General features: G+C 71.3%; 48 protein-coding genes and 1 pseudogene (1 of these 49 running past the window's edge). 26 read left to right on the top strand and 23 right to left on the bottom strand.

Annotated features, from left to right (window positions below; genetic code table 11):
• On the top strand, positions 1 to 1,406 hold the 3' portion of the coding sequence (locus ABZ793_RS26160) for a sialate O-acetylesterase (protein WP_357461862.1). 646 nt of this gene lie to the left of the window's left edge; 1,406 of the gene's 2,052 nt are visible here — the last part of the coding sequence; its start codon lies beyond the left edge, outside the window; the stop codon is at positions 1,404 to 1,406.
• Between the two features lie 59 nt (positions 1,407 to 1,465).
• On the opposite strand, the gene ABZ793_RS26155 is transcribed toward ABZ793_RS26160, so the two are convergent.
• Positions 1,466 to 3,898: a M14 family metallopeptidase gene (locus ABZ793_RS26155; RefSeq protein WP_357461861.1), complete on the bottom strand. Its 2,433-nt coding sequence runs from the start codon at positions 3,896 to 3,898 to the stop codon at positions 1,466 to 1,468.
• Positions 3,899 to 4,432: 534 nt separating this feature from the next.
• Here ABZ793_RS26155 and ABZ793_RS26150 point away from each other — a divergent pair.
• The gene (locus ABZ793_RS26150) at positions 4,433 to 4,975 is read left to right on the top strand and encodes a DUF5565 family protein (RefSeq protein ID WP_357461860.1); all 543 of its coding nucleotides are present in this window, start codon (positions 4,433 to 4,435) and stop codon (positions 4,973 to 4,975) included.
• A 93-nt stretch (positions 4,976 to 5,068) separates the two neighbouring features.
• Here the strand turns inward: ABZ793_RS26150 and ABZ793_RS26145 are convergent, their stop codons facing one another.
• On the bottom strand, positions 5,069 to 5,623 hold the full coding sequence (locus ABZ793_RS26145) for a hypothetical protein (RefSeq protein ID WP_357461859.1): 555 nt from the start codon (positions 5,621 to 5,623) through the stop codon (positions 5,069 to 5,071).
• Between the two features lie 270 nt (positions 5,624 to 5,893).
• Here ABZ793_RS26145 and ABZ793_RS26140 point away from each other — a divergent pair, with 270 nt between their 5' ends.
• The 3 genes from ABZ793_RS26140 (at position 5,894) to ABZ793_RS26130 (ending at position 7,782) form a co-directional block, all read left to right on the top strand.
• Positions 5,894 to 6,541: a helix-turn-helix domain-containing protein gene (locus tag ABZ793_RS26140; RefSeq protein ID WP_357461858.1), complete on the top strand. Its 648-nt coding sequence runs from the start codon at positions 5,894 to 5,896 to the stop codon at positions 6,539 to 6,541.
• Positions 6,542 to 6,551: 10 nt separating this feature from the next.
• Entirely contained in the window at positions 6,552 to 7,271 is a 720-nt protein-coding gene (locus ABZ793_RS26135) for an SDR family oxidoreductase (RefSeq protein WP_357461857.1), read from the top strand.
• Between the two features lie 94 nt (positions 7,272 to 7,365).
• Complete coding sequence (locus ABZ793_RS26130; RefSeq protein ID WP_357461856.1) at positions 7,366 to 7,782, top strand: ASCH domain-containing protein; 417 nt, start codon at positions 7,366 to 7,368, stop codon at positions 7,780 to 7,782.
• A 73-nt stretch (positions 7,783 to 7,855) separates the two neighbouring features.
• Here the strand turns inward: ABZ793_RS26130 and ABZ793_RS26125 are convergent, their stop codons facing one another.
• Positions 7,856 to 8,395, bottom strand: coding sequence for a hypothetical protein (locus ABZ793_RS26125; protein ID WP_357461855.1), 540 nt, complete (start codon positions 8,393 to 8,395; stop codon positions 7,856 to 7,858).
• Positions 8,396 to 8,929: 534 nt separating this feature from the next.
• On the opposite strand from ABZ793_RS26125, the gene ABZ793_RS26120 reads away from it, so the two are divergent.
• The 8 genes from ABZ793_RS26120 (at position 8,930) to ABZ793_RS26085 (ending at position 17,729) form a co-directional block, all read left to right on the top strand.
• The gene (locus ABZ793_RS26120; protein WP_357461854.1) at positions 8,930 to 10,102 is read left to right on the top strand and encodes a sensor histidine kinase; all 1,173 of its coding nucleotides are present in this window, start codon (positions 8,930 to 8,932) and stop codon (positions 10,100 to 10,102) included.
• Positions 10,099 to 10,761, top strand: coding sequence for a response regulator transcription factor (locus ABZ793_RS26115; RefSeq protein WP_357461853.1), 663 nt, complete (start codon positions 10,099 to 10,101; stop codon positions 10,759 to 10,761). The genes ABZ793_RS26120 and ABZ793_RS26115 overlap by 4 nt, the downstream gene beginning before the upstream one ends.
• Before the next feature lie 227 nt (positions 10,762 to 10,988).
• Positions 10,989 to 11,411, top strand: a complete 423-nt coding sequence (locus ABZ793_RS26110; protein WP_357461852.1) for a DUF6223 family protein — start codon at positions 10,989 to 10,991, stop codon at positions 11,409 to 11,411.
• Between the two features lie 220 nt (positions 11,412 to 11,631).
• Entirely contained in the window at positions 11,632 to 12,819 is a 1,188-nt protein-coding gene (locus ABZ793_RS26105; protein ID WP_357461851.1) for a D-alanyl-D-alanine carboxypeptidase, read from the top strand.
• Between the two features lie 127 nt (positions 12,820 to 12,946).
• Positions 12,947 to 13,459: a membrane protein insertion efficiency factor YidD gene (gene yidD / locus ABZ793_RS26100; protein WP_357461850.1), complete on the top strand. Its 513-nt coding sequence runs from the start codon at positions 12,947 to 12,949 to the stop codon at positions 13,457 to 13,459.
• A 459-nt stretch (positions 13,460 to 13,918) separates the two neighbouring features.
• A complete protein-coding gene (locus tag ABZ793_RS26095) occupies positions 13,919 to 14,881 on the top strand; it encodes a zinc metalloprotease (RefSeq protein ID WP_357461849.1) in 963 nt (320 codons plus the stop codon).
• Positions 14,882 to 15,006: 125 nt separating this feature from the next.
• Positions 15,007 to 16,359 (top strand): serine hydrolase domain-containing protein, encoded by a 1,353-nt coding sequence (locus tag ABZ793_RS26090; protein WP_357461848.1) that lies wholly within the window; start codon positions 15,007 to 15,009, stop codon positions 16,357 to 16,359.
• A gap of 155 nt (positions 16,360 to 16,514) precedes the next feature.
• Positions 16,515 to 17,729 (top strand): cyanophycinase, encoded by a 1,215-nt coding sequence (locus tag ABZ793_RS26085; protein ID WP_357461847.1) that lies wholly within the window; start codon positions 16,515 to 16,517, stop codon positions 17,727 to 17,729.
• A gap of 110 nt (positions 17,730 to 17,839) precedes the next feature.
• Here ABZ793_RS26085 and ABZ793_RS26080 read toward each other — a convergent pair whose 3' ends face one another.
• Positions 17,840 to 18,232, bottom strand: coding sequence for a hypothetical protein (locus ABZ793_RS26080; RefSeq protein WP_357461846.1), 393 nt, complete (start codon positions 18,230 to 18,232; stop codon positions 17,840 to 17,842).
• A gap of 126 nt (positions 18,233 to 18,358) precedes the next feature.
• Between ABZ793_RS26080 and ABZ793_RS26075 the strand changes: the two genes are divergently transcribed.
• Positions 18,359 to 19,612: a serine/threonine-protein kinase gene (locus ABZ793_RS26075; protein ID WP_357461845.1), complete on the top strand. Its 1,254-nt coding sequence runs from the start codon at positions 18,359 to 18,361 to the stop codon at positions 19,610 to 19,612.
• 82 nt (positions 19,613 to 19,694) lie between these two features.
• Positions 19,695 to 21,485 (top strand): extracellular solute-binding protein, encoded by a 1,791-nt coding sequence (locus ABZ793_RS26070; RefSeq protein WP_357461844.1) that lies wholly within the window; start codon positions 19,695 to 19,697, stop codon positions 21,483 to 21,485.
• A gap of 72 nt (positions 21,486 to 21,557) precedes the next feature.
• Here ABZ793_RS26070 and ABZ793_RS26065 read toward each other — a convergent pair whose 3' ends face one another.
• The 6 genes from ABZ793_RS26065 to ABZ793_RS26040 are packed head-to-tail and all read right to left on the bottom strand — an operon-like array spanning position 21,558 to position 29,827.
• Positions 21,558 to 23,039 carry an ABC transporter substrate-binding protein gene (locus ABZ793_RS26065; protein WP_357461843.1) on the bottom strand — a complete coding sequence of 494 codons (1,482 nt, stop codon included), beginning with the start codon at positions 23,037 to 23,039 and terminating at the stop codon, positions 21,558 to 21,560.
• 56 nt (positions 23,040 to 23,095) lie between these two features.
• Complete coding sequence (locus ABZ793_RS26060) at positions 23,096 to 23,995, bottom strand: ATP-binding cassette domain-containing protein (protein ID WP_357461842.1); 900 nt, start codon at positions 23,993 to 23,995, stop codon at positions 23,096 to 23,098.
• Positions 23,992 to 25,773 carry a dipeptide/oligopeptide/nickel ABC transporter permease/ATP-binding protein gene (locus ABZ793_RS26055; protein WP_357461841.1) on the bottom strand — a complete coding sequence of 594 codons (1,782 nt, stop codon included), beginning with the start codon at positions 25,771 to 25,773 and terminating at the stop codon, positions 23,992 to 23,994. The genes ABZ793_RS26060 and ABZ793_RS26055 overlap by 4 nt, the downstream gene beginning before the upstream one ends.
• A complete protein-coding gene (locus ABZ793_RS26050) occupies positions 25,760 to 26,746 on the bottom strand; it encodes an ABC transporter permease (protein WP_357461840.1) in 987 nt (328 codons plus the stop codon). The genes ABZ793_RS26055 and ABZ793_RS26050 overlap by 14 nt, the downstream gene beginning before the upstream one ends.
• 50 nt (positions 26,747 to 26,796) lie before the next feature.
• Positions 26,797 to 28,281: an ABC transporter substrate-binding protein gene (locus ABZ793_RS26045; protein ID WP_357461839.1), complete on the bottom strand. Its 1,485-nt coding sequence runs from the start codon at positions 28,279 to 28,281 to the stop codon at positions 26,797 to 26,799.
• A 28-nt stretch (positions 28,282 to 28,309) separates the two neighbouring features.
• Positions 28,310 to 29,827, bottom strand: coding sequence for an ABC transporter family substrate-binding protein (locus tag ABZ793_RS26040; RefSeq protein ID WP_357461838.1), 1,518 nt, complete (start codon positions 29,825 to 29,827; stop codon positions 28,310 to 28,312).
• Positions 29,828 to 30,156: 329 nt separating this feature from the next.
• Between ABZ793_RS26040 and ABZ793_RS26035 the strand changes: the two genes are divergently transcribed.
• Positions 30,157 to 31,800 carry a PLP-dependent aminotransferase family protein gene (locus ABZ793_RS26035; RefSeq protein ID WP_357461837.1) on the top strand — a complete coding sequence of 548 codons (1,644 nt, stop codon included), beginning with the start codon at positions 30,157 to 30,159 and terminating at the stop codon, positions 31,798 to 31,800.
• A 90-nt stretch (positions 31,801 to 31,890) separates the two neighbouring features.
• Here the strand turns inward: ABZ793_RS26035 and ABZ793_RS26030 are convergent, their stop codons facing one another.
• Positions 31,891 to 32,877, bottom strand: a complete 987-nt coding sequence (locus ABZ793_RS26030; RefSeq protein WP_357461836.1) for an alpha/beta hydrolase — start codon at positions 32,875 to 32,877, stop codon at positions 31,891 to 31,893.
• A gap of 85 nt (positions 32,878 to 32,962) precedes the next feature.
• On the opposite strand from ABZ793_RS26030, the gene ABZ793_RS26025 reads away from it, so the two are divergent.
• The 3 genes from ABZ793_RS26025 (at position 32,963) to ABZ793_RS26015 (ending at position 34,443) form a co-directional block, all read left to right on the top strand.
• Positions 32,963 to 33,655: a TetR/AcrR family transcriptional regulator gene (locus ABZ793_RS26025; protein WP_357461835.1), complete on the top strand. Its 693-nt coding sequence runs from the start codon at positions 32,963 to 32,965 to the stop codon at positions 33,653 to 33,655.
• A gap of 124 nt (positions 33,656 to 33,779) precedes the next feature.
• Positions 33,780 to 33,998 carry a hypothetical protein gene (locus ABZ793_RS26020; RefSeq protein WP_357461834.1) on the top strand — a complete coding sequence of 73 codons (219 nt, stop codon included), beginning with the start codon at positions 33,780 to 33,782 and terminating at the stop codon, positions 33,996 to 33,998.
• A gap of 121 nt (positions 33,999 to 34,119) precedes the next feature.
• A complete protein-coding gene (locus ABZ793_RS26015) occupies positions 34,120 to 34,443 on the top strand; it encodes a hypothetical protein (protein WP_357461833.1) in 324 nt (107 codons plus the stop codon).
• Between the two features lie 112 nt (positions 34,444 to 34,555).
• Here the strand turns inward: ABZ793_RS26015 and ABZ793_RS26010 are convergent, their stop codons facing one another.
• Positions 34,556 to 34,975: an MmcQ/YjbR family DNA-binding protein gene (locus ABZ793_RS26010; RefSeq protein ID WP_357461832.1), complete on the bottom strand. Its 420-nt coding sequence runs from the start codon at positions 34,973 to 34,975 to the stop codon at positions 34,556 to 34,558.
• A gap of 110 nt (positions 34,976 to 35,085) precedes the next feature.
• Here ABZ793_RS26010 and ABZ793_RS26005 point away from each other — a divergent pair, with 110 nt between their 5' ends.
• Positions 35,086 to 36,186: an RNA-guided endonuclease TnpB family protein gene (locus tag ABZ793_RS26005; RefSeq protein WP_357461878.1), complete on the top strand. Its 1,101-nt coding sequence runs from the start codon at positions 35,086 to 35,088 to the stop codon at positions 36,184 to 36,186.
• A 221-nt stretch (positions 36,187 to 36,407) separates the two neighbouring features.
• Here the strand turns inward: ABZ793_RS26005 and ABZ793_RS26000 are convergent, their stop codons facing one another.
• From ABZ793_RS26000 to ABZ793_RS25960, 9 genes are all read right to left on the bottom strand, one after another.
• Positions 36,408 to 37,085, bottom strand: coding sequence for an SMI1/KNR4 family protein (locus tag ABZ793_RS26000; RefSeq protein ID WP_357461831.1), 678 nt, complete (start codon positions 37,083 to 37,085; stop codon positions 36,408 to 36,410).
• Between the two features lie 84 nt (positions 37,086 to 37,169).
• A complete protein-coding gene (locus tag ABZ793_RS25995; protein WP_357461830.1) occupies positions 37,170 to 38,099 on the bottom strand; it encodes an ROK family protein in 930 nt (309 codons plus the stop codon).
• Positions 38,100 to 38,136: 37 nt separating this feature from the next.
• On the bottom strand, positions 38,137 to 39,594 hold the full coding sequence (locus ABZ793_RS25990) for a lyase family protein (protein ID WP_357461829.1): 1,458 nt from the start codon (positions 39,592 to 39,594) through the stop codon (positions 38,137 to 38,139).
• Between the two features lie 64 nt (positions 39,595 to 39,658).
• Entirely contained in the window at positions 39,659 to 40,612 is a 954-nt protein-coding gene (locus ABZ793_RS25985) for an amidohydrolase family protein (RefSeq protein WP_357461828.1), read from the bottom strand.
• Positions 40,609 to 41,565, bottom strand: coding sequence for a creatininase family protein (locus tag ABZ793_RS25980; RefSeq protein WP_357461827.1), 957 nt, complete (start codon positions 41,563 to 41,565; stop codon positions 40,609 to 40,611). Before ABZ793_RS25980 ends, ABZ793_RS25985 begins: the two co-directional genes overlap by 4 nt.
• The gene (locus ABZ793_RS25975) at positions 41,562 to 43,355 is read right to left on the bottom strand and encodes an iron ABC transporter permease (protein ID WP_357461826.1); all 1,794 of its coding nucleotides are present in this window, start codon (positions 43,353 to 43,355) and stop codon (positions 41,562 to 41,564) included. The genes ABZ793_RS25980 and ABZ793_RS25975 overlap by 4 nt, the downstream gene beginning before the upstream one ends.
• Complete coding sequence (locus ABZ793_RS25970) at positions 43,352 to 44,425, bottom strand: ABC transporter ATP-binding protein (protein ID WP_357461825.1); 1,074 nt, start codon at positions 44,423 to 44,425, stop codon at positions 43,352 to 43,354. Before ABZ793_RS25970 ends, ABZ793_RS25975 begins: the two co-directional genes overlap by 4 nt.
• 183 nt (positions 44,426 to 44,608) lie before the next feature.
• Positions 44,609 to 45,655, bottom strand: a complete 1,047-nt coding sequence (locus tag ABZ793_RS25965) for an extracellular solute-binding protein (protein WP_357461824.1) — start codon at positions 45,653 to 45,655, stop codon at positions 44,609 to 44,611.
• Between the two features lie 48 nt (positions 45,656 to 45,703).
• The gene (locus ABZ793_RS25960; RefSeq protein ID WP_357461823.1) at positions 45,704 to 46,867 is read right to left on the bottom strand and encodes an ROK family protein; all 1,164 of its coding nucleotides are present in this window, start codon (positions 46,865 to 46,867) and stop codon (positions 45,704 to 45,706) included.
• A 415-nt stretch (positions 46,868 to 47,282) separates the two neighbouring features.
• On the opposite strand from ABZ793_RS25960, the gene ABZ793_RS25955 reads away from it, so the two are divergent.
• A complete protein-coding gene (locus ABZ793_RS25955) occupies positions 47,283 to 49,979 on the top strand; it encodes a sugar-binding protein (protein ID WP_357461822.1) in 2,697 nt (898 codons plus the stop codon).
• Between the two features lie 281 nt (positions 49,980 to 50,260).
• Here ABZ793_RS25955 and ABZ793_RS25950 read toward each other — a convergent pair whose 3' ends face one another.
• Positions 50,261 to 51,022 carry a sulfite exporter TauE/SafE family protein gene (locus ABZ793_RS25950; protein ID WP_357461821.1) on the bottom strand — a complete coding sequence of 254 codons (762 nt, stop codon included), beginning with the start codon at positions 51,020 to 51,022 and terminating at the stop codon, positions 50,261 to 50,263.
• 223 nt (positions 51,023 to 51,245) lie between these two features.
• Here ABZ793_RS25950 and ABZ793_RS25945 point away from each other — a divergent pair, with 223 nt between their 5' ends.
• From ABZ793_RS25945 to ABZ793_RS25925, 5 genes are all read left to right on the top strand, one after another.
• Positions 51,246 to 51,617 (top strand): SCP2 sterol-binding domain-containing protein, encoded by a 372-nt coding sequence (locus ABZ793_RS25945; RefSeq protein WP_357461820.1) that lies wholly within the window; start codon positions 51,246 to 51,248, stop codon positions 51,615 to 51,617.
• On the top strand, positions 51,610 to 53,697 hold the full coding sequence (locus ABZ793_RS25940) for a glycogen debranching N-terminal domain-containing protein (RefSeq protein ID WP_357461819.1): 2,088 nt from the start codon (positions 51,610 to 51,612) through the stop codon (positions 53,695 to 53,697). Before ABZ793_RS25945 ends, ABZ793_RS25940 begins: the two co-directional genes overlap by 8 nt.
• 11 nt (positions 53,698 to 53,708) lie before the next feature.
• On the top strand, positions 53,709 to 54,311 hold the full coding sequence (locus tag ABZ793_RS25935) for a cysteine hydrolase (protein ID WP_357461818.1): 603 nt from the start codon (positions 53,709 to 53,711) through the stop codon (positions 54,309 to 54,311).
• 70 nt (positions 54,312 to 54,381) lie between these two features.
• Complete coding sequence (locus tag ABZ793_RS25930) at positions 54,382 to 54,879, top strand: DUF523 domain-containing protein (protein WP_357461817.1); 498 nt, start codon at positions 54,382 to 54,384, stop codon at positions 54,877 to 54,879.
• 1,116 nt (positions 54,880 to 55,995) lie between these two features.
• Positions 55,996 to 57,546, top strand: a complete 1,551-nt coding sequence (locus tag ABZ793_RS25925) for a TROVE domain-containing protein (RefSeq protein WP_357461816.1) — start codon at positions 55,996 to 55,998, stop codon at positions 57,544 to 57,546.
• Positions 57,547 to 57,577: 31 nt separating this feature from the next.
• Here the strand turns inward: ABZ793_RS25925 and ABZ793_RS25920 are convergent.
• Positions 57,578 to 57,671 (bottom strand): annotated as a pseudogene (locus ABZ793_RS25920) (haloacid dehalogenase); the annotation flags it as partial.

The raw sequence follows: 57,671 nt of genomic DNA, 5'->3' as shown, positions 1-57,671 counted from the left end.
ACCCGGACTGGACCTTCGCGGGGAACGCGGGCACCTTCACGCAGCGCCGGCTCACCGTGTACGCCCGGCCTTCCGTGCTCGCCCTCGACCAGCACCCGCAGGACCGCCAGTTGTACCCACGGGACGCCTCGAACGCGGCAACGGTGCCCGTGTCCGGGACGGTCACCGATCCGCGGGTCAAGGCGGTACAGCTGAGGGTGACGAGCGGCGAGGACGAGTGGACCTACCTCACGGCGGTCACCGACCGGCGCGACTTCTCCTTCAGCCCCCGCATCGACGCCGCGCTACGCGAGTACCGGTTCGAGCTACGCGCGCTCGGCGCCGGCGTCACCCGCCGGGCCGGCCTGTGGGAGGGCGTCCTGGCCGGGGACGTCTACGTCATCCAGGGCCAGTCCAACGCCGTCGCCGCCGTGTACCGGGGATCGTCCGCCGGCGAGGAGTCGCCGTTCATCCGCAGCTACGGCTCGCCCACCGCGGACCCGGTGCTGTCCGCGGCGGAACGCAGCTGGAACTACGCCGCCAGCGAGGTCACCAACCAGCCCGGTTCCGTCGGCCAGTGGGGCATCCGCATGGCCCGCCGGATCGTCGACACCTACGGCGTCCCGGTCGCCCTCGTCAACGGCGGCCACGGCGGCCGACCCATCTCGTTCTTCCAGCGCGACGACGCCGACCCCGACGCCATCGGCACCAACTACGGACGGCTGCGGCAACGACTCGTCGCCGCCGGAGTCCAGGCCGACGTGCGCGGTCTCCTCTGGTATCAGGGCGAATCCGACAACGACAACGCCGCCGTCCACGTCTCCGGGTTCACCGCGCTGCTCACCGACTGGCGCAGCGAGATCGGCACCCGCGCCGGCGACGGCGCCCGGTACTTCGTCTACCAGGTCCGCACCTCCCCCTGCGGCAACAGCACCACCGGAGCGCTGCGGGAGGCGCAGCGGCAGATGGGTGACACCCTCGGCGTCACCCTGCTGTCCACGAACGGCCTGTCCGGCCACGACGGATGCCACTACGCCTGGGAACAGGGCTACCGGGAGATGGGCGATCACACGTTCGCCGTGGTGGCCCGCGACCTGTATCACGGGCCGAGTGCCGGTGTGGCACCACCCAACCCGCGCAGCGCGACGTTCTCCAACGCCGAGCGCACCGAGGTGACGGTGCAGCTGCGCAGCGACGACCCGCTGGTTGTCGATCCTGGTGCCGCGGCCGACTTCCGGGTCAACGGCAGCACGGCGACGGTCACCGGCGTCGAATACCGGGCGGGCGGTCGGCTGGTGCTGACGCTCTCCGCGCCGGCCGACGGGGCGACCGGGGTGAGTTACCTGAGCCACCTGCGCGCCGGGCCGTGGATCGTCAACGCGACGGGCAGTGGGCTGCTCACCTTCCACAACCTGCCGATCGCCTGACCGGCGGCCGGCAGGGCCGGAACGGGCCCGTCGGGCCGTCGGTACCGGTCGGAGGGCCGTCAGCCGGCCGGCAGCACGGCGGTGCCCTGGCGGTAGTTCCTGCCGTTGCCGTCGGGGCGGTAGTTGTTCTCGACGTTGCCCGCCGAGTCCACCGAGAACCAGTGGACCGTGGTGCCCGCCGGGACGGTCAACGTCTCCCCGCCCTCGCGGACGCCGGCGGAGCCGTAGAGGGTCGACGCGTACGTCGGGGCGGCCCGGTCGAGGGTGTAGAAGACGGCCGCCGGCTCGCTCGTGGAGAACGTCACGGTCACCATGCCCGGCGTCGAACTCGGCGCGACCGCCAGCGTGCTGCGCGGCCGGCTGTTGTCCTTGGCGAAGTCACGGGCCACCCGCATCAGTTCGACGAGGCCGTTGGCGAACTCCATGGTCTCGTCGTGCGCCTCGTCCCACGCCGGCTGGAACGAGGTGCCGACCTCGAAGTTCCAGGCGTAGATGCCGTACTTGTACCAGAGCATGTCCCCGGAGTTGCCGGCCGCCGAGTAGAGCACGTCGGAGATCGGGCCGGTGCGCGCCGGGGTGACCGCCATGTTGCGGTGCCGCTTGATGGCGGCCAGGATCCGCGACGACGCGCCCCAGAACGCCGACTCCTCGGCCAGGGTCGGCCGCGGCGCGGAGACCCGGTCGGGCAGCGCGTACGCCCCCGGCGACCACATGAAGTAGTTGCCCGACGAGTGCAGGTTCATCGAGAACCTGATGTTCGGGCGGGCGGCCAGCCAGTCGACGTTGCGGTTCTCCGGCTCGGACAGCTCGCTCGGGCCGGCGTAGGTGCCGCTGGTACAGCTCGACGACGCGCCGGAGTAGCCGTCGAAGAGGCTGTACTCGGTGTAGTTGCGGTTGTTGTCCACGCCCCACGAGTTGCGGGCCAGGAAGTCGGCGGCCCCGGTCGACGGGCAGTGGTTGGTCATGTTCTTGCGCTGGGAGTTGAAGTCGTAGAACGAGTAGTGCCCGCCGTCGGGGTTGACCGACGGGGCGATCCAGATGTCGAGGTTGTCCAGCAGCTGCTTGGTCTGGCCGTCGTGGGCGTAGTTGCGCAGCAGCCGTTCCGCGGTCTCGACGGTGACCAGCGGCGGCACCCACTCGCGGGCGTGCTCCTGGGCGTAGGCGAGCACGCCGAGCTTCGAGCCGTCGCGGTGCTTGCCGATCCGGATGGCGTACACGGGGTGCGGGTCGCGGGAGACGCTGCCGGGCGCGCTGAGGCCGTCGCTGAGCGGGGTCCGCGGCGCCGGCGCGACCACGCCGGTGCCCGGGCTGCCCCGATAGGTGTACGCCCGCAGCAGCGCCCCGGCGCCGGCGTTGAGCGCCGCGACGACCTGGGCGGCGGTGCTGGTCACCGCGCCCGCGCCGTCGGTGCCCAGGGTGACCCGTACCGCGGAGCCGGTGACGGTCACCGACAGCGGCGTGTTCGCCGCGCCCGGGTCGGCGAGCTCCACGGAGATGGCGTTGCCGCCCTCGTGGCCCCACGCGAGGGAGTCCACCGCGACGCGGCTGGCGGTGGCGGTGCCGAGCACCGCCTGCGCGTGCCGCCGGTAGCCGTTGGTCTTGTAGGGCAGCTCCACGACCTCGGCGAGCCGTGGGAACTCGGCGGCCAGCTGGTGGATCCGCGCGTACAGCTCGGTGGGCGTCAGATAGCTGGTGACGAAGTCCTTCTGGTAGCCCGGGCCCTCGGGGCCGGTGCCCGGGGTGGGCAGCCACTCCCGCACCTGCGCGACGGCCACGTCACCGGTCGGGCTGGTGATCCGGATGCGGTCGGGGCGGCTGGTCACCGTGGCGGCGCCCCGGTGGTACAGGTAGACGCCGGCGTCGACGAACCGGGAGATGGTCTGCGTCCCGCCGGAGCCGAACTCGGTGCCGGGGCCGCTGTCCCGCTCGACGGTGAGGGGGGTCGCGGCCGTCTGGCCCTGCGCCCATTTCGCCTCGACGGAGAGGATCTGGCTGGTCCCGGAGGTGTACCAGTCCGCCCGGATGATCTTGACGTCGGAGGCGTCCGGGGCGGTCGGGTCGGCCGCGGCGGCGGCGAACTGCCGGTTCTCGGCCACGTGGCCGGCGATGGTCGCCTCGCGTTCCGCCACCCGCTCCCGGGCGTCGGCGGGCCGGTGCAGCACCCTGCCGAGCGTGAAGCCGGCCCCGGTCAGCGCCGCCGCCTCGCCGGCCGTGACGACCGCGTGCGCGACGACGCCGTTCTCGGTGTGGGCGACGTGGTGGTCGAGGTCGACGCCGGTGGCGACGAGGGCGTCCAGCTGTGCGGTGCCGGCGAGCAGCACCTCGACGACGTTCGCCTCCTCGTCGCCGACCCGGACCAGGTCGACGGCGGGGGCGGCGGACGGCGCGGTGGCCGAGGCCGGGCTGACCAGCAGCACCACGGCCACGGCCCCGGCCAACACGGCGGGAAGGGGAAGGCGGCGTCGCCACCGGGGACCTAGGGGATCACGCATCTGTCGACCCTTCTGTTCGTCGGCACGGGTGACCGAACGAGATGGCCGAGGGGCCCGCCCGGGGTACGCGGCTCCGCCCCGTCGGTCGCGCGCCACGCCTGCGGCGCCACGACACGGTGGAAGGAAGGTGGTGGTGCTGTCCGGTTGCGGCGGACCGACGCTGGCCGCATCGCCGAGCTGCGGAAACGTCGTCGGGCTGATAGACGGGAGGCTGCTCCGGTGACGGTCGGTGGACTGCGCCAATCCTCAGTGCGCCCAAAGTGATCTGTCAATACTCCGGAAAGCCCCCGGGGGCTCGCCCCGGCGGTCCGGGGCACCACTGATCCCCGGGCACCTCCCCGCGCGCCCCGGCCCAGAACGGGCCGGGGCATCACGACGATCCGGGGCAGCGCGGGCAGCCGGGATCGCTGGTGCAGGCGCCGGAGAAGGTGGAGCAGGGTGCTGACGGGCGCGCACCGGCAGCGCCCGGCACTGCGCCAGTCCCGCCGGCAACGCGAGGTGATATCCGTTTTGCACCGGTGAGACGATGCGGGCGTGAACAAGATCCCCACGCTGTTCCGCCGCGACCCGGACGACCGCAAGCGCGTCCTGCCCGAGGCAGACCCTGCCTGCCAGTGGGTCCTCGACGGCGAGGGAACGCCGACGCGCAAGTACGACGGCACCTGCGTGATGCTCGACGAGGACGGCACCTGGTGGGCACGGCGCGAGGTGCGGCCCGGCCGGACACGACCGCCCGGCTACCGGCCGGTGATGACGGACGAGGTCACGGGCAAGACCGTGGGGTGGGAGCCGATCGAGCAGTCGCCGTACGCGCGGTACCACGCCGAGGCTCTCGCCGGCTCGCCCGAGCGACGCCGCGCCGGCACCTACGAGCTGATCGGCCCGAAGATCAACGGGAACCCCGAGGGCGTGCGGGGCCACGAGCTCGTACCGCATGGCGACGCGGAGAGGCTGGACGTGCCGCGCGACCTGGCCGGCCTGCGTGACTGGCTGCTGGCGCACCCTCAGTACGAGGGCATCGTCTGGCACCATCCGGACGGCCGGAGGGCGAAGTTGAAGCACCGCGACTTCGCCTGAGCCGGCGGTTGTACGTCTTCACGCGCTGCTGCCCGCGAGGCAGCGGCGCCGTGGGGAACACACGCCAAAGCGGCCCCGGTGCCCTGCCCCCTCTCAGTCCTCGACGTCGGGTGACTCCGGCGGCGGCAGCGGCAGTTCGACGGCGGCGACCGCTCCCACGCGTACGGCGGAGTGCGCCGGCGGCAGCTTGTCCGCTCGCGGCGAGCGGCTGTGCACCGCGCCCCGACCAGTCGGGTCCGGTCGCCGGCTCACCTCGCAGGTCACCATCCGGATCGGCGGAGGCGGTGCCGTGAACCGGCCGGCACCCCAGCGCACCCACAGCGGGATCCGCCCCGCGTCGGCTTCGGCGAGCAGCTTCTCCCAGGTGCGGCGGCGCGTACCATGATCGACCTCGACGACGACCGGCGGGCCGTCAGGCCGGGCACAGGCCACGTCGAGCACCGACTGCTGTGCGGACATCGGCGGCGGCAGCGGCAGCACGCTGGACGCCCGCCGGTAGACCCGCCAGCCCCGCTGTTCCGCCCAGTCGACCACCGCGTCGATCAGCCGGGCGGTGACCTGGTCCGTCGTCAGGTCGGTGAAAGTGACCGCGTCGAGCCGGTCAGCCAGCGACGCCGCCAACCGCTCCCCGTCCTCACCGAGCACCACCGCCGCAGGGTAACCGCGCAATCGGCCGTCCGCGCCGGCGGGGCAGCACGAGTGGGCGGGTCAGCGATGCGCCACTGCGACTCGTCCCAGTTGCCGCACGCGTGGATGATGGCGGCTGTGAGCCACGTGCACTCGATACCGGTGCGGGTTCATCCCGAGCCGTGCGAGACGATCGCCAGCCTCCCGCATCCGCGACTGCGGCCGTACGTCGTCGGTTACGCGGGCTTCCGTTCAGGTTCGGGAGCAGCCGTACGGCACCGGGTCCTGCCGATGAACCTGGCCACGATGATCGTCGACTTCGCCGGGCCGAGCAGGGTGATCACCGGGCCCCGAGGTGTCCCCGTCGTCCACGAGCAGACCGCGTGGGGGGACGGCGTCTCCGTCGGCCTGACGCCGGCCGGAGTGACCTCGCTCCTCGGCGTGCCGATGCGGGAGGTGGCCGGCGGCACCTTCCGGCTGGCGGACATCCTCGGCCACCGCGAGGAGGAGTTGGCCGAGCGGCTCGGGGAGGCACCGGACCGGCCGGCGTGGTTCGCGGTGCTGGACGACTTCCTGACCGCTCGGATCGCCGCGGACACCGGGCCGGACGGGCTGACGATGCGTGCCTGGCGGCGACTCCAGCGATCGGCGGACCGGCTCCGGATCAGCGCGTTGGCCGACGAGCTCGGCGTCAGCCGGCGCACCCTCGAACTCCGGTTCCAGCGACAGATCGGCCTGTCGCCCGGAACTGTCGCCAGGATCGCGCGCTTCCAGCGCGCCCTGCGCATGCTCACCCGGTCCGCCGGCCTGCCGCGGACGGCGGTCGACTGCGGTTACGCCGACCAGCCGCACTTCAACCGTGAGGTCCGCGCCATGTCCGGCCTGACCCCGACCGAGCTGTGCGCATTCTTTCAATACCAGGAGCTCTCCCCCGGCTAGCGTCCCCGGCATGAGGCTCACCGGTAAGACCGCACTCGTGACCGGCGGTTCGCGGGGAATCGGCCGGGCGATCGTGCGTCGACTCGCCCGCGAAGGCGCAACGGTCGTGTTCACGTACAAGGAGAACCGGGCGGCGGCCGACGACCTCGTCAGCCAACTCGCCGGCGCGATCGCCGTCCGCGCCGACCAGGAGGACCTCGCCAACGTCTCGGCGATGTTCCAGCCGGTCCGCGACGGCCTGGACATCCTCGTCAACAACGCCGCCGTCAACCCCCGGGCGCTGATCGCGGACATCACCGAGGACGAGTTCGACAGGGTCCTGACGGTCAACACCAAGTTCCCCGTGCTGGCCATGCGGGAAGCGGCGCCGGTGCTGCGCGACAAGGGCCGCATCATCAACATCTCCACCCTGAACACGGTGGTGCCGGCGCCCGGCCACTCCCTCTACTGCGCCAGCAAAGCCGCGCTCGAACAGTTCACAGCGGTCGCCGCCCGGGAGTTCGGCGCCCGTGGCATCACCGTCAACACGATCTCGCCCGGCGCGACCGACACCGACCTGCTGCGCGCCGCCAACCCCCCGGAGGCGCTGGCCCAGACCGCCGCCGTCACCGCGTTGCAACGGCTCGGCCGGCCCGACGACATCGCGGCCGTGGTCGCCTTCCTCGCCGGGTCCGACGCGCAGTGGATCACTGGTCAGAACATCCGGGCGACGGGCGGGCTGCTCGTTTGAGCTCGATGCCGACGTGCAGCCCTGCCAGGGTGGTTGTCGGTGCCCACCGGAAAACCCGGTGGACGTCAGTGGACACCGCACTACCCTCGTCCGGGTGATCGCTGATCTGCCCTCGTTCGAGTTCGCCTTCCCTGGCCCGCTGCGCGACAAGCTGGTCGCCGCCGTGCTCGACGGGACGAAGACCACCACCACCGGCCTGCTCCAGGACTACGAGATCGACGGCGAGCCGCTGCCGGTGGTGGGCACCCGAGCGGCGGTGGTCGACTCCGCCGGCCGCCGGGTCGCGGTGATCGAGGTGACCGACGTGCGTGTCAGCCGGCTTGGTGACGTCGATTTCGACCACGCTCGCGACGAAGGCGAAGGGGACGACTCGGTTGCGGCCTGGCGCGCCGGGCACGAGGACTACTGGCACGGAACGGACTACCGGGGCTGGCTGGGCAGACCGGACTTCACCGTGAACGACGACACGCCGGTCGTGCTGGAACGGTTCCGCCTCGTCGCGAAGCTCTGACCTCCACGGCTGAAGGACGGTCGCGCTCGCTGCCCGGTCGCACCACCACGAGATGTCCGGGGGAGGCGACGCGTCAGGTCAGGGTCGGTGTGGCGGCGAACGCGGTCAACGTCGCCCGCCGCCGCTCGACCTCGGCGGCGAGCGAATCCGGGTCGCAGCCGGCGAGGTGGTCGCGGATCAGCAGATGGATGAAGCGGTATTCCCCGTCGACCTTGGTCAGCAGGCTCCGGTCGACCGCGAGACGGAGGTACCCGCGCCGCCACGGGTCCGGCCGGTCGCCGTAGGCGAGGGCCATGATGTTGAGCATGAGCGGCGAGGTCAGCAGCTCCCACAGTTCGGGGTCTTCGTGTAGGGCGTCGAGCACACCGTTGAGCCAGGGACTGACCGTGGTGAAGAAATCCACCACCTGTTCCTCGTTGAGCGGCCGGATCAGCACCGCCCCCTGCAGGCGCAGGCGGGCCGACAGGGTCTCGTAGTCGGCGATGCGGCTGCAGACGGCCAGCCGGGTGACGCCCCACCGCTCCTGAAGCGCGTTGATCTCCGCCACGCATCGGGCCCGGTCGCCGTCGCGGACCCTGCTCGGCCAGCGACCCGCGCATCCGCAGCTCGACATAGCGCTGCACCTGGTCGAGGGCGCGGGTGTCGTTGCGGGGATCGTCGGGATGGCGCGCCGAGATCCGGCTGGCCGAGGGTCTGCGGCTCCACGCTTCGACGGCGACGACGCTGACGAGGCCAGCGAACGCGGCAGGCCACAGCCAACCACCGAACGGCTTCAGCCATGCCGGGAGACTGCCCCCGGTCTCGACGTTCACCGCCGTCGGGACGATGACCGCGAGGACGATCGTGGTGACGGCGATCTGGAGTACCCGCAGCAACCCACCCGTCCCATCTCAGCGCCGCACGGCCGGACAGGGCGATACTGTCACCGACTGTCTACTGTGAGCGATCCGCCATCCGGGCCCGATACTTCGGCCGACAGCACGCGCGAGCAGGCCGACGGCGCCCGGCTCCGCTCACCGCCACGGTGGTGCGGGGGTCGCTGTGACGTCCCTGGACAGGTGTCGAACGCGGGCCGCCCGCCACCTGGACCGCACGCCCGCCGGTCGGATGTTCTCCCGGCCGGTGCCGGGAGGTTAGGCTTCGGCGCATGTCGAGGTGGCGATGGCAGGGCCGTCCGGCGAACATCGCCCTGGTGCTCGTGGTCGGCCTGGTGGCCCTCGTCGGCCTGGTGGTGCAGTCGCGTGGCATCGACACCGCCGCCGAACGGGCGGCGCTGCTGGCCGTGCTGGCCTCTTCCGGCGCGCTGTACGTCCGCCGCCGCCATCCGGTCGCGGTGGGCGTGGTGGCGCTGGCCGCCGTCGGCGCGTACGGAGTGTTGCTGCACCGGCCCGGGCCGATCATGCTGGTGCTCGTCGTGGCGCTCTACACCGTCGTCGACGAGGGGCACCTCGCGGTCGCCATCGGGCTCGGTCTCGCCTCGGTGGTCGCCTTCGCCGTCGCGGACAGCTACAACCGGACGGCGAACAGTGCGAACGGGGCGACGCTGCTGCACGCCGGCTGGGTCATCGCGGTCATCGTCGGGGTGACCCGCAACCGCCGGGCCTACCTCGCCGAGGGACAGGCCCGGGCGCTCGCCGCCGAGCAGCGGATGGAGGAGGAGGCGCGGCGCCGGGCCACCGAGGAGCGGCTGCGCATCGCCCGCGAGCTGCACGACGTGCTCGGGCACCACCTCTCGCTGATCAACGTGCAGGCCAGCGCCGCGCTGCACCGGCCGGACCCCGCCCGGTCCACGCAGGCCCTCACCGCGATCAAACAGACGAGCAAGGAGACGCTGCGCGAGTTGCGTACGACTCTCGGGATACTGCGGCAGGAGGGCGAGGCGCCGACCGCGCCCGCACCGGGCCTGAATCGCCTGTACGAGCTGGTCACGGCGGCCGGCCGGTCCGGATTGGAGATCCGCACCGAGCTGACCGAAACCCGTCCGCTACCGCCGGAGGTCGACCTGGCGGCGTACCGGATCGTCCAGGAGGCGCTCACGAACGTGACCCGGCACGCGGGCGCGGCCGCCGCGGTGATCCGAGTCCGGCCCGACCGCGACGACGTGCTGGTGGAGGTCGAGGACGACGGTGCCGGCGCACCGGGCCCGCCCGGCAACGGGATCCTCGGCATGGGCGAGCGGGTCCAGACGTTGGGCGGTTCGCTGAGCACGGGCCCCGGGCCGGACGGCGGCTTCCGGGTGCGCGCCCGCCTCCCGCTGCGGCCCGACCCGGTGCCGGCGGGAGCGCCGGCGCTGCGATCGGGACCGGGGGACGCGGCGTGATCCGGGTGCTGCTCACCGACGACCAGACCCTGGTACGCGCGGGGTTCCGGTCCATCCTTGACGGCGAGGACGGCATCGAGGTGGTCGGCGAGGCCGCCGACGGCGCCGAGGCGGTGCGGCTCGCCCGGCAGCTGCGGCCGGACGTCGTCCTCATGGACATCCGGATGCCCGTGCTGGACGGCCTGGCCGCCACCCGGGAGATCGCCGCTAGCTCCGATGTCCGCGTGGTCATCCTGACCACCTTCGACCTGGACGACTACGTCTACGGCGCGCTGCGGGCCGGCGCGAGCGGCTTCCTGGTCAAGGACACCGAACCGGCGGAGCTGATCCACGGAGTGCGGGTGGTGGCGCGCGGTGACGCACTCATCGCGCCGTCGATCACCCGCCGGCTGATCTCCGAGTTCACCGCCCGGGCCACGCATCCGGACCCGGGGCCGCGGCTGAGCGCGCTCACCGAGCGGGAGCGTGAGGTGATGACGCTGGTCGCCGCCGGCCTGTCCAACGACGAGATCGCGGCGCGGCTGGTGCTGAGCCCGGCCACCGCGAAGACGCACGTCAGCCGGATCATGACCAAGGCCCAGGTCCGGGACCGGGCCCAGTTGGTGATCCTCGCGTACGAGTCCGGCCTGACCGTCCCCGGCTGGCTCGCCCGCTCCTGACAACAACCTCCGGGGCCCGCCGGATGCCTGGCGGTGTGGCTCGTCGGGCCTGCCGGCAAAAGCGAATGTGCGGTTGCGCCGTACGAGGAGACAACCGCAGCGGTACGACGCCCCGAGCGCGTACAACCCGGGTGGTAGGCCCATCGGCAACTCCGGCATGACGACCCGGAGCCACGCTGGTACATACGCTGCCGCCTGTACCCGTCACGCGACCGAAGGAATCCTCGATGTCCATCCGCCACATGCTTGCCGCCGCCGCAGCCGCCCTGCTCGGGGCGTTCGGACTTGCCGCACCGGCGGCCGCGCACGTCTCGGCCCAGCCGGTCGCCGCCAGTGTCTACACCATGAGCGCCGGGCGGCTCGGGTCCAGCGTGGCCGCCGTGCTGGGGCTGATCGGCGTGATCATCGGCGGGCTCGCTCTGGCCCGCCCCACCAGTCGCATCGGCACCGGCAACGGGCGCGGCGGAGCCACCGTGGCCCTGGTGGCGGGGCTGATCGGCGTCGCCCTCGGTGGAGTGGTCGTGGCAACCTCCGACAGTGGCATCGGCACCGGCAACGGGCGCGGCGGAGCCTACGTGGCCCTGGTGGTGGGGCTGATCAGCATCGTCCTCGGTGGGCTGGCCCTGGCCCGCACCCGCCGCACCGGCTGACCCGGCCCTCGAGCCGCCGCCCGGGTGCGCCCGCCCGGTTCGGGCAGGGCGGCCTCCGGCGGCGGCGTACGGCGGGGAAACGGGAGGCTACCCGCCTCTGCGCAGCGCAAACATGGATCCGCTGCTCGCAGTCACCGCGACGTGCTTTTCTCCAATCGCACCGTACCCGCCTCCGCGACGATTACCGTACGTTAATGTGACTGACTTTCGGGTTACCGCCATGACGCTCAGCGCGCTCCTGGTCCTGCCCGCTGGCGCGCTCATCGTGACACCAACGCCGGCGGTGGCCACGCCGTACGTGCCATGTCCCGCCGTGAAGCCGTCAGTTCCTCCGCCCGCCACGCCGTCTCCGCCACCGGTTGACCCCGCTCAGCGGGCGGTCGGGGGGCAGGCGCTGGCGACGCCGGGACTGGCCGTCCCCGCGGATGCGCCGAAAGCTCCGGCAGTGACCGCCACCGCGTGGCTCGTGGCGGACCTCAACAGCGGTGAGGTCCTGGGTGGGTGCGGCCCCCACGAGCACCGAACGCCAGCCAGCGTGCAGAAGCTGCTACTCGCGGCGTCCCTGATGTCCCGCCTCGATCCGGCCGACGTCGTTCAGGTGACCCGGGCGGATCTGCACGATCTCGATCCGGCGAGTTCGCTGATGGGGGTGGTCGAGGGCGGCCGGTACTCGATCGAGAGCTTGTGGCTGGGGCTTCTCCTCAAATCCGGGAACGACGCGGCCAACGTGCTGGCTCGCGTCGGCGGCGGCGCCGCCGGCAGGCAGGGCGGAGTCGACGCGATGAACGACGAGGCGCAGCGGCTGCGCGCGAACCAGACACACGCTGCGACGCCCTCCGGCTTGGACGGCCCCGGCCAGTACACCAGCGCGTACGACCTCGCGCTGATCGCGCGATCCGTCTTCGCCCGCGAGGACTTTCGGCGCTACATCGCCACCGAGGTGGCACAGATACCGGCACGGCCGGGAAACCCGGCAATCGAGATCACCCATGACCGGACGCTGCTGGGCCACTACCCCGGGACGCTCGGAGGAAAGACGGGCTTCACCGACCTGGCTCGGCAGACGTACGTCGGCGTAGCCGAACGCAACGGGCGACGACTCGCGGTGACCCTGCTCGGGGCGGAGACCGCGCCGCTGGGGAGTCTGGGTGAGGCGTCAGCGCTGCTCGACTGGGGCTTCGCACTTCCTGCCGGCGCGTCCGTCGGCCACCTGGTCGCACCCGAGGAGAAGAAGCACGACCGCCCCGTGGTCCCCGTCAAGGGCGAGCAACACGGCGGGGCCGGGGAATCGTCGTCCCTGTCCCTGCCCGCCGGTCTCGGCCTCGGCGCCGCCCTCGTGCTGACCGTCCTGATCCTGGCGGCCCCACGGCGGCGCAATGGTGCGCGGGGTGAAGGCGGCCAACGGTAGGGAGTCCAAGCCCGCGCATCCGCACGGGGCCCATGGCGACGTCGATCTCCGATGACCGCCACCACCAACAGGCTCCGGGTGCATCCCCCGGCTGGACGTCTTGCCCCGACCAGGCATGATCCCACCCATGACGATCAACAGCGCCGGCCACTCCGGGAGCCAGGGGCCCTGCCGCTGCCGTAAGCCGGCCCACTGCCACGCCGTGGGCCACTGCCACAGCAAGGTCGGCTCCCGTCGTCAGGGACCCGGCTGCAAGGGCCGTAAGGGGGCCCTGGACTCCTGTGGCGACGACCCCTGCAGCAGCCCGGGCTGCTGCGACCTCGGCCTCTTCTCCACGCTGCTCACCCTGGGGGCCGCCCTGGCGGGCGCCGCCGGTGGCCTGGCGCCCGCCCGGCAGGGCCGACCGGTCGGCGATCGGCCGGGAACCCTGGACCGGGCCGGTCTCGCCGCGATCCGCGGCTACCGCCGCTGGCTGTCGCACCGCTGGCCCGGGCAGTGCCGGTACACCCCGACCTGTAGCGCGTACGGGCTGGCCGCCGTCGACCGCTACGGGCTGGCCGTCGGCGGGCGGCTCGCGGCGGCCCGGCTGCGCCGTTGCCGGCCCGAGGTGCCGCTCGGAACCGCCGACCCGCTGCCCTGATCCGGGGCCGCCGGGTGAGCAGTCTGTGGTGCACACAGACACCACCCGGCCAGCCGGGTCGCTCCGGGCGGCCGGCGGGTGCCAGCGTCTCCGTCTCCGCCGGCCCACACGACGCCGCCCACACCCAACCCTGCGGGGGCTTGGCCTGGTCACGCGGTTGGTGGAGCAGGTCCGAGGGCCGGTCTGCGGCTGACCGGCGATGGCGGCCGGCGGCAGCAGCCCACGAAGCCCGGCCGCCACCAGTCGCCACGGGGCTAGGACAGGGCCATTCGTTGATTCTTCGATGCCGGAATGCTGCCGTCGAACGCCGACGGACCGGCGATGCTCCCTCTCTTGGGGCCTGTTGTTACCGCCGGCGGCGTGTTCTCATACCGAGACGACGATGTCTGTGAGCTGGTCGGGGCGACCCTCGTTCGTCCCGCACCACGACCCCATCCCCCATGCGTGAAAGGTGCAACGATGCACAGAAGACTGACGTTCCAACTGGCAGTCCTGACCGCTACCGCGGCGACGTTCCTGGCGGCCGGTGGAGCCTCCGCGGCGGTGGGCACGGCAGGGTCCGTGACTGCCTCCGCGGGTGTCGCGGAGTGCGAGCCGGGTGCCGAGGGGCACAGCGCGGCGCGGGTGAGCGAGGGCGCCACGGCGCAGGAGCCCGAGCTGTATTCTAAGAACGAGGCAAACGCCTACGGCGTGATCAAGGATTCGCCGCGCCTGTCCAACGGCAGCGTCACCGTGCCCACGGTCTTCCACATGATCTCCGACCACCCCCTCACGGCGGCCGAGACGAACAGGTGGAACACCCTGATCGCGGCGCAGATGACGGTGCTCAACGATTCGTTCGCGGGCCGCACCGCGGCGAACGCCTCCGACACGCCGTTCCGGTTCTCGCTCGTCGACACGACGTGGACGGTGAACAGCGACTGGTACACGGTCGTGCCGGGCAAGAACGAGCGTGACATGAAGCGTGCGCTGTACACCGGCGACTCCCGCACCCTGAACGTGTACGCGGCGAACATCGGCGGCGGGCTCCTCGGCTGGGCGTACTTCCCGAAGGGTTACAACAACGGCCGGGACTACATCGACGGCGTGGTGATGCTCGACGAGTCGATGCCGGGCGGAACGGCGGGCAAGTACGCCCTGGGTGACACGCTGACGCACGAAGTCGGGCACTGGCTGATGCTGGAGCACACCTTCGCGCACGGGTGCTCCGCTGCCGGCGACTACGTCGCGGACACCCCGCGGGAGGCGGCGCCGCAGTTCAACTGCCCGGTGGGCGCGGACTCCTGCACGGCACCCGGGCTGGACCCGATCCACAACTTCATGGACTACACGCAGGACGCCTGCATGAACATGTTCACCCCGGGACAGGCGGACCGGATGAGCGACGCCTGGGTGGCATTCCGGGCCGGCGGCGTCAAGTAACCACGCGCGTGTCGGGGTTGGCGGGCCGCGGTCAGTGGCTCGTCAACCCCGCTGTTCCTGGGCTGAGTCTTCGGCACGGCCGGGCGAGCTGGATTCGGTCACGCTGACCTGCCATGATGCCGCGCATGTCGCTGCGCCGCCGTACCGTGCTCGGCGCCGGTCTCGCGGCCGCCGCCGCCACCCTCGCCGGCTGCCGCGAGGTGGTCCGTTCGGCCACCGCCGGCCCCACCTCCGTCCCCAGCCCGTCGGCCGCATCGCCGCGACCGGCAGCACGACGGGATACGGCTCCGAGGGCCGCGGCGCCAGCCACCACCGGCACCCCCGTCACGTTCGCCGACCGCAGGCTGCTCCGCGAACTCGACCGCCACCTCGTCCCGACCAGCGTCAACCCCGAACACCCGGCGTACGCGGGCGCGATCGCGCTCTGCCAGGTGAACGGCACCACCACGGCGCGGGCGTGGGTCGGCAAGGCGCTGCGCTACGACGCGGGCCCGGTGCTGCTGCCCGAGTCCAAGCAGGTCGCGATGCGGCACGACTCGATCTTCGACCTCGCCTCGATCACCAAGGTCTACACCGCGATCCTCGCGCTGCAACAGGTCGACAAGGGCCGGATCGATCTCGACGCGCCCGTGGTCGACTACCTCCCGGGCTTCACGGGCACGGGCAAGAACAGGGTCACCGTCGCCATGCTGCTGGCGCACACCAGCGGCCTACCCGTCGGAGCCAAGGTCGCCGGCCTGCCCGACGACGCGGCCCGCCGGGCGGCGGTCCTCGCCACTCCCCTGGTCAGCGACGCGATCCCCGGCACGGTCTTCCGCTACTCCAGCGTCGGCCTGATGGTCCTCGCATTCCTGGTCGAAAAGGTCACCGGGCAGCGGCTCGACCGGGCCCTCACAACCGGGTTGACCGGGCCACTCGGCCTGAAGGACACCGGATTCAACCCCAGGACCTGGCTCAGCGCCTCAGATCAGGCGAGCCGACTCGTCGCCACGGACGCGCGGTCCTCCCGAGGGCTGCTCCGCGGCGTGGTGCACGACGACGTCGCCAACCACATGGGGGGAATCGCCGGCCACGCCGGCATCTTCAGCACCGCCGCCGAGGTAGCCGTCATCGGGCAGCTGCTGCTCAACGGCGGCATCCACAACGGCACCCGGATCCTCTCCGAAGAGATCACCCGGCAGATGCTCACCAACGTGAACACCGGCCTGCCCGCCGTCGATCCGGAACGTCCCAACCGCACCTCCGCGCACGGCCTCGGCGTCGTGCTCGACCAGCCCTGGTTCATGGGCAGGCTCAGCAGCCCCCGCACCTTCGGGCACACCGGCTTCACCGGCACCTCCCTGGTGGTCCACCCGGACCGCCGGATGGTCCTGGTCCTCCTGACAAACCGCGCCCACCCGAACTGGAGCTGGGCGAACCCGGACCCGATCCGCGTGGCCGTCGCCAACGCCGTCTCCGCCACCGCGACTCCGCGTTAGGTGGCCCGACCGCCAACGGCCACGGCTTGCCGTCAACGTCGACGATCCGCGTTGCCTGACGGCATGCCGCAGCCCGCCCTGGTGGCAGGCAGGCGTCGCCGAACAGGCATCGGCGTTCTTGACGCCTGTCAGGTGGCTGTCTAGCGTCGGATGCCATGACCCGGCCCAAGTTTCTACCGCTGCTCACCGCCCTGATCATCACCGTGGCCGCGGCGGCCCTGCCCGGCAGAGCCGCGTCCGCCGATCTCGCGGGATCGGCGAGCGGACCGGGGGCGGTCATGCTGATCGGCGGTGCTCTCGCCGACGACAACAGCGCCGTCTACGGGGAGTTCGTCCGGCAGGCCGGTGGCTCCGGAGCGCGTATCGGCGTGCTGAGCGCGTCCTCGGCGTCGCCGCACTGGGCCGCCAACCAGGTTGGCAAGGTCCTCGAGCGGTACGGGGCGGCGGAGGTCACCTGGATCCCGGTGAGCGTGAAGAAGAAGGGCAGTGGCGACGATGCGGCGAACGCCGCGCTGGCCGCGTCGATGACCGGCTTCTTCTTCGCCGGTGGCGACCAGTTCCGCTACGTGGAGTCGATGATCCACGCCGACGGCTCCGACGGGGCGGTACTCGCCGCGATCCGGCAACGCTTCCAGGCCGGCGCGCCGGTCGCGGGCACCAGCGCCGGCATGCAGATCTTCGCCGGCCCCGACATGATCACCGGCGGGTCGAGCTACTACGGGATCCGCGACGGTGCCCGCACCGGCTACTACGACACCGACGAGATCCTCGGCTACTGGCCCGCCGGTGGCTTCAGCTTCTTCACCTCCGGCCTCGTCGACACCCACTTCGACGCGCGCGGCCGCAACGGGCGGTCGCTCCGGCTCGCCGCCGACACCGGGCACGACCGGGTGTACGGGGTGGGTGAGAACACCGCGCTGGTGGTCACCGGGGCGGGCACGGCGAGCGAGACCGCGCGGGTCGTCGGCACGAACGGGGTGTCGATCCTCGACCTGCGCTCGGCCCAGGTCGGCACGGTCGGCGGGCACTGGTCGATCAGCGGTGTCCGGTGGAGCTACCTCACCGACGGCGACAGCTACGATCCCGGCCGGTGGCAGGTCACGAAGGGCGCGACGAGCACGCCCGCCTCGCCGCACGACCGCGCGGCGGCACCGCCGTCGACCGACGTGTTCGGCTCGTACGCGCTGCGCGACGCCGCCCTCGACCTCGCCGACGCCGGGCAGTCCACCGCGACGACCGGCACGACTGCGGAAAGCGGTCCGCGTTTCGTGGTCGGGCTGACCAAGGGTGCCTCGTTCCTCGCGTACACCGCCGGCGGGGCCGGCCCCGCGTCCTTCACCGACCTGACGGTGTCGATCCAGGCTGGCTGAGCCACCGGGTTCCACCGGCCGAGGATCACGAACCCGATCGGCCGATCAGCCCGCCGGAGGGCGTGCGGCCTCCCTGAAGGCTGCGCGCGACTCGTGGCATGTGCGGGCGCTCACCGGCCGGGGGCGGAAAGGTCCTCGCCGCTGATCACGAAGCACCCGAACATGTCGCTGAGGGCAGCGCGTTGGTGGTGCGTCAGCGGGTTCACGAAGACCACGACGTCGACCTCTGCGGCCCGGCACGCCTGCGCGATTTCGCGCGCTCTGCCGGCGCTGAGCAAAGTGCGCCGCGAGAACGGCTCGGTCATCTTGGCCGCACCGCCGTGCGAGACACCCCGCCGCTGGACGTGCCGGCTCGCTACCCGCCCACCGTGTGCCTCCACCGCAGCCGCCAGCAGGTCGAGCTTTGGGCCTGACTCATTGTCCTTCGCCGAGAACAGGCCTACGAGCGCCACGTCGGCGCCCGCCAGTACGGAGGCCGGTGGCCTGGTCGGATCTCGCCGCACGGGGCCATGATGCCAGGCTCCTGACGGCCGCTCCGATGACAGCCTCGGCTGGGCGGTGCCGGCATGGCACGATACTCGGTGTCCTCCGCCGCCGGGTGGTCGGGACACGACGTTGATGGAGTCGGGATGACAGGACTGGCCGGCGCACCGGTGCCGGGGCTGACCCCACTGTGGACGCATGACCCGGTCACCGCCGGCCCCTACCGGCTGGTCGGCCGCTTGGGCGCGGGCGGGCAGGGTGTGGTCTACCTCGGCGAGGACGACCAGGGCCACCGCGTCGCGGTCAAGATGATCAACATCGACCTGCGCGACCCCCGGGCCCGGTCGCAGTTCACGAAGGAGATCGCCGCAGCACGCCGGGTCGCGCCGTTCTGCACGGCGCAGGTGCTCTTCGCCGAGGTGGACGGCGAACCGCCCTACGTGGTCAGCGAGTTCATCGAGGGACCGACCCTTCACCGGCACGTCCGCGAACACGGGACGGTCAACGGCAACGCGCTGCACCGGCTCGCCGTCGGCACTGCCACCGCGCTCGCCGCGATCCACCGCTCCGACGTCGTGCACTGCGACCTGAAGCCGGACAACGTGGTGCTCGGCCGGGACGGCCCCCGGGTGATCGACTTTGGCATCGCCCGCGCACTCGGGGTCACCGAGACGGTGACCAGCCGGGTGATGGGGACGACCGCGTACATGGCCCCGGAGAGATTCCGCAACGACCCGGTCGCCCCGCCCTGCGACGTCTTCGCCTGGGCCGCCACGATCGCCTTTGCCGCGAGTGGCCAGCCACCGTTCGGCAACGACTCGCTCTTCGCGGTCATGCACCGGGTCCTGAACGACCCGCCCGACCTGCCGCCGCTCCCGTCGGGCCTGGAGGAGTTGATCCGGGAGTGCCTGGCCAAGGAGCCAGCGGACCGGCCGGCGGCCGAGCAGGTGCTGATCCGGCTGCTCGGGCAGGACGTCCGGGTCAGCGGTCGGGTCCGCCAGGAAAACCTGCTCCAGATGGGCAACGACACCGCCGGCGCGCCGACGACGAACGAGCCGCTGCCCACGTCGGCGACGCCGCAAGCCCAGCCGACACGTGTGGCACCGAGGCAGACCCGACCGATGCCGCCGGACCAACCTCCGGCATCGACGTCGGACACACCCGCCGCGTCGTCCCGCCCCGGCGAAGGTTGGGGGCGGCGGCTGCGCCGTGAGTCCGTCGACGCCTGGGGTGTATCGACTGCGATCGTCCTCGGCTCCGGGGGCGCGGCCGCCGGCTACGTCGCGTCGAGCACGGTGGGCGTGGCCGCAGCGGTCGGGACGGCCACCTTCGTCGTGGTTTACCTGGTCCGGGTGCTGGTCGCGACGGCCCTCGGCGGCGGCCGCTCCGACCGCCCCTGACGGCCGGGTCCGGCGCCGTCCCGGTGGCGCTGAACCGATAGGTTGACTGCTATCCGTCAACCCGTCGAGGAGGACATTTCCGATGGCCCCAGCCCCACCGCACACACGGCAGTGGTTGCCGTACACCGCCGCCGTCACCATCGGGTTGCTGGTCATCGCCGGGGCGTTTCTGCTGGTCCGGCAGCGGGACGCAGGCACCAACCGGCCCCGCGCCGACTGCACCACCAAACTCGAGGTCAACTCCTCGACCGAGAAGGCGGCGCTGCTGGTCGAGTTGGCCGAGCGGTACAACAGCAGTGACCGGTCGCTCGACGGCGGCGGCTGCGCCCAGGTGCACGTGAGTGCCCTGAACTCGGGCAAGGCCGCCGAGGCGCTGGGCGCCGGCTGGAGCGGCGTCGGCCTGCCCGAGCCGCAGGTCTGGTTGCCGACGTCGAGCCTGTGGACCGGTCAGCTCCGGTTGTTCGACCAGGCCGCCGGGCGAGCGCCGCAGACCCCGGACCGGTATCCGTCGATCGCCAACAGTCCCCTCGTGATCGCGATGCGACAGCCGAAGGGCGAACTGGTACGCCAGCGCGGGGCGCTGGGCTGGGGGGACATCCTCGGCCTCTCCGGGCGGGAGGGGTGGGCCGGCTTCGGTAAGCCGGAGTGGGGCCGCTTCACCTTCGGCAAGGACAACCCGAACCTCTCCACGTCGGGACTGGCGGCAACCATCGCCACCTACTACGCCGCCGCACAGCGGTCCAGCGACCTGACCCGGTCGGACCTGGTGGACCCGAAGGTGACCCAGTTCGTCCGGCGGATCGAGGCCAACGTGTCGCACTACAGCGACGACGTGGTGGACCTGCTGCGGGACCTCGCCGAGGCCGACCTGGCCGGCGGGGGCGGGAGCACGGACGACATGAGCGCGATCGTCATGCAGGAGGAACTGGTCCACCTCTACAACGAGGGGAGACTGAGCCCGACGCACGACGGCCAGGAGCGGGGCCAGCGGCCGAACGTCCCGCTGGTCGCCGTTCACCCGAAGGAGGGCACCTTCAACCTGGACCACCCGTTCGTGGTGCTCCCCTCCGCCGACGAACGGCAACGCGTGGCGGCAGCGGACTTCCTGGCCTTCCTGACCGAGGACGCCCAGCAGAGGAGCTTCGCCCGGCTCGGCTTCCGGGACCACGAACGCCGGGCCCCGGCGGAACTGCTCGCCAGCGTCGGCACCGAGCCCACCGGCGGGCTGACCTACTTCGAGCCGCCGGACCCGGCCGTGGTCAACGCGATGTTGGACAGCTGGAGCACGCTGCGCAAGAAGGCCAACATCCTGATCGCGCTGGACACCTCCGGATCGATGGACGCGGCAGTCGGCGACCGTACCCGTTTCCAGGTCGCCTCGGCGGCGGCGGCCAAGGGACTCGCGCTGCTCAACTCGGAGGACCGGGTGGGGCTCTGGTCGTTCTCCTCCGAGACGTCGAAGCGGCCCGACGGCCCGTACCGGGAGGAGGTCCGGCTCGATGACTTCGACCAGCAGCGGATCACTCGCCGGATCGGTGGCCTGCATGTCGAGGGGGGCACCGCGCTGTACGCGACGGTCCGGGCCGCCCACGGGTACCTGCTCGACCGGTACGACCCGGAACGAATCAACGCGGTCGTGGTGCTGACCGACGGCAAGAACGAGTACGGCCGGGACAACGACCTGGCCCGGCTGCTCGCCGACGTCGCCCTGGATCCGCGGCGCCCGGTCAAGGTCTTCTGCATCGCCTTCGACCGGGAGTCGGACTTCGCCACGCTGGACCGGATCGCCAAGGCGTCGTCGGGCAAGGCGTTCGACGCCACCGACCCTGCCAAGATCGACGAGGCATTCGTGAAGCTGGTCAGCAGCTTCTGACCGCCGGTACGACTCTGGAGCGTCTCAACGTCGACACGCCGCCCGACCTGAGGTCGGGCGGCGTGTCGACGGTCAGGAGACCGGCCTGATGCGTCCCCAGTGCCACCAGGGTACGGAGAACCCGATCTGGTCGGCCCAGCCGAAGAACTTCTCGCTACGCGGGTAGTAGGTGCCGTACCAGAACAGCGGCACCCACTCGGTGTCCCTGGCCCACACCGCCTGCAGGCGCCGGTAGTGCTCGCGGCGCTCGTTCCTCGTCGCGGCGGTCCGCGCGGCGGCGTAGGCGTCGTCCACGTCGGCATTCCGGTGCAGGCCCATGTTGTTCCGCCCGCCGGAGGAGTACTTGGTCGCCGTGATCTCCGGATCCGGCGCCATCGACCCGCCGACGATGATCAGGTCGAAGTCGTGTTGCTTGCGTACCTGACGGGACCAGTCCACCGACGACAGGCCGGCGAAGGTCACCTCGAACCCGACCTCGCCCAGCTGGCGCGCAACCAGCTCGGCCAGTGGCCTGTGGCCGTGGAACATGTCCATGTAGAACATCGACAGCCGGGCCCGCACTCCCGACCGGTCCACGGTGACACCGGCATCGTCGAGCAGGGCGCGTGCCCGCTGCGGGTCGTGACCGGGCGCCTTGGCGTCCGGGTTGAAGGCCCACGAGGATCCGAGCAGGTAGTGGTCCCATGCCTGGGAGACCCCCGGATCGCCCAGGTCGGCGATCTCCTCCCGGTTCACCGCGTACGCGATCGCCTCACGCACCCGCCGGTCCTGCCACAACTCGCGGCCGTGGTTGAAGTCCAGCAGCGCCATGCCCGGACCCTCCCGCTTGAGGATCTCGACCCCCGGCACCCCTTCCACCAGGCCCAGCCGGTCGCGGGTGAGGGTGTCCTGGGGAACGATGTGGGCCTCACCGCGGGCGACCATCCGGACGCACTCGTCCCGGTCCGGCACGATCTTCAGGATCAGCCGGTCGATCTGCGGTCGCGGGCCCCAGTGGTTCTTCACCGCCTCCATGATGATGTGCTCGCCGGGGACCCATTCCGCCAGCCGGAACGGGCCGGAGCCGACCGGCTTCAGGTTGTGCGGGTTCGTCGCCCAGTCCGTTCCCTCGTACAGGTGCCGGGGCAGGATGTGCGCGAAGATGAAATTGCCGAGCAGGACGAGGAACCCGGCGTTCGGAGTGTGGAGGTGGTAGTCGACGGTGTGGTCGTTGACCGCGACGATGGTCTCCACATCCGTCAGGAACATCGCGCCCTGATAGCCCATCTCCTTGGCGTGCAGATGGGTGTAGACGACGTCGTGCGCGGTCAGCGGCGTGCCGTCCTGCCAGCGTGCCGCCTGGTTGAGGTGGAAGCGCCACCGGCGCGACCCGTCCAACTGTTCCCAGTGCGTGGCCAGGTCGGGAAACGGGTTGGTCTCGTACCATTCGTTCAGCACGACCCGGTTGTAGATGTTGTTGCAGGCCAGATAGCCGGCGCTACCCGTCACGTTCCGGTACACATCGTTGAACTCCACCGCATCATGCGGCGTCGCCACGACGAAATCGACAGACATAGGCGCGTCTCTCCGTTTCTGTGCAGTTCTACAAGTAGCTGGCCATTCGGCGGTCGCTAGTGAAGGTCGCCGTGCGGGCAGGGCGGCAGCCCGTCGGATTCCGTCGGCCACCGGCGCTGCAGCATTCGGGGCTTGGCTCGTTCGATCCGCGGGTCGGGCACCGGTACGGCCGCGAGGAGTTCCCGGGTGTACGGATGCCTCGGCTCGCCGATGACCTGCTCGGTCGCGCCCAGCTCGACCATCTGCCCGCCATACATCACGCCGACCCGCTGGGAGATCTCCGCGACGACGGCAAGGTCGTGCGCCACGAAGAGGTAGGAGACCCGCCGCTCCCGCTGCAACTCCTTCAGCAGGCCCAGGATCGCCGCCTGGACCGAGACGTCGAGTGCGGAGACCGGCTCGTCCAGCACGATCAGCTTCGGATTCAGGGCCAGCGCGCGGGCGATCGCGATGCGTTGGCGCTGACCACCGGAGAACTCGTGCGGAAACTTCCGCAGGCTGGCCGCCGGCAGCCGCACCTGATCAAGGAGGGCCAGCGCCTGCCGGCTGGTCGCCGGCAGGCCATGGATCTGCGCCGGCTCGGCGAGAATGTCCGCCACCGTCATCCGCGGATCCAACGACGTGTACGGGTCCTGGAACACGACCGACAGCTCGCGCTGCAGCGCGCGGGCGCTCGCGCCCTTGAGCTGGGACGCGTCCTCGCCGAGGAACAGCACCCGACCCGCGGTCGGCCGTTGTAGTCCGAGGATGGTTCGGAGCAGCGTGGTCTTACCCGAACCTGACTCGCCGACAATGCCGAGGGTCTCCGCCGGGCCGACCGAGAATGACACCGAGCAGAGGGCGTGCACGGTGAACTGGCCGCTGCGGCGGGCAACACGCGGCGCACGGAAGTGCTTCACCAATTCCATGACCCGCAACAGCTCGGCGGCCTCGCCGGGGCGCGTCTCCGCACTCATTTCCCCTCCACCGCCTTGCCTGTGAGCCGTGGGGCCAACGACAGCAACTTCCGCGTGTAGTCCGATCGAGGGTCGTCGAATATGTCGAAGACGTCCCGTTCTTCGACGATCTCGCCCTGGTACATGACGGCGACGCGATCGGCGATACCGGCGACGAGGGCCAGGTCGTGGGTGATGAAGAGCATGGCCGCACCGGTACGCTCCCGAGCCACCGCGAGGGTGGCCATCACCTGGGCCTGCACCGTGACGTCCAGGGCGGTGGTTGGTTCGTCGGCGATGATGAGATCCGGGTCGTGCACCATCGCCAGGGCGATGGCGATCCGCTGGCGCATGCCGCCGGAGAGCTGATGGGGATGCTGGTCGAGGCGGGCCTCCGCATCCTTGATGGCCACGCTCTCCATGAGTTCGACCGCCCGCCGCCGGGCTTCGTCGCGGCTGACGGCGCCGGCCAGCTTCATCGAGTCCTCGAACTGGGCGCCGATGGTGAGCACCGGGTTGAGGGTGGTGGACGGATCCTGCAGGATCATCGCAATCCTCCGCCCCCGGTACGTCCGCCACTGCTCGAAGCTCAGGCCGGTGAGTTCGTCGCCGTCGAAGACGACCGACCCGGTGCCCGTCGCGTTGCTGGGCAGCAGCCCCACCAGCGACAGTCCGGTCAATGACTTTCCTGACCCCGACTCGCCGACGAGGGCGACCACCTCGCCTGGCTTGATCTCCAGGCTGATCGAGTCCACCGCCACCTGCGGACCGAACCGCACGGACAGGTCGGTCACCTTCAGCAGTGCCTCCCCCGCCCCCGCCACCTCCCGCACGGGCAGCCCGCGGCGGCGACGGCCGACGGTTGAGCGAGTTTTCGCCAGGGGATTGGTGGGCGAAGACTTCGGGTTGAAGGCGTCCCGCAGCCCCTCCCCGACGTAGTTGACCGCCAGCACGATGGTGATGATCAGGAAGCCCGGGAAGTAGAACAGCCACGGCCGGGTCAGCACCGCCGATTGCGCGTTCGCCACCAGCAGGCCCAGCGAGGTGTCCGGTGGCTGCACCCCGAACCCGAGGAAGGACAGGCTGCTCTCGGCGAGAATCGCCACGCCGAACATCAGCGTGCCGGCCACCACGATGTGGTCCGAAACGTTGGGCACGAGGTGCCGAAACATGATCCGGGCCGGGCTCGCCCCCATCACCCGCGCCGCGTCCACGAATGCCTGCTCGCGCAGACTCAGCACCACGCCGCGGACCAGGCGGGCGACCGACGTCCACATGAGCGCCCCGAGGACCAACGCCAGGCCGAGCCAGGAGACTCCCCGGCCGGCGACCAGCGATCCCAGGAACGCGGCCAGGGCGAGGGTGGGCAGCGTGAGCACGAGATCGACGGCGCGCATCACGGTGGCGTCGACGAGGCTGCCGAAGTATCCGGCCGTCACGCCCAGGACCACGCCGATGATGCAGGCGACGATGGTGACCGAGAAGGCGATCAGGAGCGACTGCTGCATGCCGCGGAGCACCAGCGCGAACAGGTCACGGCCCAGGGTGTCCGTACCCATCGGGTGTTGTGGTGACGGTGCCTGCGACAGCTCGGCCGTGATGTCGGTGTAGTTGTACGGCCAGAGCGGCGGGACGATGACGGCCGCGAGGATGACGATGACGAGTACGCCCAGGGCGACCATGCCCACCCTGTGCCGGAGAAACCGGCGGGCGGTGACGGCCAGCCTCGACGTCCCGGGTTCACGCTCCGGCGTGCCGGGTTCGATCGCCAGATCTTTGGTCAGCTCAGGATTTGGCATAACGCACCCGCGGATCCACGAGGCCGTACAGGATGTCGGCGAGAAGGTTGAAGACGACCACGGCGGTCGCGGCGATGAGCAACCACGCGAGTACGGCGTTCGTGTCGCGCAGCGCGATCGACTCGAGCAGGAACCCGCCCATGCCGCGCCACTGGAAGACCGTCTCGGTGATCACCGCGCCGGAGAAGACGACCGGAAGGTCCAGCGCGACGATGGTCACGATCGGGATGAGCGCGGGGCGGACCACGTACGACCTGACGATGCGCCGGCGGGACAGCCCCTTGAGCACGGCGAACCGGACGTGGTCCCCGGCCAGTCCCTCGGCCACCGCCGCGCGTTGGTAGCGGCTCCAGGTCGCGAAGTGCACCAGGGCCAGCACGATCGTCGGCAGGACCAGGTGCCCGGCGATATCCCCGGCCAGGGGCAGTATGCCCTCGGGTCGGGGCACCGACGCCTCCCCCACCGTGTAGAAGATCTGGTAGCCGGTCAGGTCGTTCAGCCCGATCCCCCACTGTTTCAACAGCACTGCCAGCCAGAACGACGGCAGCGCGAGGAGCACGAACGCGGCCGGGGTCATCAACAGGTCCGGCCAGCGACGCTGGTGAAGCGCGGACACCGTGCCGGCGATCAGGGAAAGCACGAGCGCCAGCACGATGGCCAACACGACCAGGCGCAGGGTGACCCCGACCCGGGTGCCCAGTTCGGCCCCGATGTCGCGGGTGGCGATCGTCGACGGACCGAAGTCGCCGGTGAGCACCCCGCCGAGCCAGGTCAGATAGCGCAGCGGTAGCGGCCGGTTCAGTCCCAACCGCGCTTCCTCGGCGGCGATCACCGACTCCGGGACCGGCGGTTGCCGGTCCCGGAGCTCGGCCAGCGGATCTCCCGAGACCGAGATCACTGTGAAGATCACGATGGAAGCGAGCAGCAAGACCAGGACGGCGCTTGCCAGCCGTCGAAGGATCAACCGAATCATGTCTCCGCGCCTCCTTTCCTCGGGAAGATCTGCCTGTGGTTACCGCGGGTTCAGACCGCGCGGATGCGGCCCCAGTGCCACCAGGGCACGGAGTAGCCGAGTTGGTCGGACCAGCCGTAGAACTTGCTGCTGCGGGCGAAGTACGTGCCGTACCAGAACAGCGGCACCCACTCGGTGTCCCTGGCCCAGATCTCCTGCAGGCGCCGGTAGTGCGCGCCGCGTTCGGCCAGGCTGCCCGCCGTGCGTGCGGCGAGGTAGGCGGCATCGACGTCAGGGTTGTGGTGCTGGGCCATGTTGCCCTGGCCGCCGCTGGTGTACTTCGGGGCGGTGATCTCCGGGTCGGGCGCCATCGATCCGCCGACGATGATCAGGTCGAAGTCGTGGGCGCCGGTGATCTGGCGCGCCCAGTCCACGGACGAGAGTCCCTCGAAGGTGACGTCGAGGCCGATCGCGCCCAGCTGACGGGTGATCATCTCCGCCAGTGGTTTGTGCCCGTGGAAGCTGTCCATGTAGAACATCGAGAGCCGGGCCCGTACGCCGGAGGCGTCGGCCGTCACGCCGGCCTCGTCGAGCAACGCGCGTGCCCGTTCCACGTCATGGCCCGGCGCCTTGGCATCCGGGTTGAACGCCCACTCCACCGAACCCAGCAGGTAGTGGTCCCACGCCTGTGAAACTCCCGGGTCGCCGAGTTCGGCGATCTCCTTCCGGTCCACGGCGAGGGCGACCGCCTCCCGGACCCGCTGGTCCTGCCAGAGCTCCCGGCCGTGGTTGAAGTCCAGCAGCGCCATTCCCGGCCCCGGGTCACGCAGCAGCTCGATGTCCGCCGTGGCGCCGTCGAGCAGGTGCAGCCGATCCTTGGTCAGGGTGTCCTGGGGGAAGAAGTGAGCCTCACCGCGGGCCACCATCCGGACACACTCGTCCCGGTCCGGGACGATCTTCAGGATCAGTCGGTCGATCTCCGGCTGCGGCCCCCAGTGGTTCTTCACCGCCTCCATGACGACGTGCTCGCCCGGTATCCATTCCGCCAGCCGGAACGGGCCGGAGCCGACCGGCTTCAGGTTGTGCGGGTTCGTCGCCCAGTCCGTTCCCTCGTACAGGTGCCGGGGCAGGATGTGGGTGAAGATGAAGTTCCCCAGCAGGACGAGGAATCCGGCATTGGGGGTGTGCAGGTGGTAGTCGACGGTGTGGTCGTCGACCGCGACGATCGTCTCCACGTCCTTCAGGAACCGACCGCCGGTGTATCCCATCTTCATCGCGTGCAGGTGGGTGTAGACGACGTCGTGCGCGGTCAGCGGGGTGCCGTCCTGCCAGCGGGCCGCCTGGTTGAGGTGGAAGCGCCACCGGCGCGACCCGTCCAGCTGCTCCCAGTGCGTGGCCAGGTCCGGGAACGGGTTAATCTCGAACCACTCGTTGAGAACCACCCGGTTGTAGATGTTGTTGCAGGCGATGTATCCGGCACTCGCGGTGGTGTTGCGGTAGACGTCGTTGAATTCCACCGCGTCATGCGGGGTGGCCACCACAAAGTCGATGGTCATCTGAATCCTTTCTCGAATGATTGCGCGACTACTTGCGCAGACCCCACTGCTCGACATTCATGGTGGTTCCGTACTTGCTGGGGTTGATGAAGATGTTGGCGAACTTGTTCGGGTGGACGGCCATCTGCGGGCTGGCGAACAGCGGCAGCACCACACCGTCGGACATCAGGGTCCGGTCGAGTTCGTTCATCAGCTCGACCTGCTTGCGCGGATCGAGTTCGGTGGCGGCCGCCGCCAGGATCCGGTCCGCCTCGGCGGACGAATAGCCGAACGAGCGGGCCGCGCCGGTGCCGTACCACTGCTGCAGGGACAGCGCACCCAGGTCGAGCGCCGTTCCGGTGGCCATGAGGTCGAAGCTGCCCGTACGCAGCGCCGGCGAGTAGCGCGAGCCGTCGGCCGCGTCGATGGCCACGGTGATGCCCAGTTGCTTGAGTTGGGACTGGGTGATCTGCGCGAGCTCCATGCGGAGCACGTCGGTGGACAGGGTCAACATCTTCAGATCGCGCAGGGGCTTCCCGTCGGGGAGGATCAGCCTGCCGTCGGTCACGCGATATCCCGCCTTCTCCAGGATGTCGAGCGCGGCCTTGCTGTCGCCCTTGCCGATGTTGAGTTCGTCGATGTTCTCGCGGTAGGCGTCGATGCCACCCACCTTCTGCCCGGGGACGTACGTGCTGCTCTTCATGGTCACCAGGTCCGGCGCGTACTGGCCGACCGTGCGCTTACGCATGTCGTCGAGGTCGAGCGCGGTGGCGATCGCCTTGCGCAGGGCCGCGTCGCTCATCACGTCACCGGTGGTCTTCATGCCGAGGTGGAAGTAGGTGAGCGTCGAACCGACCTGAACGGTCATGCCGTTCATGGCCTTCACCTGGTTGACGGTGTCGAGGGTCGGGTTCTGGTAGACCAGATCGATCTCACCGTTCTGCAGCGCCGTGATCTGCGCGCCCTGGCCCGAGATGTAGCGCGTCGTGATGGTGTCCAGGTTCGCCGGATCCCCGTACCACTTGGGGTTCTTGACCATGGTCATCGAGACGCCGTCCTGGTAGTCCTTGATCAGGTACGGCCCTCCCGAGAACTTCGGCACGTTCTTGCCGAAGCCTTCGTTGAAGGAGGTCGCCAGGTCCCCGTAGGTCTCGGCCACGTGCGCCGGCAGGATGTAGTTGAACAGGGCCTGCCACATCGCGAACGGTTTCGCGTAGGTCATCGTCACCGTCTTGCCGTCGCTGCTGGTCTCGACAGAGGTGATCAGCGAGTAGCCTTCGGTGAACGCGGCCTTGCACCCGGCGCACTTCTTCGGGTCCTGCACCGCCTGGGTGTACTCGAAGTCCTTGCCGGTGATCGGGGTCCCGTCCGACCAGACGGCCTTCTGCTGGATCTTGTACTCGACCTTCATCGGGCTGGTGCCAACCACCTCGGCGGACTCCAGGAGCGCCTTGTTGAGCACCACGCTGGTGTCGGGGTTGGTCAGGAACGGATGTGGATAGAAAGGCCACTGCTGCTGGCGCTGGCCGGTGGTGTCGCCGGCGGCGGACAGGGGGTTCCAGTCCACCGGAGCGCTGGTAGCGGCCAAGGTCAACGTCCCGCCGGCCGTAACCTCGCTCGCGGTGGTCGGCGTTTGGGACTTGTCATCGTCGATCTTCGTGCAACCTGCGGGCCCGACCAGCGCGGCGAGCGCGACAGCGACCACGAGGCGTCGAGAGGCTTTCACGGGCACACGTCCTCTGGTTCAAGTGATGGGGGTACGCGACGTCGTGTGGCTGGTGTTCGACTCCGGGGGGGCGGTTGCCAGGGTGGCTGGACTCCGCGGCCAGAACCCTCAAAGTTCGAGGTCAACTGCCGTAGAAGCTAAGTTCGGCTTATGTTCTGGTCAACATTACAATGTCCATGGACATATCCTGGCCGCCTCCTCGACCGCCTCCTCGAGGGTCGGCCCCGCACCCACGGGCCGGCGCCCCCCCGCGGCCCACGCCCGACGGCTACAGTCACCACCCGGCACGCCTACCCCGCCGACCGCGGCGCTTGATGGTCGACGGCGTTGACCCTCGGGCGCGTATCGCTATTCGGAGGACACCAACCGTGACACCACCAGCGCCGCTGGATAGCCAGGAATGCATGCGACTCATCCAGTCGCGGCTCACGTTGCGCACGACCAACGCGCTGGCCCGGGCGATCCTCGACCTGATCGCGTCCGGCGACCTGCCGGCCCAGTCGCAACTGCCCACCGTGCGGGATCTGGCGGCCAAACTGGGAATGAGCCGGTCGTCGGTGGCGCAGGCATGGAAGACGCTCAGCTCCCGGTACGTCATCGAGACCCGGCGCCGCGGCGGCACCTTCGTCCTCGGGCCGCCGCAGCCGCCACGGGCCAGGCGGTTCGACAGCATGGTGCGCACCTCGTCGACGATGCCCATCGATCTGGGAAATCTGCGAAGGGATGACCTGCCCCCTCCGGACCTGGCACCCGCTCTCGCCTACGCGCTGAGCAACCGGGCATTGCACAACACCTTCGCCGACCCGGTCGCCCCCGAGTTGGCGGAGGCGGTCCAGCCATTCTGGCCGTTCGAGACCAACCATTTTCTCGCCACCCACGGGATCATCGACGCCATCGAACTGGCGCTTGCCGCCGTGGTCCGCCCGGGCGATCGGGTCATCATCGAGTCACCCACCCAAGCACGAGTGCTCGACATCCTGGATTCCATCGGTGCCACCACGATCCCCATCGACTACCGACCAGGCGGCCCAGATCTTGATCAACTACGGGTTGCGCTGATCAGCAAACCAACCGCGATGATCTACCAGCCCAGCGGAAACGCGCCGTCCGGGCTGACAGTCAGCGAAGCGTGGATCGACGGGGCGGCATCCCTGCTCCAGAATGAAGCATTTCCCATCTTCGAACTTTCGCAGACCGCCCTCATGCGGTCAGCACAGCGGTCTCTGGCGACCCGCCTTCCGAGCCGTGTCGTGCACATGCAGGCCTACAACTTCTTCTTCGGCGCCGACCTGCGCGTCGCCGTGGTAGGCGGCTCGCCGGAGTACATCGACATGATGTGGCTGCGACTCACCTACTCATCACGCTGGGTCAGCCGCGTCCTGCAACTCGCGCTGGCGTTCCAGTTGACGGACGCGAATGCGATACGCCACACGAACGACTTCATCGCGGAGTGCAAGCGAAGGCACTCCGAATTCAGCCAGGCCCTCACCAGGCGCGGATTCGACCTCGAACCGACCGAGGGACCCCACATCTGGCTGCCGGTTCCCGACGAGCATTCGGTCTGCACCCGACTCAGTCGGCACGGCATCGTCGTTCATCCCGGCAGTTTCTTCCATGCCCACCCAGCCACACAACATCATGTGCACATCAATGGAACCGCGCTGGTCCACGGCATCGACGAGATGGCCCAGACGATAGCCCAGGCCTGCCGGATGCCCACCAAGGCAAACGAAGGCTCCCCCGTTCCTGCCGGACCCGAACCGAGTCGAGACCAGACCTCAACTCCCTGGGTGGCCGCCCGAACGCCGCGATGAGACACCCGCTGCTCTGCGCGAACGCCGGCAGCGCCAGGGTGCCCGCCGCAGTCCGGGCACGCAGCCCGATCGTGGCCAGGATCAGCGGTGTCACCTCGGCAGAAGCTGGCTGACGAAGCCGTCGATGGCCTGCCGCATCTGGGAGAGGCCTGGTTCCTCGATCGGCAGGTGCCCGGCTTCGTCCAAGAGCACAAGTTGCGTGCGTGCGGTGATACGTCCGAAGAAGGGCAGGCTCAGTTCCGGTGGGGTCCAGCGGTCGGCTGCCGGGTGGGCCATCAGCACCGGGCAGGCGGTGAACTGCTCTGGCTCCACCGGTGGCGCTGAGGACAGGAAGGTGCGGAGGAACGTCAGCGAGACGCGATTGCCGCCGCCGGCGGGATCTGACGCGACCAGCGCCGTCAACGCGGAATCGTTGCTCATCGCGCCCATGTTCGCCACCCAGCGCATGGGGATGTGCAGCCGGCCCAGCCAGCGCAGGTGGTGCAACATCGGCAGCGCTGTCCTTCCCATGATCGGCAGGCGGGTCATCCGCATCCGGACCGCGACGTCGCGTGGGTCGAGCAGGCAGGTCACGATCAGGCCGGCGACGTTCCCGAGGGCGGCGACCGAGTAGGCCAACATCCCACCCATGCTCGCCCCGAGCAGGAACACCGGTCGTCCGTCGCGGGCCTTCTCGGCCACGACGAGGTCGGCCACGCAGTCGATCCACTCCTGGTAGCCGACCGGTCGCTTGCCGGTCCTGCTCAGCCCATAGCCGATCAGGTCCGGCGCCACCACCTCCATGGGTGTGGTGCGGGTCAGCAGGCGCGCGTAGGGCGCGAGCATGCGTCCGTAACCGCCCGCGCCGTGCAGCAGGATGAGCTTGGCCGGCGCGTCGGGCGCTGCCAGCCGGTCCAGGTGCACGTCCGTGCCGCGCCACCTCCACCACTGCTCCGTCGGGGCGTTGGCTGCGGTGACGCGCAGCTGTGCGGGATAGAACCGCTGGTAGGCGCGCCAGTGCGTGACGTGTTGATAGGTGTCCTGCGCGACCACCATCGGTCCCTCCCCGCTGATCTCATTCGGCTTCGCCACGCCCACCGCCTCGCAGTAGGCGAGTTTCCGCAGCTCCCGGCTATGGTATGAGGGATTCCTCGCTTTCTGGTACTCGCATTCGGGAGCTCGGTTGCCTTCTCGGCCGTCACCGCATCAGCCCAGGAAAACGCCCCAACAGCAACGCTCCTGGCAGACCCGCCAGCGCATCCTCGACGCCGCGGCTTGCGTTTTCGCCGACTACGGGCATGCCGCGGGCACCACCGACCGCATCGCCGAGGCCGCAAGGCTCTCCGTCGGCTCGGTGTACCAGTACTTCCCGAACAAGGACTCGATCCTGCTCACCCTCGCACTCGCACACATCGACGAGAGCACCGCGACCGTGCGAGCGGCCCTCGCCGTCACCGCCACCCCTCCGACGCTGATGCACTGGCTGCCGGCGACCGTCGCCGCGTACGCCGACCTGCACACACGCGACCCACGCCTGCACAAGGTGCTGTTCGAGGAGTCCCCGCGCCCGCCCGAGCTGCTGGCCCGATTCCACCAGGCCGAACGCGACGCCGCCGACACCGTCGAGCAACTCCTGCGCCAGGACCCCGCCCTCGACCTCCCCGAACCAGCACGCAACGCCCGCATCGTGGTAGCGGTCATCGAGTCCCTGGTTCACCGGCACGTCAGCCAACAACCAGGCGACATCGACACCCAACAGCTGACCGACGAGATCGTCGACCTCCTGGTCGCCTACCTGCACGCCGCGCAGCATCCCCTTCGGCGTCAGCCCTCTACGGTGGATCGCCCGACCAGCGACACCCCACCGACGGATTGACGTGATCCATCCGGAGGGGCGGTGCGCGGCGGCAGTCGAGTTCGAAAGGCGAGTTCGACGTTTCGTGACCGGCCCGCCACCGGCCCCGACCACCGGGCTGGCGGCGGACGGGCACGGTGTAGTGTTGACCAGCGTCCGGGACCGCGAAGGCCGTACCGAGGTGCGGGTGGCCGCGCAGACACCGACCGCCACGACCGCGTTCATGGCGCCCGTGGCGTCGGAGGGGCGTGGCGCGCGGACCTCCTCGGCCGGCCCGGCAACCCGCCGACCACCGACGGTGACGGCCTGTCCGGCCGCCGATGCCCGCCGGGAAGATGTCATCGTGCAACTCGACCTGGACTGACCGCGCGAGCCTCCCCGGGCGCCCGCCCGACACCTGCCACGCTGTGCCGGGGGTGGAGGTTTCACCGGCACGGAAAATGGAGAAGGTGGAAGTCGCACCTGCGCCCGAGGGGGGATCACTCGTGTCCGACACCAGCATCGACCGGTCCGACCGCCAGGCCGACCGTCCTGACGAGGTGACCGATCCACTGCTGTGGAAGCTCGCCTTGGACGTGGCCGACGCCCACGAACCGGACGGAAACGGCGGATGCCGCAACCTGCTCTGCGCGGGCCAGGCGTGGCCCTGCCCGGCCTGGAACAACGCCCAGCACGCGCTGCGCGTGGCCCGGGCCGACTCCGCCACGCAGCCGTCGTCGCCCGGCGTCCCGAGGCAACCGGACCGCACCGACCGGCCGGCCGCAGCCGGGTCGGCGCGACGCCCCCGGCCGACCGCGTCGGCCGCGTAGGGCGCCAACGTCGGGCCGAGCCGGACGTACGCGCCCGGTCGGTGCCGAACGTCTGCGCCGCCGCACCCGCTGCCGGGTGCGGCGGTCGTCGTGACCGGCGTGCTGCCGGGACTCAGGCCGACCCGACCGGCCCGGTGATCCGGGCGGCCAGCTTCTTCGGGGCGAGCAGGCAGTAGCTCTCGGTGAGCAACTCGCCGACCTCGGCCCAGTCGACGCCGTCGTCGAGCACCATGCCCAGCACGTCGGCGCCCCAGTCCGGCTTGAAGAACGGGTGACCGCCGGCCACCAGCGCGTGGACCTCGTCGAGGGGCGCGCGGAAAGTCAGCACGCAGGTTGGCTCGTCGGTCGCGGCGGCCCGGGCGTACGCCATCTGGCGGTCGGGGTCGACGGTGAGCACGTGGGCGAAGGTGCGCTTGCGGATCCGCCAGCGCACCCCCACCCAGGCCGGCTCCTCGTAGCTCTCCGGCAGCTCGCCACAGATCGGCCGCAGCCGGTCGAGGAACTCCGGCGGCACGTCTCCAGGGGCGGTCATCAGATTTGCGGCGTGGAAACCCGACCGTTCAGGGCCGGAAGGAAACGCCGCTCCCTCCCCTCAATGATCGTGCAACACAATGGACCGCTAGAATGTGAAAAGTGGGCGGGATGGTGAAGCGGGCGTACAAGTACCGCTTCTATCCCACCGGTGAGCAGGCCGAACAACTCCACCGCACCTTCGGGTGCGTACGTCTGGTCTACAACAAAGCCCTCGAGATGCGGACCCGCGCATACGCCACCCAACGCCACTCGATCAGCTACGCCGCATCGTCGGCGGCCCTGACCGAATGGAAACGCACGGAGGAGTTGGCGTTCCTCAACGAGGTGTCCAGCGTTCCGCTGCAACAAGCGCTGCGGCATCTGCACGCCGCCTACACGGCATTCTTCGCCAAACGCGCCCGATACCCCCGTTTCAAGTCCAAGAGGAAGTCCCAGGCCAGCGCCGAGTACACCCGGTCGGCGTTCCGCTGGCGGGACGGGCAACTGACTCTCGCAAAGATGGACGCCCCGCTGGACATCGTGTGGTCGCGTCCGCTGCCCGACGGCGCCGTACCGTCCACCGTCACCGTGTCCCGAGACGCGGCCGGCCGCTGGTTCGTGTCCCTGCTCGTCGAGGACCCGACCATCCGGCCGCTCCCACTCCTCGACACGGCGGTCGGCGTCGACGCGGGCCTGACCAGCCTGGTGACCCTGTCCACCGGGGAAAAGGTCACCAACCCCCGCCACGAGCGGACCGACCGGCGGAAACTCGCCAAGGCCCAGCAGGAACACGCGCGCAAAGAGAAAGGCTCGGCCAACCGGGCCAAAGCCCGACTCAAGGTCGCCAGGATTCACGCCCGGATCGCCGACCGGCGACGGGACCACCTGCACAAACTGTCGACTCGACTCGTCCGCGAAAACCAAACGGTCGTGATCGAAGACCTGACGGTGCGCAACATGCTGCGCAACCACCGGCTCGCCCGCGCCATCTCCGACGCGGCCTGGTCCGACCTGCGAGCCATGCTGGAGTACAAGGCCGCCTGGTACGGACGCACCCTGGTGACGGTGGACCGCTGGTTCCCGTCGTCCAAGCTGTGCTCGGACTGCGGGCAACTGACCAAATCCCTGCCGCTGAACATCCGTACGTGGGAGTGCCCGTGCGGCGCGACCCATGACCGGGACATCAACGCCGCGAGAAACCTCCTGGCCGCCGGGCTGGCGGACAGGTAAAACGCCTGTGGAGCTGATGTAAGACCTCAACGGACTCCTCCGGGCGGGCAGTCGGCGATGAAGCAGGAAACCCCACGGGCGACCGGGGGGAATCCCGGCCCTTCAGGCCGGGAGGATGTCAAGCCCGCACCGTAACCGCGCCCACACCGACACTTCTGCCGCCCTCGCCGGCCGTCGGTTCGGCTGCGCTGCCAGCGGCGGACGGCGGTCCGCGCGGCCGGTCAGGCGACGGCGGCGTCGGCCTCGGCCTCGGCCTCGTCGAGCCAGCGCCGGTACCAGCGGGCGAAGCCCAGCGGCGTGCCGTCGGCGTCGCGCAGCGGCCGGAAGCCGGAGCCGTCGGCGGTGTCGTCGGCCCACATCTGACCGCGTGCCGGGCCGCTGACCACCAGCGCCTCGCGCATCGCGCAGCCGAGATGACACAGGTAGAGCAGCCCGATCGAGTGGTCGGGGGCGTAGACCAGCCTGTCGTGCCGTTCCCAGTAGGCGTCCTCGGCCTCGTTGAAAGCCTCGACGGTGTCGTAGTCCTCCTCGTCGGGAGGCTCGGGCAGCCCGTCGGCCGGGTTGAAGGGCTCGGTGTGCGGGAACGGCTGGTGCAGCGTGTCCCGATCGGTGAGGTCGGCTCCGTCGCCCTCCCACGCCCAGCGGCCGTCCGCCCTGCGCAGCGGGAACAGCCCGTAGGTCGGCCCGGCGCCGCCCCGGCCGGCGGCGAGGAGAAACGAGCGGTACTCCTCGGGCAGCTCGACCCGCAGCTGCCCCTCCAGCTCGGCCATCTCCGCGGCGCGCAGCGGCGGCTCCAGCGTCCACCGGTGCGCGTGGGCGCCGAAGACCTTGTCACCCCCGGGGTGGGCGGCCAGCCGGGCGAGCCGCCCGCGTACGTCTGACCAGTCGGTGTGCGTCACAGCCGGGACCCTATCGGCGGGCACCGACAACGACGGGGCGGCCGACCCCCGGTGCGGGAGCCGGCCGCCGGTCAGCGCCGGGTGTCACCGGGGTGTCGGGACCGCCTCGCGGGCGAGGATGACCGCGCCGAGCAGCGCGGCGTCGTCGGCGAACCGGGACAGGACCACCTCCGGCGGGTACGGCAGGACCGCGGCGAGCCGCTCCCCCAACAGACCTCGGATCAGTCCGTTGCCGGCCACCCCGCCGACCAGCACCACCCGCTGTGGGTCGAGCAGCAGGCAGCAGGTGACCAGGTGTCGGGCCAGCTCGTCCACCCGGGCGGTCAGCGCGTCCCGGGCCGGGCCGGGGCGCTCGGCGGCGGCGGCCAGCGCGGACGCGCCGCCCGACAGCCCGAGCGAGTCCGCGAGCCCGTCCAGCGCCCGGCCGGAGAAGTCCAGCTCCAGCATGGTGCCCGGCCACGGACCGCCGGCCACGGCGTAGCCGATCTCGCCGGCCGCCCCGTGGTGACCGGCCAGCACCGCCCCGCGGACCGTGGCCGCCGCCGCGACGCCCGTGCCGAGGCCGACCACCAGGCCGGGGTCGGCGTCGCGCAGCGCGCCGATCCGCAGCTCGGCCAGGGCGGCGGCGTTCAGGTCGTTGTCGACCGCCACCGCCGGCACCGCCAACCGGTCCCGGACCGCGTCGGCGAGCCGCAGCCGGTCCCAGCCGGGCACGTTCGGGGCCAGGTCGATCCCGTCCGGCCGCACCACGCCGGGCGAGGCGATGCCGGCCGCGACGACCGGCGAGCCGACCTCCCCCACCAGCTTCGCGGCCAGCTCCAGCGCCCGGTCCAGGGCCTGCGGGGCACCCCGCTCGGCGTACGTCGGGACCCGCTCTCGGGCCAGCAGCCGCCCCTGCCCGTCGGCCACCCCGACCGCCATCTTGGTGCCGCCGAAGTCGATGCCGAGCAGCACGCCGGCGTCGCCGGCCGCCTCGGCGGCCTCAGCGGCCCGACCGGCCAACCGCACGCTCACCGTCCCGTCCCCGTGGTCACGACCCCCGCGCCGGCGCTCATCGGCCCGCCCGCTCGGCGGCGACCGCGTCCAACGCCTTGTCGGCGGCGGCCAGACGGTCCCGGACGGCGGCCAGCCGGCCGGCGACGGTGTCGAAGGTGCCGCGCAACACCGCCACCTGGGCCCGGACGGCGTCCGCGCCGGGGCCGTCGACCTGGGCGCGGTCGAGCACCAGCTCGGGGCGTACGGCGGCGGCGATCAGGTCGGCGACGGCGGCGTCGGCCAGCCCGTCGGCGATCCCCTCGGCCGCCGCGCGGACGGTCTGCGCGGTCCAGGTGTCCGGGGCGCCGCCGCGCACCAGCCGGCCGACCACGGAATGGGCGGCCCGGAACGGCACCCCGTGCCGGGTCAGCGCGTCCGCCGCGGCGGTGGTGGTGGCGCCGGAGGCGACGATCTCCTCCCGCGACGGCGGCTCGAGCGGCTCGATCTCGGCGAGGAAGCCGCCGAGCAGGGCGAAGAACCGGTCGGTGCGGTCGTTGCTCTCCCAGAGCCGGACCTGCACGTCGGTGGTGGCGTTGTTGGAGTCCTCCCACCAGGCCGCGCCGACGTTGTTGAGCACGGAGGCGGCGTCGGCGGCGGTGGCGCCGGCCATCGAGACGAGGTGTTCCAGCACCACCGGGTTGCGCTTCTGCGGCATGATGCTGCTGCCCTGGGTGAAGTCGCCGGGGGTGGTCACCCAGCGCCAGCTCAGCCAGTCCATCAGGGTGCGGGCCAGCCGGGCGCCGGTCGCGAGGGCCTGGGCGTTGAGGGTGCCGACCCGGACGAGGTGGTCGGCGCCGGCCACCGCCTCGTAGGAGTTGGTGACCAGGCCGCCGAAGCCGAGCAGCTCGGCCACGCGCGCCGGGGCGATGTCCAGGTCGGTGCCGGCGAACGCGCAGGAGCCCAGCGGGGAGGTGTTGAGGGTTTCGATCAGGTCGGCGTACGCGACGGCCTCGCCGGCGAGGGCCTCGGCGTAGCCGGCGAGGGCGTGCCCGATGGTGGTGGGCTGGGCCGGCCGGCGGTGGGTGTAGCCGGTGATGACCACGTCGGCGTACCGGTGCGCCGAGTCCAGGGCGGTCGCGCCGGCGGCCAGGACCCGGTCGAGGACCCCGAGCAACTGGTCGCGCAGCAGCATCCGGAACACCCCGGCGTCGAGGTCGTTGCGGCTGCGGGCCATCTGCACGTCCAGCTCGGACGTGGGGATGCCGCACGCCTGCGCCAGCCGCTTCTCCATCAGGTAGTAGGTGTCCTCGAACGTGCCGTCGAACTCCGGCGCACCGGCGGTGTCGGCGCGCAGTTCGGCCAGCCCGCGCAGCAGCCGGGCGCCCCGCTCGGCGGGGATGAGCCCCTGCTCGGTCAGCATCACCACGTGCGCCTGGCTGGCCCGCACCATGGCCGGGAACAGGTACCCGACGTGGTGGTCGTAGGTCGGCCGGAGGTGGTGCCGCTGGTAGGTGGTCAGCGCGGGTGTGTTCATGACGGTTCTCTACTTCCTTCCGTGCCGGGCGCGCCGGTCACCCGCCGCGCCCGTCGTCAGCCGGTCAGTGGTCGAGGCCGAGCAGACGCTCGGCGTTCCCGGCGAAGATCGCGCGCAGGTGGTCGTCGGGCAGGCCAAGCTCGCGGCAGATCCGCAGCTGGTCGTCGAGGTAGCGGGTGACGTAGCCGCGCGGGAACCACGACGAGTCGCTGCCGAACACGATCCGGTGCGGGCCGATGGTCTCGTAGCAGCGCCGGAACAGCTCGTCCAGCGTCAGCTTGTACGGCATCCAGCGCACCCATTGGTTCGAGCCGGAGGTGTCGACGTGGATGTTGGGGCAGCCCCAGGCGGCGAAGAGCAGGTCCTGCACGTGCTGGACGCCGAAGTGCGGCACCACCACGGCCAGTTCGGGGAAGCGGCGGGCCATCCGGGCCAGCTCGTCGGGGCCGCCGTACCGGCCGTGGGAGAGGCCGCCGGCGCTGCCGTAGTGGCCGATGTGGATCAGGACCGGCACGCCGAGGCGCTGGGCGGTGCCCCACAGCGGGTCGAGGGCCTCGTCGTCGAGCGGGCCGCGCAGCAGCGGGGCGAAGAGCTTCAGCCCGCGCAGGCCGCGTTCGACGACCGCGCGTTCCAGCTCGGCGGCGGCGTCCGGGCCGTACGGGTCGTGGTGGGCGAAACCGAGCAGCAGGTCGGGGTGGCGGTCCACCACGTCGGCGACGGTGTCGTTGCCGCCGCCGGTGACGAAGACGGCCCGGCGGATGTCGACCGCGCGCAGCTCCTGCGCCCACCGGTCCGCCTCGTCCTCCCACCGCGCCGCGGGGGGCTCGGGGTCGGGGAAGCCCCACGCCTGCCGCCACTGCGCCGCGTACGGGGCGGAGCCGGCGGCGCGGACGGCGCGCTCGTGCTCGCCGCCGGGGTGCATGCCGGCGGCGTGCTCGCACGCCGCGATCGTCTCGTCGGCGCCGATGCGGAAGTGCAGGTGGAAGTCGACGACGTCGAGTCCGCGGTCGACGGTCACGGTGCCTCCTCTGGCTGTGGCCCGCCGGCCGGCGGGGTGCCGGCGGGCGGAACGTCCGTGGGTGGCGGGGCGGCGCCGACCGGGGTGTCGGCGGGCAGCGGGGCGTCGGTGGGCGGGGCGGGAAGCGGGGCGGCCACCCAGGCGGCGACGACCTCCCGCAGCCGCGTCGCGGCCAGCTCCCGGACCCGCCGGCCGGTCTCCTCGCCCGCCAGCGAGACGTGCCCCGACCAGCCCTGCCACGGGTCGGGGCGGGACTCCACCAGCACGTACGGGTGGGTCACCGGCAGCTTCGGCCTCGGCGGCAGGTCGGTGACCGCGTCGAGGCGTACCGCGCCGGGGTCGAAGCCGAGCACCCCGTCGGTCTCGTACGCCCCGCCGTGGCCGCGCGCCGGCAACGGCCCGTACAGCTCGGCGGTCTCGGCCGGGGTCACGAGCTGGAACCAGTTGACCAGCAGCAGACTGGCGGTGCGCCGCCCGGAGACCCACTCCATGGCGGCCCGGACGGTGGACATGTTGGCGTCGTGCCCGTTGACGATCAGCAGCCGGGGGAACCCGGCCGCCACGATGCCCTCGATCACGTCGGCCAGGTAGCCGACCGCGATCTCCGGCCGGATCGCCACGGTGCCGGGCCACGGCCGGGTCTGGCCGGGGCACGCGGCGTACGGCACGGCGGGGAAGAGCACCCCGCGCGGACCCACCGCCGTGCCGGGTGCGCCGCCCGGGGTCCCGTCGCCGGACGGCACCGCGTCGCCGTCGCCGGAGACCGCGCTCTCGGCGGCGAAGCCCTGGGCGAGGATCAGGTCGGTGCCGAGCGGCAGGTGCGGGCCGTGCCACTCGACCGCGCCGACCGGCAGCACCGCGAAGTCCGCCGCCTCGGCCACCGCCGCCAGTTCCCCGCCGGGGATCCGGGCGGCGGGGACCAACCCGCCGCCCGCCGGCCAGGCCGCGCTCACGCCGTCCACCGCGCCGCCTCCCGGCTGGAGCGCCGGCCGCCTTCCAGCCGGCCGGAGACCACCATCACCACGAAGATCAGGACCACCTGGAGCATGCCGTACGCGGCGGCGGTGCCGACCTCGAACGAGTACATCCGGTTGTTGATCTCCACGGAGATCGGCGCGGTGTCGGAGGTGTAGATGAGCACCGAGGCGACGAACTCGCCGACGCCGTGCACGAAGGCGAGCAGCGCGCCGGCCACCACGCCGGGCAGCATCAGCCGCAGGGTGACCGTGCCGAACGCCCGCCACCAGGACGCGCCCAGGTTGCGCGCGGCCTCCTCCAGCGACGGGTCGATCTGCGCCAGGGTGGCCGAGCTGGACCGGAACACCAGCGGCAGGAACCGCACGAAGTACGCCAGCGGCATGATCCAGAAGGTGCCGATCAGCACCTGCCCGAAGCTGAACGCGTTGCCGGTGCTGAACGCCGAGATCAGGTTGATCGCCACCACCGTGCCGGGCAGCGCCCAGGCCAGCATGACCGCCACGTCCAGCAGGCCCCGGCCGCGGAAGTCCAGCCGCCGCACCGCGTACGCGATGAGCACGCCGACCACGACACAGCCGACGGTCGCGATCAGGCTCATCTGCAGCGAGTTGAGGATCGGCTGGAACGCCTCGGGGTCGGAGAAGATGGTGACGAAGTTCTGCGTGGTGTAGGCCGCCGGGATCACCTCGGTGGTCCAGGAGCCGTCGGCGGAGAACGCCACCAGGGCGATGGTCGCCACGGGGGCGAGCAGCACGGCGGTGGCCAGGATCGACGCGACCAGGGCCAGCCACTTGCCGAACGGGTTGGTGATCTCCCGCCGGTGCGCGGCGACCCCCTTCGACTGGGACCGGTAGCTGCGCCGCCCCTCGTACCAGCGCATGCCGAGCAGGAACAGCACCGACACCACGCCGAGCACCGAGGCGTACGTGGAGGCCATCGGCAGGTCGCCGTTGGTGCGGTTGATGTAGATCTGCATGGTCATGGTCTGGTCCACCCCGAACAGCAGCGGGGCGGTGTACGAGGCCAGCGAGGTCATGAAGACCAGCAGCGAGGCGGAGACCAGCGCCGGGGTGAGCATCGGCAGCAGCACCGTACGCCACACCCGGACCCGGCCGGCCCCCAGGTTGTACGCGGCCTCCTCCACGGAGGGGTCCATCCCGCCGAGCGCGGCGGAGGCGGACAGGTAGAAGTACGGGTACATGGTGAAGGTGTGCACCACCAGCACCCCGGCGATGCCGCTGAACGGCAGCACCGGGTTCTCGGTGCCGAAGAGCTGCTGGAGCCCGCGCGGGAGGATGCCCGTCTCGCTGTAGAGCAGCTGGAACGAGATCGCCCCGATCAGCGGCGGCAGGGCCGCCGGCACCAGGATGATCGCCTCGATCAGCCGGCGGCCGGGGAACGAGAACCGCTTGAGCAGGAAGGCCATCGCCACGCCGACGACGCCGCAGAGCAGCACGCTGGCCGCGGAGATGATCAGCGAGGTGACCAGGGACGAGCGGGCCACCCCGTCGCCGGAGAGGAAGGCGCCGTAGTTCTCCACCCCGTCCACGCCGACGCTCTCGGCGAAGGTGGCGAACATCGGCTGCACCACGTACCCGAAGAGGATCAGCGCGAGCGGGAAGACCAGGACGTACGGGAACCAGCGGGAGCCGGTGCCGCCGGCGAACCGGTCGGCGAGCCGGCGGCGCGGCGCGCGCGGCGGCGTCGGCTCCTGGGTGACCGGGGCGACGGTGGCCGGGCTGGGGGTGGCGGGAATGGTGCTCACGGGCGCACCACCCACATCCGCTCGCGGTTCAGCCGCAGCCCGACCTGGTCGCCGGCGGCGATCCCGTCCGGCACGTCGATCGCGGCGACCTGCACCGACTCGCCGGCCACGTCGACCACGAGGTTGGTGGCCATCCCGGTGAACTCCACCTCGGTGACCCGGCCGGGCAGCGCGTCCGCGTCGGTGGCCGAGGTGAGGCCGATGTGCTCGGGGCGGACCGACACGAGCGCGGTGTCGCCCTGGCGCAGGCCGTGCCCGGTCGGGGCGGGGACGGCGATCTCGCCGCCGGCGGGCAGCTTCACCGTGACGGCCCGCTCGGCGGCGCCGGCCACCGGCAGGGAGAGCACGTTGCTGCGGCCGATGAAGCGAGCCACGAAGCTGGTCGCCGGGCGGTGGTAGATCTCCTGCGGGGCGCCGATCTGCTGCACCCGGCCGGACTGCATCACCGCGATCCGGTCCGACATGGCCATCGCCTCGGCCTGGTCGTGGGTGACGTAGATGGAGGTGGTGCCGGCCTCGCGCTGGATGCGGCGGATCTCCACCCGGGTCTCCTCGCGCAGCTTGGCGTCGAGGTTGGACAGCGGCTCGTCGAGCAGCAGGGTGCGTGGCCGGATCACCAGGGCCCGGGCGAGGGCGACGCGCTGCTGCTGGCCGCCGGAGAGCTCGTCGATGCGGCGGTCGCCGTAGCCGGCGAGGTGCACCTGCCCGAGCGCCTCCTCGACCCGGCGCCGCGACTCGGCCCGGCCGACCTTGCGGATCCTGAGCCCGTACGCGACGTTCTGCGCCACGCTCATGTGCGGGAAGAGCGCGTAGTTCTGGAACACCATGCCGGTGTCGCGCTTGTTCGGCGGGCGGCGGGTGACGTCCTCCGCGCCGAACCGGATCCGGCCGGAGGTGGGGAAGTAGAACCCGGCCACCATGCGCAGGGTCGTGGTCTTGCCGCAGCCGCTCGGGCCGAGCAGCGTGAAGAACTCCCCGGCGGCGATGGTGATGTCGACGTCGTCCACGGCCGCGGTGTCGCCGCCGCGCGCGAAGCGCTTGCTCACCGACTCCAGCGTGACATCGATCATGAGGTCCTCTCCTTCGTGCGGTACCGGACCTGTCGGTCGTGGGATGGGGGGGCGGGAGACGGGAAGGGCACCGTCCTGACGCCTCCGGTGGAGAGGGGCTCCCCTCTCACACCGTGCCGGCGCCCCGGGGGCGGGCGGCGGGGCGCCGGGGACGGGACGGGCCCGCCCCCGGCGCCCGGGCGGTCAGCCCTTGTTCTTGATCTGGCTGTTCCAGTGGTTGATCCACTCGGTCTCGTTCTTGCCGATCACGTCCCAGTCGACGTCCAGCGGCTTGAGCTGGAGCTGGGCCAGCCACTCCGGCTTCTCGGCGATGTCCACGGCCGGGATCTGGTAGTAGTCCTTGGCCAGGTCGGCGCGGAGCTTGTCGTCGAAGAGGAACTCGATGAACTTCTGCGCGCCCTCGCTGTTGCCGCCCTTGACCGCGGCCAGGCCGTCGACCAGCACCGGGGCGCCGGAGGCCGGCATGACGTAGCCAAACGGCATGTTCGACTGGTGGGCCTGCAGCAGGATGTCCTGCAGGTTCCAGGCGCTGAGCGTGCCCTGCTGGCGGGACAGCTTCAGGTAGAGGTCGGTCGGGTTGGCCGCGTACGCGCCGGTGTTGGCGTCGAGCTTCTTGAGCCAGTCGTAGCCGGGCTGCGGGTTGCTGCCGTCCGCGGACTGGCGCACGATCATCGCGGCGTAGATCGACCGCATGGTGCCGGACGCGGCCACGTCCCGGATGATGATCTTGTCCTTCCACTCCGGCTTGAGCAGGTCGTCCCAGTCCTTCGGGGCCTGCTCCGGAGTGAGGGCCTTGTTGTTGTACATGATGACCTCGGGCAGCAGGATCTCCCCGAACCAGCGGCCCTCGGCGTCCTTGTACTTGGCGTCCATCTTGCTGGCGAAGGCCGGCTGCCAGGAGGTCAGCAGGTCCTCGGACGCGCCGGCCGCGAGGCCCTGCTGGGTGCCGCCCCACCAGACGTCGGCCTGCGGGTTGGCCTTCTCGGCCCGCACCCGCTCCAGGATCTCCTGGGCGCCGAGGTTGAGGATCTCGACCTTGCCCTTGTACTCGGGGTACTTGGCGGTGAACTGGTCCACGACGTAGTCGGAGACCTTCTTGTCGCGGGCGGTGTAGATGGTCAGCTTCTCGGCGCTGCCGCCGCTGGCCGTGTCGTCGCCGCCGCCGCCACAGGCGGTGCCGGCGGCGAGCACGGTGGCGAGCGCGCCGGCGAGGAGAAGGCGACGTTTCATGGGGTACCTCCGAGGGGTGAGGGGAACTACGTTGTTCGGGGTGTGAGGTCAGGGGGTCGGCAGCAGGGTGGGCAGGCCCGCGGCGGCCGCGGAGAGGGCGTAGCTGACGGCGCCGTGCAGCACCGCCCGGTCACCGAGCACCGCCCGGCGGACGTCGGTGGCGCTCGGCGCGGCGGCGCTGACGAGCGCCTGGAGGCGGTCGACGGCGGCGTCGTCGAGCTGGGCGGCGGCGCCGCTGAGCAGCACCCGCCCGGGGTCGACGACGCAGACGCAGGAGACGATCAGCCGGGACCAGGCCGCGAGCAGCTCGTCGAGGTACGCGGCGGCCCGCCCGTCGGTGGTGGCCAGCTCCACCAGGGCGGCCACGGGCGAGTCCGGGCGCCGCCCGGGGGCCAGCGCCACCACCCGCTCGGCGATGGCGTTCTCCGACCAGCGGGCCTCGAACGGGCCGATCCCGTCGTGGCCCCTGTCGGCCGGGTCCAGCGGCAGGAAGCCGACCTCGCCGGCGGCCCCGCCCGCGCCCCGGCGGACCTGCCCGTCGAGCACGAGGCCGGCGCCGATGCCGTCGGCGACGTGCAGCAGCAGCAGGTCGGCGACGTCGCTGCCGGCGCCGACCGCGTGCTCACCGGCGGCCATCAGGTTCACGTCGTTGTCCACCAGCACCGGCACCCCGAGCCGGCGTTGCACCGACTCCCCCACGGGCCGCGCCTCGACGAGGCCGACCGAGGGGGCCAGGCGGACGGCGCCGCCGGTGGAGATGCCGGGCGCGGCGACGGCCACCCCGCGCAGCGCCGGTAGGCCGTCGCCGACCAGCTCGGGCACCGAGCGGCAGATGGTGTCGACGATGTCGCCGGCGAGCCGCACCGCGCGGTGGGCGATCACGGTCCCGTCACTGTCGGCGATCTCGCAGCTGAGCCGGGACGGCTCCAGCGAGACCGCGGCGACCAGCTCGGCCCGGGGGTTGAACTCCAGCATCGCCCGGGGACGGCCGGCGCGCGACGCGCCGGGACCACGCTCGATGAGGTAACCCTCGGCGATCAGCTCCCGCACGAGCGGGGTGAGCGTGGCGGGGCTCAGGCCGGTGAGCTCGGTCAGCTCGGCGCGGGAGAGCACCCGCACCTGGCGGGCGGTGGAGATCACGGAAAGCCGCTTGATCTCCTTCGACCGCTCCCGGCTCACCGGGCTCGTCGGTGGCGTCACCACGTCAGTCACACTTCCTTCCTACGGCGAACGAACTATCGAGTCAAGTAACGAAACCGTCTCGTTACCTTGCGGTCACCTTCACGAGCAGCAGAAACACCCTTCACGGAGCCCGCCGGAGTCGAGCGCACGCGCCGCCGACCGAGGCGTGAAAGACCGCCTGACCCCTTGTTTGTTTCTTTCGCAAATAAAGAAAGACCTTGCAAAGCATTGACGGGCCGCCGCACCGGTCCCTAGCGTCACCGGGCGAAGGCCTTCCAGTGTGTACGGATCTCCGTGCCGCTGCGTACCCCGGTGCCGTGGCGCCCCTCGCGCCCCGCGCCCCACCCCCCACCGCCGCCGTCTCGCCACGACCCCGCGTCCGCGCCGCCGTGCGCCCGACGTCGGTGGCCGCTGCGCGGACCTCGCGTGTCGCGAAAGGATCTGCATGCGACTCAAGTCGTTCCTGCTACCCACGGCGCTCGCCCTGGCCCTGTCCGGGGCGCCCGCCGTCGCCCTGGCCGCCCCCACCGATGCCCCGCCGACCGACACCGTCGATCTGGACGTCCTCTTCGTCAGCGCCCACCCCGACGACGAGGCCAGCAGCCTCGCCACCCTCGGCCAGTGGAAGGAGAAGCACGGCGCCAAGGCGGGCGTCGTGACCATCACCCGCGGCGAGGGCGGCGGCAACGCCGTCGGCCTCGAGGAGGGCCCGCCGCTGGGCATCATCCGCGAGCGCGAGGAGCGCACCGCGATCGGCCGGGCCGGCGTGGAGAACCTGTACAACCTCGACCGCGTCGACTTCTGGTACACCGCCTCCGCGCCGCTGTCCGAGCAGATCTGGGGGCACGACGACACCCTGGCCCAGATCGTCCGGGTGATCCGGCAGACCCGGCCCGAGATCGTCATGACGATGAACCCGTCGCCGACGCCCGGCAACCACGGCAACCACCAGCAGGCCGCCCGGTTCGCCGCCGAGGCGTTCCACGCCGCCGCCGACCCGGCCGCCTTCCCCGAGCAGCTCACCCAGGAGGGCCTGAAGCCGTTCCGGGCCGCGAAGTTCCTGCGCACCGGCGGGACCGGCAGCTCGGCGACCGGGGCGCAGTGCGCGTCCAGCTTCGTGCCGACCGTCCCGACCGACCAGGTGTTCGGCGTCTGGGAGGGCACCCCGAGCGCCGACGGCAGGACCTGGGCCGAGGTCGAGGTCGACGCCCGCCGGGACTACGTCACCCAGGGCTGGGCCGGCACCGCCGCCGCCCCCACCGACCCCGCGAAGATCCGCTGCGACTTCTACACCCTGGTCGACAGCCGCGTCCCGTACGACCCGGCGGACACCTCGCCGGAGGCCATCCTGCGCGGCTCGGTGCTGCCGGCGACGGCCGGCGGGCTTCCCCAGGGCACCGAGCTCTACCTGACCGCCGACCGGTTCGATCTCGCCCCCGGCGAGACCGTCGAGGTCACCGCGCACGTCCGCGCCCCGCACAACCGGGCGCTCACCGCGCCGCGGGTCTCCCTGCGGCTGCCGCAGGGCTGGACCGCCACCGGCTCCGGCGCGCTGCGCGGCGCCGTCCCCGCCGGCACGGAGCGGACCGTCACCTTCACCGTGACCGTTCCCGCCGGCGCCGACACCAACGAGCAGCACCTCGTCGGCGCGAACCTGACCACCGGCCAGGGCGCCGGCCGCACCGACCGCGCGGTCCGGGTGGTCGCCGACGTGCGCGGCACCCTGGAGCCACTGCCCGAGGTCGGGCTGTTCCGCACCTGGGCCGGCGACAGCGGCTACCCGCAGCTGGACACCCTGATCAAGCCGGTCCTCACCGTCGGCTCCGGCAAGAGCCGGACCGTCCGGGTCGACCTGCGCAACCATGGCGAGGCCCCCCAGAGCGGCGCCGTCACCCTCGGCCTGCCGGCCGGCTTCACCGCCGACGCGGCGACCAAGAGCTACGCCGAGCTGGCGCCGGGCGCGACCGGGGCGGTCACCTTCACCGTCACCAACAGCGACGCCACCCTGCCGACCGCCAACGAGGGCGGCGACGGCGGCGACTACGGCATCACCATCACCACCACCAGCGCCGCCGGCAGCACCGTGGAGACCGGCGCACTGGAGATCGTGCCCACCAGCGAGGTGCCGCACGCCGGGCACGACCACGCCGTCGACGGGGTGGCCTCCCCGGGCGAGTACCCCGGCGAGGAGCTGGACCTGTCCCGGATCTGGGAGGGGCAGGCCACCACGCCGCAGGACGCCTCGGCCACGGGCCGCGTCGCCTGGACCGAGGACGCGCTGAAGGTGTTCGTCCAGGTCACCGACGACGTGCTCGGCAAGAAGGTGGTGCCGCAGGACTGCAAGCGGCAGCGGCGTACCGACAGCGTCGAGATCATCGTCGACCCGAAGGGGAACTCGACGGACACCTCGACGGTGTTCAAGGCCGGCATCTTCCCGGTCACCGACGACCCCGCGGGCGGCAACCCGCCGTGCTGGCAGCGCGACGCCGACAACCGGCAGGGCCCGGGCGCCACGACCGCACCGGGAATGACGGTGGTCAGCAAGGTCACCGCGCCGTACGCCGGCTACACCATCGAGGCGAGCATCCCGTTCGCGGTGCTGCCCGACGCCGTCGACCCGGCCCGGATGGGCTTCAACGTGCTGGTCTACGACTCGGACACCCAGGACCTGACCTCCCAGTCCCGGCTGGGCTGGTCCACCTTCACCGGCGTCCGCGCCGACCCGTACCGGTACGGCCTGATGACCCTGCCTGGGTACACCCCGGCCGAGCGGCAGCCCAGCGCCCCGGTGTTCCCGGACACTGCCGCCCGCAGCGTGCACAGCCCGCAGACCATCGCGCAGTCCGCGGTCGACGGCGTCGCGCCGGCCGCCGTGGCCCGGCTCCCCGAGCGGGCGCTGCGGCTGACCGGCCAGCGCCAGGTGGCCGGCGGGGTGCAGGTGACGGTCCTCGCCGACCGCGCGGGCACCGCGTACCTGCACGCCTGGGACGGTGACCGTTCGCTCGGTGAGCGGTCCGTGCAGCTGCGCCCCGGCGACCCGGTGACCGTACTGGTCCCGGTCACCGGCGGCACGGCCGACGGCCTGCTGGCCGCGTTCGAGGCCGGCGGCGCCGCGCTGGCCCGCCACGTGCCGCTGACCTGACCGGCGACGGCCCGGCCCCGGTCATCCACGGATGACCGGGGCCGGGCCCACCCGGCGGTCCACCGCGTCCGACGGACACCGGCCGCCGGGCCGTGCCGCCCCGCGGTGGACCGGCTCGCGGAGCCGCTGCCGCGTTCCCCGCGCGCCGCCGCCGGGACATTGTTGCGGAGGTGCGCGACCGCGGCGGTGTCCCCGTGCCGACCGGCCGGCTGCGGGTGCGGCCGGTCATCGACCGGGCACCTCGCCGGCGCCGAGCCGCCCCGGCCGTCGACTGACCCGGTCTACAGCACGTTCCGCCACAGCAGGACCAGGCCGAAGACCGCCCCGAACGTGACGATCACGGCCTTGAGAGGGGCACCGGGGAGCCTGCGGAGCAGCCGCGCCCCGACATAGCCGCCGACGACGGTCGCCGGGACCAGGATGGCCACCCCCGCCCAGTTGACGGTGCCGAAGAAGACGTAGAGCGCCACCGCCGTAAACGAGATGACGGCCGACAGCAGGTTCTTCAGGGCGACCGTCCTGGTGAGCGGCTCGTGTTGCAGGAGAGCCAGGCTGGCGACCAGCACGATGCCGAACCCCGCGCCGATGTAGCCGCCGTAGACCCCGCCCAGGGCCACCAACACCTGCAGCGTCGCCGGGTGTTTCTGTCGGCCACGCAGCGCGGAGCGCCTGACCAGCTCGTTCAGGCGGCCATGGAGGCCGAGGACGGCGGAGGCGGCGAGCACCAGAAACGGCACGATCATGTCGAAGACGCGGCTGGGCGTCAGCAGCAGCAGCGCCGACCCGGCGACCCCGCCGAGCACGGCGGCGGGCAGGATCCGCCTGACGTCTCGCCGGGGTGGCAGATCCCGGTAACCGCCCAGGACGCTGGCCACGTTCCCCGGGAACACCGCGACCGTGCTCGTCAGCTTGGCGGTCAGCGGCGGTATGCCGGTGCCGAGCAGCGCCGAGAAGGCGATGAGGGAGCCGCCGCCCGCGACCGCGTTGAAGGCGCCCGTGGCGACACCGGCGGCGAGGAGCAGCGTTGCCTCGATGGGATCCATCGAGTCCCAGGCTAGTGGCGTCGCCCTCCGGCCGGGCCAGGGTCCGCCGGCCCGGCGCCGGGCCGGCGCGCCGCGACGCGGACGGCCTGACGGTGGCCGGCGGCGTGGCGGCGTCGGGGACGCCGGGGTGGCAGCAGTGGCGGTCGGCGGCGGGGAATTCACCTCTTCCGGGTGAGGCGGAAGCCGCGATTCGCGGGAATGGTGGCCCTGAGGAGGTGGCGCGATGGGGAATGCCACCCAGGATTTCTTCCGCAGCCTGGCGCAGCGTGGACACGACCGCCGCCTGACGGCGATCGACGAGGGCAGTGTCCGCTTCGACATCAGCCGGGACGGGCGGGTCGACCGCTGGCTCGTCTCCATCGACAAGGGTGACATCACGGTCTCGGAGCAGGCGACCGGCGGGGACGCGGTCGTCCAGGCGGACGGGGCGGTGTTCGACCGGATCGCCAGCGGCGAGGCGTACTTCCTGACCACCGTCCTGCGCGGCGAGGCGACCGTCGCGGGCAGCCCCCGGCTCTTCGCGAGCCTCCGTAGGTTGTTCCCGCCGCCACCCAGGTCGGCGGGGACGGAGCACCGAGGAGGTGACCATGAGTGAGAACCAGGTGGGCATCCTGGACGGCACCACCTTCATGGTGTGTAACCGCTCGGGCGACATCATCCCGTCACCCGACGCTCCCACGGGCCTGTTCGCCCACGACACCCGGCTGCTGTCGAAGTGGGTGCTGACGGTGAACGGGGAACGGCTGACCACCCTTTCCATCGACGACATCCACTACTTCGAGAACCGGTTCTTCCAGGTTCCGGGGCGTCAGGACGTCTACGTCAACAGCACCGTGGGGGTGCGTCGGCTGCACAGCCTGGACAGCGGCCTCCACGAGGACCTGACCGTCATCAACTATGCCAACGAACCGGCCGACGTGACCCTCAGGGTCGAGGCGGACGCCGACTTCGCGGACCTCTTCGAGGTCAAGGACGCGGCGGTGAGGAAGAAGGGCCGACACTACCGGCGGGTCGACGACGGGCGTCTCGTCCTCGGTTACGAACGGGAGCGGTTCCGACGGGAGACGATCATCTCCGCGTCGGCGCCGGCCGCGTGGGACGACAACGGCCTGACGTTCGAGGTCCACCTCGAACCTCGCAGCCGATGGACCGTCAGACTCAGCGCCCTGCCGGACCTTCCGATGCCCAGAGGGCTGGAACGCCTCGTGATCCCGGGGCGGGCAGCAGGCAAGGGCAGAAACAAGGAACAGGATCTCCTGGAGTGGTTGGACAACGCGCCGCGCCTGGAATCCGGCTGGGCGCCACTGAGCGGCACGTACCGGCAGAGCCTGATCGACCTGGCCGCGCTGCGCTTCAGTCCCTTCCTCGCCGAGGACAAGAGGGTCCCCGCCGCCGGCCTGCCCTGGTTCATGGCCATGTTCGGCCGGGACAGCATCTTCACCAGTCTGCAGGCGTTGCCGTTCACACCCGAACTCGCCGCCACCACCCTCCGGGTGCTCGCGCTCCGGCAGGGCAGCCGCGTCGACGACTTCCGGGAGGAGGAGCCCGGCCGCATCCTGCACGAGATGCGGTACGGCGAGATGAGCATCTTCGAGGAGACCCCGCACACGCCCTACTTCGGCAGCGCCGACTCCACTCCCCTGTTCCTCGTGCTGCTCGACGAGTACGAGCGATGGACCGGCGACGTCGACCTCGTGCGCTCGGTCGAGCACGAGGCGCGCGTGGCGATCGACTGGATCGACAACTACGCCGACCTGACCGGCATGGGCTACATCTCCTACGAGCGGCGGAACACCAGGAACGGTCTGGAGAACCAGTGCTGGAAGGACTCCTGGGACAGCATCTGTTACCGCGACGGTCGGCTGCCGGGCTTCCCCCGCGCGACCTGCGAGCTACAGGGGTACGCGTACGACGCGAAGATGCGCACCGCGCGGCTCGCCCGCACCGTCTGGAACGACCCGTCGTACGCGGACCGACTGGAGCGGGAGGCCGCCGACCTCAGGGAGCGCTTCAACCGCGACTTCTGGGTGGCGGACGGCGAGTACATGGCGCTCGCCCTCGACGGCGACGGCCGCCAGGTGGACGCCCTGTCCTCCAACATCGGGCACCTGCTGTGGAGCGGCATCGTCGAGGAGCCGAAGGCGGAAGCCCTGGTACGACACCTGATGTCGCCCGCCCTGTTCAGCGGCTGGGGTGTCCGCACGCTGGCCGAGGGCCAGGGCCGCTACAACCCCATCGGCTACCACGTGGGCACCATCTGGCCGTTCGACAACTCCTTCATCGCCTGGGGCCTGCGGCGTTACGGGTACGCCGACGAGGCGGCGCGGATCGCCGCCGGGATCCTGGACGCCGCCGTCTACTACGACGGCCGGCTGCCCGAAGCCTTCTCCGGGTCCTTCCGCGCCGACACCAGGTACCCGGTCAACTATCCCACCGCATGCAGCCCCCAGGCGTGGTCGGCCGGAGCGACCCTGCTCCTGCTGAGGACGATGCTCGGGCTCCACCCGGTGGGCGAAGACCTCGTCGTCAGGCCCGCCCTTCCCGCTAACCTCGACTTCGTGGCGTTGCACGGCATCCCCGGGCGGTGGGGGCGGTTCGACGCCTACGGCAGGGGCCCGGCCGCCGCGGGCCGGCAGGGCTACCAGCCCGCACCGCAACAACTTTCCGCCCCCTGACGGGAGGGATGATGCGAGAAATCGACCCGGCGCGCACCGCGGTGGTCGGCGTCCACTGGCAGCACGAGGTCGTCAGCCCCGACGGGCTGTTCGGTCCCTTCTTCGCCGAGCAGGTCGCCCGACACCGCGTCGCCTCGTACGCCGCCGAGGTCGCCCGGGCGGTACGTGCCAGCGGCGGGCTGGTCGTCTACACGCGGGTCGCCCACCGGCCCGGCTACCCCGACCTCATCCCCAACACGCCCAGCTTCGCCATGATCCCCGAGCGGCAGGCATTCCTGGAGGGCGCGCCGAAGTCCCGCATCATCGACGAGGTCGCGCCGGAGGCGGGCGACGTCGTCATCACCCACGTGCGGCTCACCGGCTTCTTCGGCACCGAACTCGACTTGGTGCTGCGACGCAGGCAGGTCGAGACAATCCTGTTCACCGGCGTCGCCACCAACCTGTCCGTGGCGGGAACCGCCTTCGAGGCGGTCAACCACGGATACCGGCCCGTGATCGTCTCCGACGCCTGCACGGCCGCGACCGACGAGGCCCACCGGGCGAGCCTGGAGACGTGGGGCCAGCTCGGCGAGGTGGTCACGACCGCCGAGGTCGTCGAGCGGCTGTCGCGATAACCCTCAGGCGCTGCCCGACAGGCCCACCCCCGACCCCGACGGCCCACCAGGCGGCGGTTACGGTGCCCTGGTGCGCAGGGTGCTGGTGAGCGGCTGTCTGGGGGGCAGCCCGGTCCGGTTCAACGCGACCGGGGTGGATGTCTGCTCGCCGATCTGGGACCGCTGGGCCGCCGAGGGTCGCCTGGTGTCGTTCTGTCCCGAACTGTCGGTGGGGTTGCCGGTGCCCCGGCCACCGGCCGAAATCGTCGGCGGCGTCGCGGCGGAGGTGCTCGACGGTGACGGCAGGGTGCGGGAGGTGACCGGGCGGGACGTCACAGACCTGTTCCGGGCGGCGGCGCGACGGGCCGTGGACCGGGCCCGGGCGGCCGGGGTGGTCCTCGCCGTCCTGGTGGACCGCAGTCCGACGTGCGGCACCAGCCAGGTGCACGACGGGTCGTTCACGGGCCGTACGATCCCCGGGCGCGGTCTGGCCGCCGAACTGCTGGTCCGCGCCGGGATCCCCGTCTTCCACCAAGGCCAGCTCACGCAGGCCGCCGCCCTGTTGGATGGGCTCGACCGGGACGGCTGACGCCAGGAAGGGGCCTCTGCGGGCCCGACGACAGCCCCGAGGCCGGTGAGTTGAAGCGGAACTGAGGGCCGCGGAACCGACAGCACCGAGAGCTCCGACAGGACACGTCCGCACAAGCGCGGCGGCCGGCGCTGACCGTCCGCCGACGCTTCGCTCGGGCGGCCCCCGACAAATGCGGTTGGATCTCGTGTACGGCGTCGCTACCGTGATCGGGCACCTCCCGGTGCGCAGGCAACGGCTACTTCCGCTTCCCACGGGGAGACGCGGGTTCGAATCCCGCCGCCGCCGATAGGCGGTGTCGACCAGCGGCCCAGGTCACCTTGGCCCGCGAGGGCCGGTCTCCGTTGCCGCATCTGGTCTCGGGAGGCGCGCTCACGCCGCTCACCCGGTGCGATGGAGACGGTTACTTCTGGCAGGGGCCCACAAAAGGGCTCTGCGGTTCGAGCCCGCACACGCCGTGTCCAACCTTGGTCTCGGGTGAGCGGCGTGAACGCCTGACGGACGCGAAACCCCTTGCCGCTCCCGAGCCGCCGCCGGTACGTTGTTGCCGCGCGTCCCGGTGCGAAGGTGACGGATACTTCCTTTCCCGAACGAGCCCGTCACCGTTGTCGGTCTCGGGGCGTGCTCACGCCGCGTATCCGGTGCGCAGACGACGGATACTTCTAATCTATGGGTCGGGGGTTCGAGTCCCCTCCAGCCGTTGTGCTGGTAGCTCAGTTGGCAGAGCAATAGGCATTCCGTCGTCGACCTTCTGGTCTCGGATACGCGGCGCGACCGTTTTCTGCCACCCACCATCACGGAACGGCAAACTCCGTTGTCCGGCCGCCGATGCCGCCGCTACGGTCGGTTCCGCACTTCCCGGTGCGAAGGTGACGGTTACATCTGGAGGGGCGAAAGCCCCTGCGAAGGGCGCATCCGTCGCCGGCTCCGATCTCGGGAGGCGCGACCACACCACACCCGGTGCGCAGGCGACGGTTACTTCACGGGATCCGCAGGTTGGGGGTTCGAGTCCCCCCACGCCTTCGGGCGGGTAGCTCAATCGGACAGAGCGGCGGACAAGTCCGTCGCCGACTCTGGTCTCGGGTGTGCGTGTGGCCGCGTCCTCCCGTACGAAACATGGGGGACGTGATGGCCAAGTTCAACCTCAAGCTGCGCAAGAACCGGCACGAAGACGACGAACTCGTCACCGCCGAGGGCGCCCCGGGTTTCGCCCGCGAGCCGCGCACGGAACTGTTCCTGCTCGGCGTGTCGAACATGGTCGGCGAGGACACCTTCTACGAGGGCGCCGCCGACCGGGATGCCCGGTTCCGTGAGCTGGTCGCCGCCGTCGCCGTCGCCGACCCCGACTGGTTCGCCCGCTTCGTGCCGTGGCTGCGCACCGGCGCGATGCTGCGTTCGGCGGCTGTCGTGGCCGCCCTCGAGGGCGCCCGCGCACAGGTGGCGGCCGGCATTCCCGGATCGCGGTCCGTCGTGGACTCGGCGTTGCAGCGCGCGGACGAGCCGGGCGAGGCCCTCGCCTACTGGCTGGGTCGCCACGGCCGGGCGCTGCCGAAGCCGGTCAAGCGGGGCATCGCGGACGCGGCGGTGCGGCTGTACCACGAGCGGAGTCTGCTCAAGTACGACTCCGACCGCAACGCGGTCCGGTTCGGTGACGTCGTCGACCTGACCCACCCGACCGCGCGGGACGAGCGGCAGGGTGACCTGTTCCGGCACGCGCTCGACCGGCGGCACCAGCGGGACAACCCGCTGCCGGCGTCGCTGACCGTACTGGCGGCGCGGGCCGAGCTCATGGCGTTGCCGGTCGAGCGGCGTCAGGAGATCACCGACCCGGCGGTGCTGGGCGCGGCCGGCATGACGTGGGAGGCCCTCGCCGGCTGGCGGCAGACGGCGATGGACGCCCCGGCCTGGGAGGCGATCATCCCGACGATGGGCTACCTGGCGCTGCTGCGCAACCTGCGCAACTTCGACCAGGCCGGTGTCAGCGACACCGTCGCCGAGACGGTGGCGGCAAAGCTGTCCGACCCGGGTGAGGTCGCCAGGTCGCGGGTGCTGCCGATGCGTTTCCTGTCGGCCTACAACGCGGCACCGAGCCTGCGGTGGGGGTACCCGCTGGAGAAGGCGTTGCAGCACGCGCTGGCGAACGTGCCCGCCCTGGACGGTCGGACGCTGATCCTGATCGACACGTCGGGCTCGATGAACAGCGCCTTCAGCAAGGACGGCACGCTGCGCTGCTGGGACGCGGCCACCGTGTTCGGCCTGGCGCTGGCCACCCGCGCGCAGGACGCGACGGTCGTGTCCTTCTCCCACGACACCCGGGTGTTCCCGGCCGTCGCGGGCGAGTCGGTGCTGGCGGCGGTGCGCCGGTTCAAGGAGGACGGCTACTTCTACGGCGGCGGGACCGAGACCGAGAAGGCGGTGCGTCGGCACTACGCCGGGCACGACCGGGTGGTCATCCTCACCGACGAGCAGGCGCACTGGCACCACTCGGTGGACGTGACGGCCGCGGTGCCCGGGCAGGTGCCGGTGTACACCTGGAACCTGGCCGGATACCGGGTCGGGCACGCCCCGACTGCCGGGAACCGGCACGCGTTCGGCGGCCTGTCCGACGCGGCGTTCGCGATGATCCCGCTCATCGAGGCGGGATCCCGCGAGCAGTGGCCCTTCTGATTCGCGCCACGGCGTCGGCCTCCCACCGGGCCACGAAGCCCAGCCCCGCCTGGGTGAGCGTGGCGACCTCCGGCGGAACGATCTCCCGGGCGACGGCGAGCAACTCGTCGACGTGGTGGTCGGCG

It is taken from the genome of Micromonospora sp. NPDC047465 (assembly GCF_040643125.1).
Taxonomy (GTDB): Bacteria; Actinomycetota; Actinomycetes; order Mycobacteriales; family Micromonosporaceae; genus Micromonospora.
The sequence above is the reverse complement of the archived record's forward strand: the minus strand, read 5'-3'. Positions and strand labels throughout refer to the sequence as shown.

What these genes read in the sequence shown, in the direction of transcription:
- ABZ793_RS26155 (WP_357461861.1), bottom strand. Translation starts at nt 3,898, where the DNA reads ATGCGTGATCCCCTAGGTCCCCGGTGGCGACGCCGCCTTCCCCTTCCC.
- ABZ793_RS26140 (WP_357461858.1), top strand. Translation starts at nt 5,894, where the DNA reads ATGAACCTGGCCACGATGATCGTCGACTTCGCCGGGCCGAGCAGGGTG.
- ABZ793_RS26135 (WP_357461857.1), top strand. Translation starts at nt 6,552, where the DNA reads ATGAGGCTCACCGGTAAGACCGCACTCGTGACCGGCGGTTCGCGGGGA.
- ABZ793_RS26125 (WP_357461855.1), bottom strand. Translation starts at nt 8,395, where the DNA reads ATGTCGAGCTGCGGATGCGCGGGTCGCTGGCCGAGCAGGGTCCGCGAC.
- ABZ793_RS26120 (WP_357461854.1), top strand. Translation starts at nt 8,930, where the DNA reads ATGTCGAGGTGGCGATGGCAGGGCCGTCCGGCGAACATCGCCCTGGTG.
- ABZ793_RS26110 (WP_357461852.1), top strand. Translation starts at nt 10,989, where the DNA reads ATGTCCATCCGCCACATGCTTGCCGCCGCCGCAGCCGCCCTGCTCGGG.
- ABZ793_RS26105 (WP_357461851.1), top strand. Translation starts at nt 11,632, where the DNA reads ATGACGCTCAGCGCGCTCCTGGTCCTGCCCGCTGGCGCGCTCATCGTG.
- yidD (WP_357461850.1), top strand. Translation starts at nt 12,947, where the DNA reads ATGACGATCAACAGCGCCGGCCACTCCGGGAGCCAGGGGCCCTGCCGC.
- ABZ793_RS26095 (WP_357461849.1), top strand. Translation starts at nt 13,919, where the DNA reads ATGCACAGAAGACTGACGTTCCAACTGGCAGTCCTGACCGCTACCGCG.
- ABZ793_RS26090 (WP_357461848.1), top strand. Translation starts at nt 15,007, where the DNA reads ATGTCGCTGCGCCGCCGTACCGTGCTCGGCGCCGGTCTCGCGGCCGCC.
- ABZ793_RS26085 (WP_357461847.1), top strand. Translation starts at nt 16,515, where the DNA reads ATGACCCGGCCCAAGTTTCTACCGCTGCTCACCGCCCTGATCATCACC.
- ABZ793_RS26075 (WP_357461845.1), top strand. Translation starts at nt 18,359, where the DNA reads ATGACAGGACTGGCCGGCGCACCGGTGCCGGGGCTGACCCCACTGTGG.
- ABZ793_RS26070 (WP_357461844.1), top strand. Translation starts at nt 19,695, where the DNA reads ATGGCCCCAGCCCCACCGCACACACGGCAGTGGTTGCCGTACACCGCC.
- ABZ793_RS26065 (WP_357461843.1), bottom strand. Translation starts at nt 23,039, where the DNA reads ATGTCTGTCGATTTCGTCGTGGCGACGCCGCATGATGCGGTGGAGTTC.
- ABZ793_RS26060 (WP_357461842.1), bottom strand. Translation starts at nt 23,995, where the DNA reads ATGAGTGCGGAGACGCGCCCCGGCGAGGCCGCCGAGCTGTTGCGGGTC.
- ABZ793_RS26055 (WP_357461841.1), bottom strand. Translation starts at nt 25,773, where the DNA reads ATGCCAAATCCTGAGCTGACCAAAGATCTGGCGATCGAACCCGGCACG.
- ABZ793_RS26050 (WP_357461840.1), bottom strand. Translation starts at nt 26,746, where the DNA reads ATGATTCGGTTGATCCTTCGACGGCTGGCAAGCGCCGTCCTGGTCTTG.
- ABZ793_RS26045 (WP_357461839.1), bottom strand. Translation starts at nt 28,281, where the DNA reads ATGACCATCGACTTTGTGGTGGCCACCCCGCATGACGCGGTGGAATTC.
- ABZ793_RS26035 (WP_357461837.1), top strand. Translation starts at nt 30,157, where the DNA reads ATGTCCATGGACATATCCTGGCCGCCTCCTCGACCGCCTCCTCGAGGG.
- ABZ793_RS26010 (WP_357461832.1), bottom strand. Translation starts at nt 34,975, where the DNA reads ATGACCGCCCCTGGAGACGTGCCGCCGGAGTTCCTCGACCGGCTGCGG.
- ABZ793_RS26005 (WP_357461878.1), top strand. Translation starts at nt 35,086, where the DNA reads ATGGTGAAGCGGGCGTACAAGTACCGCTTCTATCCCACCGGTGAGCAG.
- ABZ793_RS25990 (WP_357461829.1), bottom strand. Translation starts at nt 39,594, where the DNA reads ATGAACACACCCGCGCTGACCACCTACCAGCGGCACCACCTCCGGCCG.
- ABZ793_RS25970 (WP_357461825.1), bottom strand. Translation starts at nt 44,425, where the DNA reads ATGATCGATGTCACGCTGGAGTCGGTGAGCAAGCGCTTCGCGCGCGGC.
- ABZ793_RS25965 (WP_357461824.1), bottom strand. Translation starts at nt 45,655, where the DNA reads ATGAAACGTCGCCTTCTCCTCGCCGGCGCGCTCGCCACCGTGCTCGCC.
- ABZ793_RS25955 (WP_357461822.1), top strand. Translation starts at nt 47,283, where the DNA reads ATGCGACTCAAGTCGTTCCTGCTACCCACGGCGCTCGCCCTGGCCCTG.
- ABZ793_RS25950 (WP_357461821.1), bottom strand. Translation starts at nt 51,022, where the DNA reads ATGGATCCCATCGAGGCAACGCTGCTCCTCGCCGCCGGTGTCGCCACG.
- ABZ793_RS25945 (WP_357461820.1), top strand. Translation starts at nt 51,246, where the DNA reads ATGGGGAATGCCACCCAGGATTTCTTCCGCAGCCTGGCGCAGCGTGGA.
- ABZ793_RS25940 (WP_357461819.1), top strand. Translation starts at nt 51,610, where the DNA reads ATGAGTGAGAACCAGGTGGGCATCCTGGACGGCACCACCTTCATGGTG.
- ABZ793_RS25935 (WP_357461818.1), top strand. Translation starts at nt 53,709, where the DNA reads ATGCGAGAAATCGACCCGGCGCGCACCGCGGTGGTCGGCGTCCACTGG.
- ABZ793_RS25925 (WP_357461816.1), top strand. Translation starts at nt 55,996, where the DNA reads ATGGGGGACGTGATGGCCAAGTTCAACCTCAAGCTGCGCAAGAACCGG.